This window comes from Streptomyces sp. NPDC091377, from assembly GCF_044757045.1.
In the GTDB taxonomy this organism is placed as follows: domain Bacteria; phylum Actinomycetota; class Actinomycetes; order Streptomycetales; family Streptomycetaceae; genus Streptomyces.
Genome location: NZ_JBIVUE010000015.1, coordinates 56,221 through 113,891, shown reverse-complemented (window position 1 = coordinate 113,891; position 57,671 = coordinate 56,221). Strand labels below are relative to the sequence as shown.

The following is a 57,671-nucleotide window of genomic DNA, read 5'->3' as shown; positions in this document are numbered from 1 at the left end:
CAGCAGAGCCGCGGTCAGGGCCCGTCGCGTCAGACGTCTTCGCCTGCCGGGGGTGGGCGTGGGTGGTGCGGAACGGTGCACGGGGAATCCCTCGGTCGATACCGGTCGAAAGAACGGCTGATCTTAGATCTGTGCATGTCATACGCACAAAGGGAAAGTTTCACCGCGCCCTCGAAGCTGTAGCTGCTCTTGAACCAGGCGAGTTCACGAGGGGTGCTCATCAATCTCCTCGCCTCCGCCAACGCCGTCACCCACGGGCGGGTGCCCGGGCGGGGCTTCGAGGTGCGGTTGTCGTTGCTGGCCGACCGGGTGCGGATCGAGGTGACCGACACCAGGACCGAGGTCCGGCCGCCGGGGCCGCGGCGGGTGCCGGAACCGGCCGGGCTGGACGAGTCGGGGCGTGGGCTGGTGCTGGTGGAGGCGCTGGCGGATCGGTGGGAGGTGGTGGACCGGGAGCCGCCGGGCAAGACGGTGCGGGCCGAGATCGACGGGGCGAAGTGGGCGGGGCCGGGCGGCGGACGATGAAACGGCCGGCCCCCCTGGCGGGAGGCCGGCCGTCGGTCACACCATGCTGCCGGTCAGGAGATCAGTTTGATCGACTGCCAGCCGCCCGAGCCCACCACGGCCGGCGGACCGTGCACACCGGTGCGGCGGCCGGGGATGAACTCCAGGCCCGCGGTGGTGTTGGCGGTCGTCGTCCACAGGTCGGGGATGTTGTCGCCGTCGCTGTCACCGGAGGCGGTGAACAGCGGGCGGGCGGTGGTGGTCCAGCCCGTGCCGTACGGGGTGCGGCTGGAGCCGGAGCCCAGGGACGACGGGTCGGTGCCGCCGTCGGGGACACCGTCGCCGTCCGCGTCCCGGCCCGTGCCGCGGTACACCGTCAGTTCGCCGGTGGAGGTGCTGCGGGTGATCAGGTCCACGAACCCGTCGCCGTCCACGTCACCGGGGGAGGCGAGTTGCATGACGCCCCAGCCGCGGGTGCCGATCAGATAGCCGGAGTCGACCGTGCCGTACGCGTGGCCCGGCAGGAACCAGAGCTGATCGCCGATGACGGCCACGAAGTCCGGGTTGGACGTCTCGCTGTCCGGGGTGATGTCGCCGACCGACACGATCTGCTTGATCGTCGCCGGGTCCAGCGCCACCTCCGTCTCCGCGTCCGGGAAGAAGTGCACCTCCTGCTTGGTGTCGTCGGTGAACTCGCCCTGCCCGTTGTTCGGGTAGACCCACAGCTTGCCGTCGGAACGCCGGGCGACCAGATCCTCGTAGAAGTCACCGGTCCAGTCACCGCGGTGGGTCAGCAGCGAGTTGGTCCAGCCGCCGTCGGAGGACAGCGGGAGCATCGTGGCGACCCGGCCGTTCCCGGTGCCGCCGTACAGCCGCAGATTGCCGGTGCCGTCCACGGCGAACAGGTCCGGCGCGGCGTCGCCGTTGACGTCACCGGGCTTGTCCGGGACACCGGGGCTCTTGACGTAGAACCGGTACGGGTAGACCGGTCCGGGGTTGCCGCCCGCGTCCACGATCCGTACGTACAGGACGTGCGGGCCCGGGGTCAGCGGGGTGATCTTGGCTGTCGCCGAACCGCCCTTGGCCGCGGGCTTCGCCTCCTTGCTCGGCGGGGTGCGGTCCAGGTCGTACAGGTACTTGGTGGCGTCGCCGACACCGTTCGCACCGAACTCGAAGGTGCCCTCGGTGCGGGCCAGCGCGCCCTCGACCGGCTCCGCGCCGGGCGCGGTCTCCGGGAACAGATTGTTCTGCGAGGTCACCGTGGGCATGACCGCGGGGGCGTTCGGGTCGAAGCCGAAGCGGCAGCCGTTCGCGCCGACCGTCGGTGTCCAGTCGGTGGCGAAGTTGGCGTCGGCCGCGTCCTCGGCCTGCGCCTTCCACGAGAACTGGCCGTTGCTCGCGCCGATGTTCTTCGTCAGCAGGTCCTTGGGCACGGTGACCCGGGCCTGGGCGCCCTTGGAGTCGCTCGCCTTGACGGTGACCTTCACCCGTTTGTCGAAGAGCAGTCCGGGCGGCAGGTCCCGCTTGCCGGTGGCCCACAGATGGAACTGGACATTGACGTCACCGCCGTCCGGGTCCCACACCTGCGCCGTGAGCTGCACATCCGTGTTGCCCAGCGTCACGTACGAGGAGCCGTTGCCGCACTCGGTCGTGCCGACCTTGGTGCTGGGGATGGTGTCCAGCGCCCAGGGGGCCTTCGGGAGGCGGTTGAACTCCACGATCAGCTTGGCGTCCGGGCTGAACTTCTTCCAGCTGTACTCGTCCTTGGCGTCCTCGGCGCTCTTGGGTGCCCGCAGCCCGAAGGTCACGGTCGACCACTTGCCGGCCGCCGCCTTGACCGCCGCGTCCTTGGCGGTGAAGTCGACCGCCTTGTTCGGGCAGCCGTAGGTCTCGTTGCCGTGCGCGTAGTTACGGCTGTCCTGGCGGGCCAGCTCGGTGGGCTGGTCGTTCCAGGTGGTCTTGGACGAGATCGGGTTGGTCAGCCACAGCTCCACCGGCTTCGGGGTGCAGGACCACGAGTGGGTCTCGGTGATCTGGAACTGCGCGTCGATCACCTTCACCCCGGCCAGGAACTTCGAGCCGACCCGGAAGTACGAACGGGCCGTACCGCCGGTGGACGACTCGTAGCCGACCCGGGCCTCGTTGGTGGTGCCGCCGCTCCAACCGGTGCCGTTCCAGTAGCTGTTGGTGGGGTGCGGCTTGTAGGCGATGGTCCACGCCTCGCGGGTGCCGGTCATCCGCGGGTCGATGTAGACCGGGAACTTCGTGTCCGGTGCGTCCAGCAGCTTCTGGTCCGGCGTCAGCACGATCTTGGTGTCGGTGACCTCGACCCCGACCTCGCTGCTCTTGGTGCCGGGGGTCAGGGGTGAGGGCTCCGCGGAGGTGGCCGTGGTGCCCGCCGTCCTCAGCGCGGCCGGAGGCGGGGCCTCCGCCTCCTTGCCCGACGAGTCCCACATCCGGGCCGTCGAGGAGGCGAACACCGTCTGACCGGCCGCGTTCACCGCCTGGAGGGTGCCCGTGGTGGCGTCCTTGCGGACGTCGAGGCCCTCCACCTGGAGGCCGAAGCCCACCTGGTTCAGCTCGGGGAGGCTCGCCGCCTCGGGTGTCTTGACGATCAGCGCCTGGCTGAAGCCGTCCACGCTGGCGCGTACCGCGAGATCCACCCCGGGGAAGACCTCCGGGTAGGTCGCGGTGGTGCCGTCGAGCACTGGCTTGGGCAACGATGTCGGCCAGGTCAGGGCGAGTTCACCGCCCCGGTCGGCCAGGGTGACCAGCCGGGTGTCACCGCCCGCGGAGAAGGTGATGTCACCGGGTGTGGCCTTGGGTGCGACCCGGCCCGCCCGCACGGCGAGGTCGGTGTCGACGGGCAGCCAGGCACCCTCGCGCTTCACCCGCACGGGCTGGGTGTGCTGGGTGGTCCGCAGATTGCCGTTGGGCAGGGCGTGGGTCTCACTGGTCTCGGAGCGGGCGGCGACCACCTCCACGGGCTCACCGGTCCGCGCGGCCCGCTTCAGCGCGCGTTCCTCGGCGGTCACCGCCGTCGAGCCGGAGTCCGCCGCCGCGGCCGTACCGGTTCCCGGTGCCGTCAGCGGTGTCAGCCCGAGCGTCCCGCCGGCGAGCACCGCGACGAGCGCGGCCCGCGACCAGCGATGTGCCGGGCGTGGTCTTCGGGATTTTTCTGGCATGGGCGAATCCCCCCGGAGTCGATGCCGACGGACCCTTTTGTGAGGGTCCGGGGCGGCCCATCCACGTGGGCCGCGACGCCGAACAGTACACGCCACCAGGGGTTTTCTTGACTGACGTGTGACCGAAGTGGGGGTTGTCGCATTACCTGTGAATTACTTGTCAGGAAGATCGAGAGCGCTTACTGTGTCTCACCGTTCACCACTCCATCACACAGAGTGAGTGGCAGAGTGAGTAAGGGGGAGGTCCTGTAGTGGACCAGCTGATAAGACAGCTGCGCTACTTCGGCCATTGGCACAGATCCGTGTCCCTGTTCGTGGGACTGGTTCTCTTCGTCGGACTCATACCCGACGACGCGAGTGCCGCCGACGGAAGTTCCCGGCTCGGGGACGTCCAGCGCGAAAGGTCAGTCCCGGGAAGGGACTTCGAGAAGAAACGCCCGAAGGCACGTGACGACGCCGAGGGCGTTTTCCATGCCTCGGCCGGGAAGATCAAGGCCGAGGGCTTCACCACCCTCGTCACCGACCGTCGCGACAACCTGCCCGAGGGGGCGTCCAGGAAGGCGCCCCTGATCACCGGCGCCGACGGCGCCGACGGCCTCGCCGAGGGCACACCCCGCGGCGAAAGCCCCGTGCAGGACCACATGGTGAGGGTCCGTCAGGCCGATCCCGGCGCCACCAAGGCGGGCAAGGGCAAGGGCAACGGCCTGCGCACCTCCGGCTCCGCCCCGAAGCGTGCCACGGCCGACGCCGGAAGCGCCGTCGACGTCCAGGTCAAGGACCCGGCCGCGGCCCGCGAGGCAGGCGTCGCGGGTGTGCTGTTCACCGCCGCGCCCGGCGGTGACGGACTGGCCCCGGCCGCCTCCGGCTCCGTGGAACTGGAGCTGGACTACGCCGCCATCAAGGACACCTACGGCGGCGACTGGGGCTCCCGGCTCCGGCTCCACCGCCTGCCGGCCTGCGCCCTGACCACACCGGAGTTGGAACGCTGCCGCGCGCGCACCGCGCTGCCCGGCGCCAACGACCCGGTCGCGAAGACCGTCACCGGCACCGCCGACCTGGCCGCCGCGCCCGCCGTGTTCGCGGCGACCGCCGCCGCTTCCGGACCCGGCGGCAGCCACGAGGCGACATCGCTGTCACCGTCGGGCTCGTGGATGGCGGGCTCGTCCTCCGGCGGCTTCTCGTGGACGTACCCCATCGAGGCGCCCGAGGTGCCCGGCGGCCCGCAGCCCGAGGTGGAACTCTCCTACTCCTCGCAGGCCGTGGACGGCCGGACCGCCTCCACCAACGGGCAGTCCTCCTGGATCGCCGAGGGCTGGGACTACGAGCCCGGCTTCATCGAGCGGCGCTTCCGCTCCTGCTCGGACGACAAGGGTGAGGTGGGCGGCAAGAAGCCCAACAACATCGGCGACAGCGGCGACCTGTGCTGGGGCTCCGACCATGTCGTGATGTCCCTCGGCGGCAACACCACCGAACTCGTCAAGAAGGACGGCACCGACGAGTGGCGCCCCGCCGACGACGACGGCTCCCGCCTCCAGCGCAAGACCGGCGCCGCCAACGGCTCCAAGGACGGCGAGTACTGGCTGCTGACCACGACCGACGGCACCCAGTACCACTTCGGGCTCAACAAGCTCCCCGGCGCCCCCGAGGGCACGGTCACCAACTCGGCGCTCACCGTGCCGGTGTTCGGCAACCACCCGGACGAGCCCTGCCACGCCACCGCGTTCATGGACTCCGACTGCAAGCAGGCGTACCGCTGGAACCTCGACTACGTCGTGGACCCGCTCGGCGACGCCATGACCCTGTGGTGGAACAAGTGGACCAATTTCTACGGCCAGAACATGAAGGCCGACCAGCAGGCGTCCTACGACCGTAACGCCCAGCTCTCCCGGATCGACTACGGGCTGCGCTCGGACAAGCTGTTCGGCGCCCAGCCGGCCGGCCGGGTCGCCTTCACCCTCGCCGAACGCTGCGTGCCCAACGCCTCGTTCGACTGCGCGGAGTCCAAGCGGACCACGGCCAACGCCAAGCACTGGCCGGACACCCCGCTCGACCAGGAGTGCGCCTCCGGTGCCAAGTGCACCGACAAGTTCTCCCCGACCTTCTGGTCCACCAAGCGGCTGACGAAGATCACCACCAGTGTGCTCTCCGGCACCGCGCTCAAGCCGGTCGACTCCTGGGCCCTGGACTCGTCCTACCCGGCCACCGGCGACGGCACCTCCGCCGCCCTGTGGCTGGAGTCCCTCACCCGCACCGGCCACGGAGCGGGCGCCACGGCCGCGATGCCGAAGGTGTCCTTCGCCGGTATCCAGATGGACAACCGGGTCGACGGCGTCGAGGGACTGCCGCCGTTCTCCCGCCACCGGATCCACGCCATCGACACCGAGACCGGCGGCCGGATCGGCATCACCTACTCGCCCCGCGACTGCCAGGCCCTGGAGCCGAAGCGGATGCCGGCGAGCCCCGAGTCCAACACCATGCGCTGTTACCCGCAGTACTGGACGCCCAAGGGCGCCCTGAAGCCGGTGCAGGACTGGTTCCACAAGTACCTGGTCACCGAGGTCCGCGAGGAGGACCTGGTCACCGACAGCCCCGCCAAGGTGACGTCGTACGAATTCCTGGGCGGCGCCGCCTGGGCGTACGACGACAGCGAGTTCACCGAGAACAAGAACCGCACCTGGTCGCAGTACCGGGGCTACGAGAAGGTCCGCACCCGCCTCGGCGGCGGCACCGACGTCAAGCAGCTCACCGAGCACCGCTACTTCCGCGGACTGCACGGCGACAAACTGGGCTCGGGCACGCGTACCTCCAGCGTCACCACCAGCGAGGGCACCAGCCACGACGACCTGCCGCAGTACCAGGGCCAGTTGCTGGAGCAGATCGGCTACTCCTCCGACGGAGGCCCGGCCGACTCCTCGACCGTCACCCTCCCGTGGGCCGTGAAGACCGCGACCCGCACCCGCCCTGGCACCACCCCGCTGGAAGCGTGGATGGCCCGTCCCGAGACGGTCCGCACCCGCGAACACGTCAAGGGCACCACCTGGCGCACCTCCACCGAGACCACCACGTACGACAGCTACGGGCTGCCGACACAGGTCGAGGAGAAGACGGCCGGCGGCAAGATCCGCTGCTCCACGGTCAGTTACGCCCGCAACACCGCGGCGCACCTGATCGAACTGGAGTCGCGGGAGCGGACCACGCTCGGCGCCTGCGGCACCACCGGCGCCGAGGTCGTGGAGGACACCCGCACCCTCTACGACGACCTGGCCTTCGGCGCGGCCCCCACCAAGGGCCTGCCCACCGAGGTCCAGGAGCTGAACGGCGCCGGGACCGGCCACGTCACCATCGACAAGACGCAGTACGACATCCACGGGCGCGAGACCGCGACCTGGGACGCGGACAACCGCAAGACGTCCGTCACGTACACGCCGACCACGGTGGCCCGGCCCGTCAAGCAGATCTCCACCGACCCCCTCGGCCACACCGAGACCACGGTGTTCGACGACGTCCGCGGCATGTCGCTGACCGAGGAGGACGCCAACGGCAAGAAGGCCACCATGGAGTACGACCCGCTGGGCCGGCTCCTCAAGGTCTGGGAGATCGACCGCGACGCGGCGACACAGACGCCGACGGCGACGTACGACTACACCGTGCGCCGCGACGGCCCGACGATCGTCACCTCGCGCACGCTCAAGGACAACGGCGAGTACGCCGTGTCGTACGAGATCCTCGACGGTCTGCTGCGCGAGCGGCAGACCCAGGACAAGGCGGTCGGCGCGGGCCGTATCGTCAACGACACCTTCTACGACAGCGCCGGCCGGGTCTGGAAGGAGAACGACGGCTACTACCACGCCACCGATCCCGAGGCCAAGCTCCTCCAGGTCGGCGACAACGAGGTCCCCTCGCAGAACCGCGTCACCTTCGACGGACTGGGCCAGCCCACCGCCGAGGTGACCTACTACCGCGGGACCGAGAAACTGCGCACCACGACCGAACGCGACGGTGACGTCTCCACGACGATCCCGCCGGGCGGCGACACGGTCACGGCCGCCTTCGAGGACGCCGAGGGCCGCGTCGAGCGGATGCGCGAGTACACCGACGAGGCCCGCACCAAGTGGCGGGACACCCTCTACGAGTACGACGACCTCGACAACCTGATGAAGGTCACCGCCCCCGGCGGCGCCGTCACCGAGTTCGAGTACGACAAGCGCGGACGCCAGACCGCCATCACCGACCCCGACGGCGGCCGGACCGAACTGCGCTACGACAACGCGGACAACGTGGTCGAGACCATCGACCCGCAGAAGCGGTCCCTGTTCACCACCTACGACGAAGGAGGCCGTACCACATCCCTGCGGGAAGGCAGCCCCACCGGCCCCAAGCGCGTGGAGTGGACGTACGACACCCTCGCCAAGGGACTGCCCACCGCACAGATCCGCCACGACGGCGGACGCGAGTACCGGGAGGAGGTCACCGCCTACGACGACGCCTACCGGGTGAAGAAGACCAAGACGGTGATCCCCACTGAGGAGACCGGCCTGGCCGGCACCTACGAGTACGAGTACGCGTACACGCCCACCGGCAACCTCTCCTGGATCTCCGTCCCCGGCCTCGGCGGACTGGTCACCGAGCGGATCGTCTTCCGCTACAACACGGACGACCTGCCCATCTTCATCGGCGGCGCGTCCACCTACCTCGCCGGCGCCCAGTACTCGGCGTTCGGGGAGATCCTGCGCACGGACGCGGGACCGGCGGGCAAGCAGGTCTACGGCACCTACGTCTACGACGAGTTCACCCGCCGTCTGCAGTCCTCCACCTTCGACCGTTCGATCGCCCCGCTGCGCATCAACGAGACGCGGTACGCGTACGACGAGGCCGGCAACGTCACCAAGATCACCGACACGCCCGGGGCCGCAGCGCCCGACGCGGGCAAGACCGACACGCAGTGCTTCGCCTACAACCGGCTCCGGCAGATGACCTCCGCCTGGACCGCGAAGACCGAGAACTGCGCGACCGGCCCGTCCAAGGACACCGTCGGCGGCCCGGAGGCGTACTGGCAGTCCTTCGAGTACGACACCGCGGGCAACCGCACCCAGCTCGTCGAGCACGACACCACGGGCGACACCACCAAGAACGTCACCCGTGACTATGTGTACGGCAAGCCGGGCGTGGGTGGTCCCAACGCGCTGGCCGAGGTCAAGTCCACCGGCCCGCAGGGCCAGACGCTCGCCACCTTCGGCTACGACAAGGCGGGCAACACCACCGGACGTCAGCACGGCGGCACCGAGCAGACCCTTGAGTACGACATCGAGGGCCAGCTGCGCAAGGTGACCCAGCCCGTCGAGGGCGGCGGCAGCAAGACCACGTCGTACCTGTACGGCGGCAATGGGGAACGCCTCATCCGCACCGGGGCCGACGGCAGCCGCACGCTGTACCTCGGCGAGGCCGAGCTGACCGTCAACGCGGCCAACACCCAGGCCACGGCGGAGCGTTTCTACGGGCTCCCCGACGGCTCCACCGTGGTCCGCGGCACCGGCGGGGTCCGTCAGCTCATGCTGGCCGACCACCACGGCACCGCCAACACGGTGGTGGACCTGGCCGACCCGGCGATGGGTGTCACCCGGCGCAAGTCCATGCCGTTCGGCGAGGCACGCGGGCAGCAGCCCGCCGCCTGGCCCGGACAGCGCGGCTTCGTCGGCGGCACCGTCGACCAGGACACCGGCCTGACCAGGCTCGGTGCCCGGGACTACGACCCGGCCACCGGACGGTTCATCCAGGTCGACCCCATGGTCGACTACGGCCAGCCGGCCACGATGAACCCGTACGCCTACAGCAACAACGCCCCGGCCACGTTCTCCGACCCGACGGGCGAGTTCTTCCCCGTCCTCATCGGGATCGCGGCCCGGATCGCCATCCAGGCGGCCATCCGCGCGGCGGCCCGCCGTGCGGCGATCATCGCGGCCCGCAAGGCGGCCCAGGCGGCGGCGCGGCGCGCGGCTGCCCTGGCCCGCAAGCGGGCGATCGAGGCGGCCAAGCGTGCCGCGGCCAAGGCCCGCCGTGAGGCGGCCCGCAAGGCGGCGGCGGCCAAGCGTGCGGCGGCCAAGCGGGCGGCGGCGCGAGCCGCGGCCAAACGCGCGGCGGCCCGTCGCGCGGCGGCACAGGCACGCGCCCGAGCCGCCCGCGCGGCGGCGAAGAAGGCGGCGGCGCGCAGAGCGGCGGCCCGCAAGGCGGCGGCCCGTCCCAAGCCGCGCGCCAAGCCCCGCTCCCAGCCGAAGCCGCGGCCCAAGCCGTCACAGGTGAAACGAGCGGTCAAGAAGGTCGCCAAGGAGGTGAAGAACGAGGCCCGGGAGTCCGCCAAGGAAGAGGCCCAGGGCCAGGTCTGCCAGATCAACAGCTTCGTGCCCGGCACGAAGGTGCTGATGGCGGACGGCAGCACCCGGCCGATCGAGAAGGTCAGGGTCGGCGACAAGGTGCTCGCCACCGACCCGGAGACGGGCCGCACCACCGTGGAGACGGCGGCGGCGACCATCGTCGGAAAGGGCCGCAAGGACCTGGTGCGGATCACGCTCACGGTCCATGACGGATCGACCGCCGACGTCGCCACGGCGACCGTCACCGCGACCGCCGGCCACCCCTTCTGGGTGCCGTCCCTGCGGGAGTGGGTCGACGCCGGTGACCTGGAGGCGGGCCAGTGGCTCCAGACGTCCTCGGGCGCCTGGGTCCAGATCGACGCCGTCAAGGCGTGGACGGCGAAGAAGGCCACCGTCCACAACCTCACCGTCACCGACGCGCACACGTTCTATGTGCTCTTCGGCTCGACACCGGTCCTCAACCACAACCAGTGCGGCCCGGGTGACGAGGAGAGCGATCTCCGCGTCTACACGGACCTCCAGCGGATGGGTCCCGGCAAGAACGAGGGTGTGGCCAGCGGTCTGTGGACCCCCTCGGGCATGGTGTATTTCGACACCAGCCGGAACCGCTCCGCCGAGGACATCCGCAGTCTGCCGCTGTCCCTGCGCCGGGTCGTGCTCCAGGTCGGCCACCACGGTGGCTGCGCCGAGATCGGCTGCATCGCCCAGGCGATGCGCGCCGGGGACCTGGTACGCGGCAGCCGCAGCCTCGCGATGCTGCACAAACCCTTCGGCCATCGCCGCAACCGGCAGGTCCTGCCCGGCTGCGACATGTGCCAGGCTGTGATGTCGCGGCTCCGGATCACCGACATGGGAGGCTGAGCGATGGGGCGCATACTCAAGCGGCTTCCCCAGGTGCCCTGGGGGAGACTCACGGACGCACAGGGTCCGGCCCGGGACCTTCCGCCGTTGCTCTCCACGGTGGCCTGGGGCGACGAGGTGTCCGCGAGCGCGGCGCTCGACGAACTGAGCGACCGGGTGTGCGCCCTCGGGTTCGTGGTGTCGGAGGCGACACCGCACGTGGTGCCCTTCCTGCTGGAACTGGCCGGGGAGCCCGCCGTCCGCGTCCGCGCGGACCTCGTGGGCCTCCTCGCCCGGATCCACGCGGCCCGGCAGTGGGAGTCCACCGCCTCGGCCGCGTCCGGCACGGACGCGCGGCGGTACCGGGAGAAGGTGGCCTGGGAGACGGAGAGCCGGCATCACGTGGAGTCCGGCCGGGGCACGCTACAACGCCTCGTGGACGACCCCGACCCGGAGGTGGCCGAAGCGGCGGGAGAGCTGCTCTCCGCTCTCGGCTGACCTCCTGAGCGCTACGACGGCTCCCTCCCCGTGTGCGGCACGGGGAGGGAGCCGTTCGCATGGCCGGACCGGCTATCCCGCGTTCGGCCAGCCGGCCGGCTGCTGCCATCCCAGTGCCGGGGCGTACCCGGTGGTGCCGCGCACCTGGGCCGCCGTGAGCCCACCCTGGGCGGGGACACCCGGCGGGGTGGGACCGACGTCGGCGGCGGGCATCGGCATCGGCATGGGTGCGGGCACCGGTGTGGGCATGGGTGCGGGCATCGGGAGGGGCTGCGGCACGGCGGGGGGCGGCGTCGGTGGGGGAGGGGGTGGTGGGGGGAGTTGCAGGCCCGTTCCGTTCGTCGCGCCGACCAGGCGGTCGACCGCCGCCGTCCCCGAGCTGTAGCCGGTCCCGTGGTGCTGTTCCGGGGCCCGGCTTCCGGCGCCGTAGAGGATCTGGGCCAGGGCTGCCACCAGACGGCCCACGTCGGGCTGGGGGCGTACCCCCAGTCTCAGGAAGCGGCTGGACGAACCGATCGTGTCACCGCACTCGCGGACCAGGATCTGGTGCTCGGCGGCCAGCCGGTCGCGGACCACTGTGCCCTCGGCGCCCACCGGCAGCCGTACGAAGAGGAAGTTGCCCTGGGACGGGTAGACCGTCAGCCCGGGCAGGCCCGACAGGGCGGTCGCCATGTCCTGCCGGTCACGGCGGATCCGCTGGAGGCCGTGCGCGTAGTCCGCTCCGTGCTCCTTCAGCATGAAGACGACGTACTCGGCGATGGAGTTGAGGTTCCACTTCGGCAGCGTCGAGCGGATCCGGCCCGCGAGCGCCGGGTTGGCGACCAGATAGCCGAAGCGCAGGCCGTGCAGCCCGAAGTTGGTGCCGAGGCTGCGCAGCACGATCACATTCGGCCGGATCATCGCCTCCTGCACCACGCTCGGCTCGGCCTCCGCGTCCGCGAACTCCAGGAAGGACTCGTCGATCACCACCAGGTCCCGGTCCGCCATCGCGTCCATGAACTGCACGACCGCGTGCTTGTGGACGTAGCCGCCGTCGGGGTTGTTCGGATTGCACAGCACCGCCACCTGGGTGTCGCGGTCCCGGACGAACTCCGCGTACCGGGCCAGGTCCAGGGCGAAGCCGCCGGACTCCTGGAGCGGGAACATGTCGACCCGCTTGCCGGTCTCCATCGGCTGGTCGGTCCAGCGCCCGAAGGTGGGCACGGGGACCGCGAGCGACCTGCGGACCAGCAGATGGTCGATCCAGGTGAGCAGCTCGGTCGAGCCGTTGCCCAGCGCCACGCACTGCGGCGGCAGCCGCAGCAGGGAGCACAGTTCGGCCGTGACCAGATCCGCGCTGCTCGGGTAGTAGGTGAGGATCTCCGGCAGCCGCGCCGCCATCTCCTCGAACATCGCCGGGGTCGGGAAGTACGGATTGCAGGGGGTGCGGAAGTCCACCGCGGTGTCACGGAACAGCGAGGTGACATCACCTGGCAAGAGGGGACCTCCGGTCGTAGGAGGGCCCGGCGAGGAGCGCCGGGCCCGTCCGGCGTACGGCCCGCGCGGGGGAGCACGGGCCGTCCCTCTATACGGGGTGCGGGGCAGGGCCGTTCAAGAGGCGGGCGAGAACGCCCTTCGGCCCCACCCTGCCCATCCCTCGGCTACGACCCCACCTTCCGCTTGTTCCACACGTCGAAGCCGACCGCCGCCAGCAGCACCAGCCCCTTGATGACCTGCTGCCAGTCCGTGCCGATCCCGACCAGGTTCATGCCGTTGTTCAGCACGCCCAGCACCAGACCGCCGATGATCGCGCCGAGCACCGTCCCCACGCCGCCGCTCATCGACGCGCCGCCGATGAAGGACGCCGCGATGGCCTCCAGTTCGAAGTTGAGCCCGGCCTTGGGGGAGGCCGCGTTGAAGCGGGCCGCGAAGACCAGCCCCGCGAGCGCCGCGAGCATCCCCATGTTGAGGAAGACCAGGAAGGTGACCTTCTTGTCCTTCACCCCGGACAGCCGGGCCGCCGGAAGGTTGCCGCCGATCGCGTAGACATGCCGCCCGATGACCGCGTTGCGCATCACATAGCCGAAGCCGACCAGCAGCGCGCCGAGGATCAGCAGCACGATCGGAGCACCCTTGTAGCTGGCCAGCAGCAGGGTCAGCACCAGCACGGCCGAGCCCAGCGCCACCAGCTTCAGCAGGAACAGATTGCGCGGCAGCACCTCCAGCGAGAACTCCCGCTGCCGCCGCCGGTCCCGTGTCTCCTGGAACACCACGAACGCGATCAGCGCCAACCCCAGCAGCAGGGTCGGATTGTGGTAGTTGCTGTCCGGTCCGATCTCCGGGAGGAACCCGTTGGCCACCTTCTGGAGCCCCTCCGGGAACGGGCCGAGCGTCTGCCCCTCCAGGAAGATCTCCGTCAGCCCCCGGAAGATCAGCATGCCCGCCAGGGTCACGATGAACGAGGGTATGCCGCCGTACGCGATGAAGAACCCCTGCACCGCCCCGGCCACCGCGCCCATCGCCAGACACAGCAGCACCGCCACCGGCCAGGGCAGATCGTGCCGGACCATGAACACGGCCGCCATCGAGCCGATGAACGCGGTCAGCGACCCCACCGACAGATCGATGTGCCCGGCGATGATGACCAGCATCATCCCGATCGCCAGGATCAGGATGTAGCTGTTCTGGAGCACCAGGTTGGACACATTGCGCGGCAGCAGCAGATCGCCGTCGGTCCACACGGCGAACAGCGCCACGATCAGTCCGAGCGCGATCAGCATGCCGTACTGCCGCATGTTGCGGCGGAGGCCGGCCACCAGCAGCCCGACCACGTCCCCGCTCATCCGGACACCTCCGCGTCCTTGGTCATCTGCCGCATCAGTGCCTCCTGCGACGCCTGCTCCCGGGTGAACTCACCCGTCAGCCGGCCCGCCGCCATCGTGTAGATCCGGTCGCACATACCGAGCAGTTCCGGCAGTTCGGAGGAGATGAACACCACCGCCCTGCCCTCGGCGGCGAGCCGGTCGATCACCGTGTAGATCTCGTACTTGGCGCCGACGTCGATCCCGCGCGTCGGCTCGTCCAGCACCAGCACCTCAGGATCCGCGAAGATCCATTTGCTGAGGACGACCTTCTGCTGATTGCCTCCGGAGAGCTTGCCGACCGGCTCGAACACCGTCGGTGCCTTGATGTTCATGGAGGTGCGGAAGCCCTCGGCGACCCGCCGCTCCGCGTGTTCGTCCACCACCCCGTGCCGGGCCACCTTGCCGAGCGCGGTCAGGGAGATGTTGCGGTGGACGGTGTCGATCAGGTTCAGCCCGTAGTGCTTGCGGTCCTCGGTGACGTACGCGATGCCGTGCCGCACCGCCTCCGGCACGGTCCGGGTACGGATCTCCCGGCCGTCCTTGAGAACCGTGCCGCTCGCGTGCCGCCCGTAGGAGCGCCCGAAGACACTCATCGCCAGTTCGGTGCGGCCCGCGCCCATCAGCCCGGCGATACCGACGATCTCCCCCCGCCTGACGTGCAGGGAGACCCCGTCCACCACCTTGCGCTGCTGGTCGATGGGGTGGTGCACGGTCCAGTCGCGGATCTCCAGCGCGGGCGCCGCGTCCGCCTCCGCCTCGTGCGGGGTGCGTTCGGGGAAGCGGTGCTCCAGATCGCGGCCCACCATCCCGCTGATGATCCGGTCCTCGGTGGTCGCGGGGGAGCGCACGTCGAGGGTCTCGACGGTACGCCCGTCGCGCAGGACGGTCACCGAGTCGGCGACCCGGCGGATCTCGTTCAGCTTGTGCGAGATGATGATCGAGGTGATGCCCTGCTTCTTCAACTCCAGGATCAGCGACAGGAGTTGACCGCTGTCCTCGTCGTTCAGGGCCGCTGTCGGCTCGTCCAGGATGAGCAGTCTCACCTTCTTGGACAGGGCCTTGGCGATCTCCACCAGCTGTTGCTTGCCGACGCCGATGTCCGCCACCCGGGTGTCCGGATGGTCGCCGAGCCCGACCCGGCGCAGCAGCCCGGTGGCATGCCGCAGGGTCTCGGTCCAGCTGATGATCCCGCGCCGGGCGTGCTCGTTGCCGAGGAAGATGTTCTCCGCGAGCGACAGATAGGGCACCAGCGCGAGTTCCTGGTGGATGATCACGATGCCGCGCCGCTCGCTGGCCCGGATGTCCCGGAAGCTGCACAGCTCGCCCTCGAACCGGATCTCCCCCTCATAGCTGCCGTGCGGATGGACACCGGAGAGCACCTTCATCAGGGTCGACTTCCCGGCCCCGTTCTCCCCGCACAGTGCGTGCACCTCACCCTCGCGGACCGTCAGGTTGACGTCCGACAGCGCTCTCACGCCGGGGAAGCTCTTGCCGATCGCGCGCATCTCCAGCACCGGGCGCGCTTCTTCGATGACGGCCTGCGTCACTTGAGGTCGCTCTCCTTCAGGTACCCGGAGTCGACCACGACCTCGCGGTAGTTGGCCTTGTCGACGCTGACCGGGTCCAGCAGGTACGACGGGATGACCTTGGCGCCGTTGTCGTAGGTCTTGGTGTCGTTGACCTCGGGCTTCTTGTCCTTGAGCACGGAGTCGACCATGTTCGCGGCGACCTCGGCGAGCTGCCGGGTGTCCTTGTACACGGTCATCGTCTGCTCGTCCGCGATGATCGACTTCACCGAGGCGACCTCGGCGTCCTGCCCGGTGACCACCGGCAGCGGCTTGCTCTTGGAGCCGTAGTCGTCCGACTTCAGCGCGGACAGGATGCCGATGGAGATCCCGTCGTACGGCGAGAGCACCGCGTCGACCCGCTTGGACTTGTACGCCGAGGTCAGGATGTCGTCCATGCGCTTCTGCGCGGTGCCGCCGTCCCAGCGCAGGGTGGTGACCTGGTTGAGGGAGGTCTGGCCGGAGCCCACGACGAGCTGCTTCTTGTCGATGTAGGGCTGGAGGACGTTCATGGCGCCCTGGAAGAAGTAGCGGGTGTTGTTGTCGTCGTTGGACCCGGCGAACAGCTCGATGTTGAAGGGCCCCTTCTTCCCGCTGTCCAGGCCGAGCTGCTTGATGATGTAGCTGCCCTGCAGCTCGCCGACCTTCTCGTTGTCGAAGGACGCGTAGTAGTCGACGTTCTCGGTGCCCAGGATCAGCCGGTCGTAGGAGATCACCGGGATGCCGGCGTCCTTGGCCTGCTGGAGGACATTGCCCAGGGACTTGTTGTCGATGGCGGCGACGATCAGTGCCCCGACGTCCTGGGTGATCAGGTTCTCGATCTGGGAGACCTGCTGGTCCGGGTCGTCCTCACCGAAGACCAGCCGGGTCTTGTACCCCTTGTCCTTGAGGTGCTGGACGACGTTGTTGCCGTCGGCGATCCAGCGCTCGGAGGACTTGGTGGGCATCGCGATCCCGATGGTGGCGTTCTTGGCGTCGCCCGCGCCCTGCTCGCTGCCGCCCTCACCGCTCTGGCCGCACGCGGTCAGGGTGAGGGTGAGTGAGGCGGCCACGGCTATGGCGGACAGTGCGGCTCGGCGATTGCGCATAGTGAACTTCCTAGTTTCTCAGCGCGGTTGGGAAGGGTGGGACGCGGTGGGGCGGCGACACCAGAGGGGTGGGACGGCACAGAGTGAGGTGGTGAGTGAGGGGGGAAGACCGCCCGGAACCGGGCGTGTTGGATTCTGTTTGACTAAGTCCTCTTCTGTGAAGAGGGCTCGTTGGAAACTTTACGAATATGTGTCGAAGCGGAGACACTGCGCGGTCGACAGACGACAGGGCGTTCTCTCGCAGAACTTTCACAGCGCCGCCCGGAAACACGACGGTCAGGGAACCTAACCTTCCGGCGTCATGGACTACTGCGACCCGTGCCGAAGGCACCTCAACGGCGCCCTCACGTGCCCGGGGTGCGGCATTCCAGCCGAACGGCTCCGCCGGTATGCGGAGGAGCCGGAGACACGTGAGGAACCCGACGTACCGAAGGATGACGGCGACGAGCCCCGTACGGAAGGGGAGGCGCCCCTTCCGTCGCTCCCGTCCCCCTTGTCCTCGCTGTCCCCCCAGTCCTACCAGTCCTCCCAGTCCCCCCAGTCCTACCAGTCCTCCCAGTCCCCCCTGTCTCCTCAGTCCCCCCGGTCCGCCCAGACCGGCCGGTCCCCCCGGTCCCCCCAGGCCGCCCAGTCCGCCCAGGCCCCCCGCTCCCGCCGCCGCTCCGGCGGTACCCGGCGGGAGCGCAAGGCCGCCGCGCACCGGCGCCGACGGCGGCGCGTGCTGTTCGTCGCGGCCGGGTTCGTCCTGGCGGCGGGCGGGCTGAGCCTCGCCGAGCTGGGCATCGACGGCAGGGACCCCGAGCCGGGACCGGCCGTCGCGGGGGACAGGTCGGTGGACGGGGGCGGCTCCGGCGAGGCGGCCGGGAGCGAGCACCCCACGACGCCCGGGAGCCCGCCGGACGCGTCCCCCGAGGACAGCGCCTCCCCGTCCGGATCGCCCTCCGGATCACCCTCGGGGTCGCCCCCGGGGTCGGCCAAGTCCCCGAAGGAGTCGGCGAGTTCGGCACCGCACTCCGAGGGGCCCGGGACCTCCCCGGCCGGGGACACCGGGCCGGTCGACGACCCGACCCCGCCCGCCGGTGAACCGTCCTCCCCACCCGCGACCGACCCGAGGCCCGAGCCTCCGAAGCCGGAGCCGACCCCCGAACCGACCCCGACACCGACGTGCGACCGGTTCCTGTGGTGGTGTACCTAGGGCCTCTCGTTTGGATCATCCCGGCGTCGCGGGGTCTGGCCCACGGATCTGCGGCGTTGTCGTCGGTTGCCGACTCCCCCACGCTCGGCTGCGCTCGCGCGGGAGGGACCCCCATCGCGTCGCCGCCCTCCTCCGCCTTGCAGCTCCACGCACCAGACCCCGCTCGGGCCGACCGAACAGCACCGCTTCTCATAGCCAGGCTGATCCAAACGACAGACCCTAAGACGTATACGGAAGTCAGGGACGTGAGGTGGGCGGGGTGGTCAGAACGGTCCTGTCGCGTCGCCCGCCACCGCGAGCCGCGGACGGGTGCCCGCCTCGGCCTGCGCCTCCTTCACCCACATCTCCAGCCGGTCCACGAACTCCGCCGCCCGCTCGGTCCAGTCCAGCTCGGCCAGGGCCGCCGCCCGGCCGCGCTCGGCGCACTCCCGGCGCAGCCCCTCGTCGTCGCGCAGCCGCCGTACCGCCTCCGCGACGGCCGCGGGATCCCCGTACGGGACGACGAATCCGCAGCCGTGCCGCTCGACCAGGTCCGCGGCGAGCGGGGTGGGGGTGGTGACCACGGGCAGCCCGTGGGCCATGTACTCGCCGACCTTGGTGGGCCGCGAGTGCCGGTAGTTGGGCTGGTCGTGCAGGAGGGACAGGCCGGTCAGGGCCCCGGAGAGCAGGGCCAGGGCCCGGTCGTTGGGGAGGTAGCCGTGCCAGCGCAGCACCCCCGCCCGGTCGGCCTCGGTGAGCGGGCCACGGACATCGGGGTCGGCCGCGCCGATCACCTCCACCCGTACGTCGGGGGTGAGCAGCCGGGCCGTCTCCACCAGGTCGAGCGCGCCGCGCGCCCGGGAGAGATGGCCGAGGTAGACGGCCCGGTCGGGGCCGGGCGGCTCGGGCGGAGCGGGCGGCACGAGGGGGAGGTTGGGCACCACGGGGTGGGCGCGGCGGAACCGCTCCTGGTAGGCGTCCTCGGCGAGCAGCAGCCGTACGCGCCGCTCCGCGAGCCGTTCGGCCGCGCGGACCGCCGTACGCACCGGGGGCCGCAGCACGGCGGGCAGCCAGGGCTTCATCACCAGGGCCGCGCCGGTGTCCTCGTGCACGTCCCACACCACGACCGGGGCCCGTCCCGCGCTGGTCCAGCGGCGCATCGTGCCGGGCAGCGCGAGCAGCAGTTCCGGGTCGTGCAGCAGCACCACGTCCGCCTCGGCGCCGCGGCCGGCCAGCAGGGCGCGGGCCGCGCGCAGCGCCGTACGGCGGTCGCGGCCGACCGCCCGGGGCAGGTCCAGGCCCTCGACGTCGGGGCGGGGCACCGCCTGGCGGGCGGCGAACGGCGCCGCGTACGTGACCTGATGGCCGCGTTCCCTCAGCGCGGCGATCTGCCGGTGGAGGATGCGCGCGTCCTCGGGATGGTGGACGACGGTGACCACGAGTATGCGCATGACAGCAGCACCTTTCGGCACCCGCGCGGGCTAGAGCACCTCGACCCCGGGCCGGAAGATCCGCCCCCGGGTGTCGAAGAGCAGCCGGGCCGCGTCGGAGAGGGCGGGCAGGTCGTAGCTGGAGTGGTCCTGGAGCAGGATCGTCAGGTCGTGGGCGGCGACCGCGGCCAGCGGTTCGGTCACCCGGGGCACGGAGGCGCCGTCGACGGACCACTCGGGGACATGGGGGTCGTGGTAGGCGACCTCCGCCTCCCGCTGCCGCAGCAGCCGGGCCACCGGCACCGCCGGGGACTCCCGCTGGTCGGCGATGTCGGGCTTGTAGGTGACCCCGAGCAGCAGCACCCGCGAGCCCTGGAGGGGCCGTCCGGCGTGGTTGAGCAGGTCCTGGGCGCGGCGTACGACGTACTCGGGCATCCGCCGGTTGATCTCCTGGGCCAGCTCCACGAAGCGGAACTCGTAGCCGAGCGAGGAGCGCACCTTGTAGGAGAGGTAGTTCGGGTCGATGGGGATGCAGTGGCCGCCGACGCCGGCGCCCGGCCGGAAGGCGTGGAAGCCGAACGGCTTGGTGCTCGCGCAGCGGATCGCGTCCCACAGGTCGACGCCCAGCTCGTGGCTGATCACGGCCAGCTCGTTGACCAGGGCGATGTTGACGTGCCGGTAGGTGTTCTCCAGCAGCTTGGCCATCTCGGCCTCACGGGTGCCCTTGGCCTGTACGACCGTGTCCACGAGCTTGCCGTAGAAGGCGACGGCCCGCGCGGCGCAGGACGGGGTGCAGCCGCCGACCACCTTCGGGGTGTCGCGCAGTCCGTAGCCGGGGTTGCCGGGGTCGATGCGCTCGGGGGAGAAGGCGAGCGAGAAGTCCTCCCCGGCCCGCAGCCCGGACTTCTCCTCCAGGAGCGGCCGGACGACCTCCTCGGTGGTGCCCGGATAGGTGGTGGACTCCAGGACGACGAGCTGTCCGGGCCGCAGATGCGCCGCGACCGCCTCCACGGCGGCCGTCACCGCGCTCAGATCGGGGCCGCCGTCCGAGTTGAGCGGGGTCGGCACACAGATCAGCACGGTCTGGGCCCGGGCCAGCGGCGCGGAGTCGGTGTGGGCGGTGAAGCCGGCCGCCAGCATCCGGTGGACATCGTCGCCGGAGACGTCGTCCACATGGGAGCGTCCCGCGTTGAGGCCCTCCACGATCCGGGGGTCGCGGTCGAGCCCGGCGACCCGCAGACCGACGGTGGCCGCCTCCCGGGCCAGCGGCAGTCCGACGTAGCCGAGGCCGATCACCGCCAGTTCCAGGGCGGGCTCCGCCTCGGGGACCTGTGCGTTCCGCGCGACCTGCATGGCACTCCTCCCCCGTCCGGTGCCGGACGCGGTCGTGAAGTGGTGCGGCCCGCGCCTCAGACGCAACCGAGGGCGCGGTACGCCTCGCGGGTCGTCTCTGCGACCCGCGTCCAGGTGCGGTCGCGAGCCACCACCTCGCGCGCTGCCGCTCCCCATTCGGACCGTTTTCGACCGTAAATCATCTTTTCGATCGCTTCAGCCCATGAATCGGGTGAATTAGTAGGAATGATCAGACCGGTTTCGCCTGGATCGACGAGTTCCCGCAGCGCCGGGAGATCGCTCGCGGCCACCGGAAGCCCGCTCGCCATCGCCTCCACCGGCTTCAGCGGGGTCACGAGCCGGCACACCCGATCGTCCGTGCGCGGCACCGCGAACAGATCCAACACCCCATGGAAATACCGCACTTGAGCATGGGGCACCCGCCCCGGGAACAGCGCCGTACCGTCCCCGAGCCCCAGCTCCCCGGCCAGCCGCTCCAGCGCCGGACGCTCCGGACCGTCCCCCACGATCAGCAGCCGCACCGGCACCCCGCGCCGCCGCAGCCGGGCACCCGCATGGAGCAAGGTCCCCAGTCCCTCGTGTGGCGTAAGGCTGCCGACGGTGCCCACCACGAACTCCTCCGGCGCGATCCCCAGCCGCGCCCGCAGCGCCGCCCCGTCCGGCGGCGGCGCGAGGAACGCCGCGTCCACCGCGTTCGGCACGATCAGCACCCGCTCCCCGGGCACCCCCCGCGCCACGATCTCCTCCTTCATCGCCGCGCCCAGGGTCAGCACCAGATCGGCCTCGCGCATGCAGTGCGTCTCCAGCTCACGCCGGGCCCGGTACGTCGGGTCCCGCGGGCTGCGCCCCGGCGCCTGTGTCAGCCAGGTGTCCTCCAGGAACCCCCGCACCTCGTAGACCACCGGCAGCCCGTAGGCGGCCCGCAGCGCCAGCGCCACCCGCCCGTTGCCGTGGTCGGTCGCCGGATGCAGCACCGCCGGACGCAACCGCTCCACCAGCCGCCCGGCCAACTCGGCGTTGCGTGCCAGCAGCGGCCCCTGCCCGTACGGCAGCCAGAGCGGCAGCAGCCGGTGCTGGGGCACCCCGCCCACCGACTGCGTACGGCGCCCGTCCAGCACGCCCTGCGCCACCGGGAACCCGATCCGGGTCACCACATGCGGGTCGAGCCCGGCCGCGCGCTGCGCCTCGGCGATCTTCTGGGTGCGCACGGTGTACCCGGCGTGCTTGAACGGCAGCCCGTTGGTCACCAGATGCAGCACCCGCCCCGGCACCGGCCGCGGCACCACCCGGGGCAACGGCGCCCGCACCCACCCACCGGCCCCGCCGGACCCGCCTGGCCCGCCAGTCCCGCCTGGCCCGCTAGGCCCGCCAGCCCTGCCAGCCCTGCCAGCCCCGCTAGGCCCGCCTGGCCTGCCAGCCCCGCCTGGCCTGCCAGCCCCGCCTGGCCTGCCAGCCCCGCCCGGCCCGCCCGGCCCGCCAGCCCCGCCGGCCCCGCCGGCCCCGCCTGGCCCGCTAGGCCCGCCTGGCCTGCCAGCCCCGCCAGCCCCGCCCGGCCCGCCAGCCCCGCCCGGCCCGCTAGACCCGCCCGATCCGCCAGGCCCACCCATTCCGCGCGCCCCGCCCGGCGTGGCGGCCGGACCCGCCGTCCGGGCCCGGGAGGTCAGTCGCCGTTCGAGCCACCCCGCCCGGCGCCGCAGCGGCGGCGGCAGCATCCGCAGCCCGAGCAGTGCCGCCCGGACGGGGTCGTGGCGCAGCTCGCCCCACGCCACGGATGCGGCCAGACTGAGAGCACGGGGGAGATGATGTGACATAACGTCACGTTAGGCGGAAAGAGCGGAGAACGTACGACATGAACGGGCGCGTACTCCACGTCGTCGGCACCCGGCCGAACTTCGTCAAGGCCGCACCGGTCGTCGCCGCGCTACGCACGGCCGGCTGCGAACAGGTCCTCGTCCACACCGGCCAGCACTACGACGAACGGATGTCGGACATCTTCTTCCGGCAGCTCGGGCTGCCCCGCCCGGACGTCGATCTCGGGGTGGGCTCCGGCAGCCACGCCCGCCAGACGGCCGAGCTGCTGATCGCCCTGGAGGGTGAGCTGACCGCCTGGGACCCGGCCCTCGTCCTCGTCTACGGCGATGTGAACTCCACCCTGGCCGCCGCGCTGGCCGCCGCCAAACTGGGGATCCCCGTCGCCCATGTGGAGGCCGGGCTGCGCAGTTTCGACATGGCGATGCCGGAGGAGGTCAACCGGCGCCTGGTCGACCAGCTCGCCGACCTCCACTTCGCCACCAGCCCCGAGGCCGTCGGCCATCTCGCCCGCGAGGGCGTCCCCGCCGACCGGATCCATCTCGTCGGCAACCCGATGATCGACACCCTGCTCACCCATCTGGACCACTTCGACCCGGCCGCCGCCCGCGCCGCCCACGCGCTGCCCGAGCGCTACGCCGTGGTCACCCTGCACCGCCCCGCCAACGTGGACGACCCCGAGGCCGTCCGCACCGCCGCCCACGCCCTCACCGAGGCCGCCCGGCTCGTCGACCTCGCCGTCCCGCTCCACCCGCGCGGCCGGGCCGCCCTCGGCGCGGCGGGCCTGGACGGGGCGCCCGGCGTCCACATCATGGACCCGCTCGGCTACGTCGAGTTCATGAGCCTCGTCAAGGGCGCCGCCGCGGTGATCACCGACTCCGGGGGCGTCCAGGAGGAGACCACCGTCCTCGGCGTCCCCTGCCTCACCCTGCGCACCACCACCGAACGCCCCGTCACCCTCACCCACGGCACCAACCGTCTGATCACCCCCGCCGAACTCGTCCCCGCCCTGCGCAAACTCCTCGACACCGACCCCCGCCCCCCTTCCGAGGGCCCACCCCTGTGGGACGGCGGAGCGGGCCCGCGCATCGCGAACGTCGTGACCCACTGGCTGGACCACCATGGCTGAGCCCGCGCAGGCGGCGGAGGCAGCGGAGGCGGCGGAGGCGGCGGGGAGCGCGGAGGCCCCCGGGCCTCCCCAGCCCGTGGAACCCGTCCGGGAGGACAGCCACCCCACCGAGTGGACCCGCTCCTACTGGGACAGCCGCCATCGCGACCGCGACTCGCTCGCCTCCGGCGGGCACATCGGGCTCGACCGGGCCGGCAACGAGATCTTCTACGCCGTCCGGCTCGGCGCGCTGCTCCCGCTGGTCGGCGACCTGTCCGACGCCACGGCCCCGCTGTTCGCGCTCGACGCGGGCTGCGGCAAGGGCCACTTCGCCCGCGCCCTCGACCGCTGCGGGCACCGCGTCGACGCCTTCGACGCCAGCGAGCAGGCTGTCGCCCACGCCCGCGCCGAGGGCGGCGGCCCCCGCTACGGCGTGGCCGCGCTGGACCAGTGGCGCAGCCCATGGCCGTACGACGTCGTGCTCTGCGTCGATGTCCTCTTCCACGTCCTGGACGACGACGAGTGGGCCGCCGGGCTGCGCAACCTGGCCTCCCTGGTCCGGCTCACCGGCCGGCTCATCGTCACCGACGAGGACACCGCCACCCGCAGACCGCGCGGCGACTACATCGTCCACCGCCCCGCCGCCGACTACGCCCGCGAACTGGAACCCCTCGGCCTGCGCCCCACCGGCTTCACCCCGTACGGCTTCCGGGAGAACGAGGTCGGCTTCCACGTCTTCACGAGGACCCGCTGATGCGTCTGACCGATCTGCTCCGCCCCCACCTCGACGGCGTCGCCACCGTCGTGGACGCCACCCCCGGCCGGCTCGACCTGGAGCCCTACCTCCATCTGCCCGACGGGGTCGCCCTGCGGCGCGGCGGACAGGAGGACGCCGTCGGCGAGGGCGAACTCGTGCTCGTCTGCCACGGCCCCGACCCCGAACTGCACGGCCCCGAGTCCGCCGTCCTCTCCGTCCTCCAGCGGATGCGCCCCGGCGGACGCGGAGTGATCGTCTTCGGACACCGCGGCCCCGACCTGCCCTACCACCGCCTCCTCGACGCCCTGGTGGCCCACCACTGCCAGGTCCTGCGCGCCGCCCCGCTCGACTACGTCCATCTGCACGCGGGCGCCGTCTTCACCCGCACCGACGAACTCCTCCCGCCCGAGGACTGGTTCGGCCGCCCGGTCCCCGCCGAGGGCTTCGCCACCGCCCTGCGGATCGCCGACGAGTACGTCCTCGCCGATCTGGTCTCCCGCTCGCTGCGGGCCCGCGTACTCGACCTGGAACGCGCCGCCGAGGAGAGCGAGGCCACCCGCGGGGACGGCCACGGCGACGGGCTCGCCGAACGGCTGGCCGCCGCCGAACGCGAGAAGGCCCAGCTCTCGGCCGCCCTGCGCGGCGCCCGCGACCGGGTCGAGGTGCTCCAGGCCCGCGTCACCATGCTGGAGGGCTCCACCTCCCTGCGCGTCGGACGGGCCCTGGTCTCCGCCGCCCGCTCACCCAAGCGCGGCGCGACCCGACTCCCCCGAGAGCTGTACGGGCTGTGGCGCGGACGCACCCACCCCGGTCCGGCCGCCCCCGCCACCCCGCGCGGCACCGCGCCCGCCGCCGCACCCCCCGCCGCGCCGGAACCGCCCGCCGCCGCCGACGACCGCCTGTACCTCACCTACCGGGCGTTCACCTCCACCCCCCGCGACCGGCTGGTCCTCGCCGGCGTCCTCACCGACGCCACCGCCGCCGACTTCGCGGCCGACGCCGTCGTCAACCGCGCCCTGCCGCACGACGGGGTGGAGGTCGTCCGCCGCACCGACCCCGACGCCCTGCTCGTCCAGCTCAGCGCCTGCACCGGCGAGGGCCCCTGGGCGCACACCGGCACCGGCCTCGCCCCCGACCTGGACCGGGGCCTGGCCGAACTGCTCACCGAGGCCCGCCGTCTCGGCCGCGCCTGCGTGCTGTGGCGGGACGCCCCGGTCTCCTCCGCGCCCGGCCTGTCCCGGCTCGCCTGGGACGCCGTCCTCGACACCGACACCGGCGTACGACTGACGAGCCTGGACCCCCGGGCCGACGGCCGCGAGCGGCTGCGCGAGGTGTTCCGCACCGACAGCACCCGGGTCCGTCTCGCCGAACTCGCCCGCCGGGTCGGCGCCCCCGACCCGCTGGCCGCCCGCCGGATCTGCGTCCTCGCCGCGCCCCGCGACCGTGCCGGGATCTCCCGCCTGGTCGGCGACGTCCTGAGCCAGCGGCACCGGCCCGCCGAGGTCGTCGTACCGGACCCGGCGGGGCTCGGCGAACTGACCGCCGCCGGGGTCACGGTCCGCACCGGGACGCCCCTCGCCCCCTGGGTGGCCGACTGGACTGACCTGTCCGAGGAACGCCCCGACACCCTTCTCCTCGACCTGATGTGCGCGCAGGAGTACTCCGGTGCCGACGCCGTCGGCAGCACCCCGGCGGGCGACGACTACACCTACGTACCCGAACTCCGCCCCCTCCTGGTCCGCCGGTCGCTGCACGCCTCCGGCACCCCGCCCGAGCTGTGGGCACGCCGGGGCCACCGACTGTTCGCCTGCTGCGGGAAGGAGCCGGCATGAGCCGCGAGACCACCGGGAGCCCAGAGACCCCTGGGCCCCCTGGGCCCCCTGGGACCTCCAGGCCCCCTGGGCCCCCTGGGACCTCCAGGACCCCCGGCACCGCCGGAGGCCGGACGCTCGACGCCCTCGTCTACGGCGACGTCGACCTCAACCTCATCGACGGCTCCGCCGTCTGGGCCCAGTCCACCGTGCAGGCCCTCTCCGGCGCGGGCTGCCGCACCCGGCTGGTCCTCAAGGCGCCCGTACGCACCGGCCGGCTGATCGACCCGCTGGCCGGACTGCCGGGTGTGCGGGTGGTCCGCCCGCACGAGGAACGGCTGGTGCCCGGCGCCCCCGACCGACCGCTCTCGCCCGTACAGGCGTCCGCGCTGCTGGCCCGGCTCGACGAGACCGACCCCTGCGACCTGCTGGTGCTGCGCGGCCGTCGACTGGTCACCCGCGTGGTGGCCGACGGCCGGTTCGAGGGCCGGATCTGGGCCTACCTCACCGACATCCCCCAGTCGGCGGCCGAGATGACCGAGGAGGCCCGCGCCGAACTCGCCCGGATCGCCGAGGCGTCCCAGCGGCTGCTCTGCCAGACCGAGGAACTGCGCTGTCTGCTGGAGACCTGGGTGCCCGAGGCGTACGGCAAGTGCGTGCTCAGCCCGCCCGCCGTGCCCGAACCCGGCTTCCCGCTGCCCGACCGCGAGCAGCCGCACGACCCCTTCCGGCTCGTCTACACCGGCAAGTTCGCCCCCCTGTGGAACACCCTCCCCATGACCCGGCTGCCCGCCCTCCTCGCCGAACAGGGCATCAAGGCCGAACTGCACACCGTCGGCGACAAGATCCACGACGATCCGGGGCACCCGGAGTTCCGTACCGCCATGGCCCGCGCGCTGCACACCACCCCCGGCGTCCGGCACCACGGCGGACAGCCCCGCGAGGAGGCCATGCGGATCGCCGCCGGCTGTGACCTCGGCCTCGGCTGGCGCGGGCCCGCCCTCGACTCCAGCCTCGAACTCTCCACCAAGGTGCTGGAGTTCGGCGCCCTCGGCCTGCCCGTCGTCCTCAACCGCACCCCCGCCCACGAGGCCCTGCTCGGCACCGACTACCCCCTCTACGTCCCCGGCCGCGCGGGCGTCGAGGACGCGGTGGCGGCCGTCGCCCGCGCGGTGCGCGAACCCGGCAGCCGCGCCCTGGCCGCCGAGCGCTGCCGGGCCGCCGCCGACCGGCACACCCTGCGCGCGGCCGTCGCCCGCTGGCGCGGCCACCTCGACCGCGCCTTCCCCGCCGCCCCGCCCGCCGTCACCGCCCGGTCCCGGCCGCTGCGGATCGGGGTCGCGGGCCACGACCTGAAGTTCCTCACCCGGCTCCTCGACCACTTCCGCGCCCTGCCGGGGCTGGAGGTCCGGGTGGACGCCTGGCCCGCCCTCGCCCGCCACGATCCGGCCGCGAGCCGGGCGCTCGCCGACTGGGCGGATGTGGTGGTGGTCGAGTGGTGCGGCCCGGCCGCCGTCTGGTTCAGCCGCCACAAGAGGCCCGGCAGCCGGCTGATCGTCCGGCTGCACCGCTTCGAACTCGACGCCGCCTGGCCGGGACAGGTCGCCATCGAGCACGTGGACCGGGTGATCTGCGTCAGCACCTACTACGCCCGCCGCACCCTGGACGTCACCGGCTGGCCGAAGGAGAAGGTCACCGTCGTCCCCAACTGGGTCGACACCGAACAACTCGACCGCCCCAAGGCCCCCGGCGCCCGCTTCCGGCTCGGCATGATCGGCATCGCGCCCAGCCGCAAACGCCTCGACCTCGGCCTCGACATCCTGGAGGCGCTGCGCGCCCGCGACCGCCGCTGGCATCTCGCGGTCAAGTCCAAGCCCCCGTGGGAGTACTGGTGGATCTGGAACAAGCCCGAGGAGCGCGCCCACTACGACGACGTCCTGCGCCGGATGCAGACCTCACCGCTGCTGGAGGGCGCGGTGGTCTTCGACCGGTTCGGCCCGGACGTGGCGGGCTGGCTGCGCCGGGTCGGCCATGTCCTGTCCACCAGCGACGACGAGAGCTTCCACCTCGCCCCGGCCGAGGGCATGGCCTCCGGCGCCGTCCCCGCGCTGCTGCCGTGGCCGGGCGCGGACGAGATCTACGACCGCCGCTGGATCCACCCCGACCCCCGGTCCGTCGCCGACGCGCTGGACGGCCTGGGGGAGCGGGGCTGGCAGGAAGCCGGCCGGCAGGCCCGCACCCAGGTCCGAGAGACCTTCTCCCTGGAAAAGGTGGCCCGGGAGTGGACGAACCTCCTGGTCCCGAGCTGAGAACGCACCCCACCGCCCGTGCGACGGCCCGGGGGCCCGCCGGTACGTGTCGGCTCCGGCCGGATCGGTGCCGGTCGCTCCGGGCCGGCCCGGGGGTTTGCCTGCGCCGGGCGGCCCCCGGCCCGGCCCGGGGGCTCGCTTGTGCGGGTGAGTTCGGGACGGGCGGATGTCGTCCGGCCCGGCGCGGCCCGGAGGCGGTCGGTCCGACGGTTTGCCCGTGCCGGACGACCCCCGTCGGCCGGGGGACGGCCTGGGGTTTGGCCTGTGTGGGTGGGTTCGGGGCGGGCCGGTGGTGGGCGGGCCCGGGGTCCGCTGGTGCCGGACGGTCCGGTGGCTCATCCGTCTCGGGCGGTCCGGGGGCTTGCTCGTGCGGGTCGGTCCGGGTCGGCCTGGTGGCGGTCGGTCTCGGGGTTTGCCGGTGCCGGGCGGCCCTTGTCGGCCGGGGGACGGCCTGGGGTTTCGCCTGTGGGGGTGGGCTCGGGGCGGGCCGGTGGTGGGCGGGCCCGGGGTCCGCTGGTGTCGGACGGTCCGGTGGCTCATCCGTCTCGGGCGGTCCGGGGGCTTGCTCGTGCGGGTCGGTCCGGGTCGGTCCGGCGGCGGTCGGTCTCGGGGTTTGCCCGTGCCGGGCGGCCCTTGTCGGCCGGGGGACGGCCTGGGGTTTGGCCTGTGGGGGTGGGTTCGGGGCGGGCCGGTGGTGGGCGGGCCCGGGGTCCGGTGGCTCATCCGTCTCGGGCGGTCCGGGGGCTTGCTCGTGCGGGTCGGTCAGGGTCGGTCCGGTGTCCGTCGGTCCCGGGGTTTGCCCGTGCCGGACCGCCCCCGTCGGCCGGGGGACGGCCTGGGGTTTGGCCTGTGGGGGTGGGCTCGGGGCGGGCCGGTGGTGGGTGGGCCCGGGGTCCGCTGGTGTCGGACGGTCCGGTGGCTCACCCGTCATGGACCGTCCGGTGCCTCATCCGTCATGGACCGTCCGGGGGCTTGCTCGTGCCGGTCGGTCCGGGTCGGCCCGGTGCCGGTCGGTCTCGGGGCGCACCCGGGCCGGGCGGTCCGGGGCGCACCCGTGCCGTACGGGCCGGGGACTTGCCCGTGCCGGACGGCCCCGGGCGCACCGGTGTGGGACAGCCCGGGGACCCGCCCGTCTCGGGCCGTCCGGGGGCTCACCCCCGCCGGGCCGCCCGGGGGTTCACCCGTGAGCGGGGGGTTTGGCGACGCGGAAGGCGAACTGTCCGCAGAAGGTCAGCTTCCGGAGGTTCACCAGGGCTGTCTGTCGCCGGGTGCGCTGTCCCCAGTCGTCGATCTCGGTGTTCAGTGGCGACTCCTCGCTCCAGAACCGCCCGTACTCCGCCTTGCGGTCGGGGTGGTACGTCCGCAGGATCAGCGTCACTCCGTCGAGGCTGGGCCGGATCTCCTCCAGCGTCAGCCCGGCCTCCTCCACCAGCACCCGGAACCCGTACGGCGTGTAGTTCCACAGGCTGAAGGAGTGGTACGGCTCGAACTGCGAGGTGCTGCCGATGAACCGCCCGCCCGGCCGCAGCACCCGCCCGATCTCCGCGAGCAGATCCCGTGGCCTGACCACATGCTCGAAGACCTGGTGCGAGTAGATCAGCGGCACACTGTCCGAGCGGAAGGGCAGCCGTACGCCGTCGAAGTGGACCACCGGCTCGCCGCCCGGCCGGCGCTGCCGGGCCTCGGGGGAGTCCCGGATGTCGACCCCGACCCAGCGCACCTTCGGATCGTGCCGCTTGAAGTGCGCGGCCGAGGCGCCCCGTCCGCATCCCAGATCGACCACCTGCCCCGGTGCGCCGGGCCCGCCCATGACCTCGTCGACGTAGTAGCGCGAGGTCACCTGGCGGGCGTGGTCGTCGGGGATGCAGTCCTGGAGAAGGTCCCAGAGGGTCGCCATGGGCCGAGGCTAGGAACCCGCGGGGGAGCGGGCCAGGACCGGCCCGGCGGTTCGCCCCCGGGGCCACCCGAACGACAGGCCCTACGCCTCCGTCGGCAGCATCCGCCGCAGCAGGTCCCGCAGGGCCAGGCGTTCCCGCTCGGTCAGCCCGGCCAGCGGCTCGCGGGCGAAGCGCAGGGAGTCCCGCAGACCGCGGGCGACCCGGCGGCCCTCGTCCGTCGCCGCGGCCAGTTTCACCCGGCGGTCCGCCGGGTCCGGGCGGCGCTCGGCGAGACCGCGCGACTCCAGCCGGTCCACTATCCCGGTGACGTTCGACGGCTCGCACTTCAGCTTGTGGGCGATCTTGCGCATCGGCAGCGGTTCCAGCGACAGCAGACTGAGCAGCTTGGCCTGGGCCCCGGTCAGCGCGTGCTCGGCGGCGGCCTCCTCGTACTCCTCGTGGTAGAGGGCCACGACCGAGCCGATCAGATCCACGACCTCCATGGTCAGCGCGTCGGGGCGCGGGGCGGCCGGACGGGCCGGGGAACCGGTGCGGACGGAGTGAGCGGATGGTGTCGCCATACGCTCCAGCGTACCCCTTTACTTGACAGGCTGAAATATTAAAGAGCATGGTTGTTTTAGGTACTGAAGTAATTGGAAGGTCCCCATCACATGAGCGACACCCCCGCACTCCCCGCCGTCAGCCGTGAATGGCATCTGCTCAGCCGCCCCGTCGGCTGGCCCGCCCCCGCGGACTTCGCGCTGGTCGAGACCCCGCTCCCCACCCCCGCCGCGGGCCAGGTGCTGGTACGCAACCGCTACCTCTCCGTCGACCCCTACATGCGCGGCCGGATGAACGCCGCCAAGTCCTACGCCCCGCCCTACGAGCTGGGGGAGCCCATGCTGGGCGGCGCGGTCGGCGAGGTCGTGGCCTCGAACGCCGAGGGCCTGGCCGTCGGCGACCAGGTCCTGCACTCGCTGGGCTGGCGCGAGTACGCCGCCGTGGACGCCCGGCAGGCCGTCAAGGTGGACCCCGGGGCCGCGCCCCTGTCGGCGTACCTCGGTGTGCTCGGCATGACCGGCCTCACCGCCTACGCGGGACTGCTGCGGATCGCCGACTTCAAGGAGGGCGACACGGTCTTCGTCTCCGGCGCGGCCGGTGCCGTCGGCAGCCAGGTCGGCCAGCTCGCCAAGCTGAAGGGGGCGGGGCGGGTCATCGGCTCGGCGGGCTCCGCCGAGAAGGTCGCGCTGCTCCGGGAGGAGTACGGCTTCGACGCCGCCTTCAACTACAAGGACGGCCCGGTCGCCGAGCAGTTGCGCGCCGCCGCGCCCGACGGGATCGACATCTACTTCGACAACGTCGGCGGCGACCACCTGGAGGCGGCCGTCGGCGAGCTGAAGCTGGGCGGCCGGATCGCCATCTGCGGCATGATCTCCGTCTACAACGCCACCGAGCCCGTCCCCGGCCCGCGCAATCTCGCCCGGCTCATCCAGGTCCGGGGCCGGATGGAGGGCTTCCTGGTCATGGACCACCTCGACCTCCAGCCGCAGTTCGTCCAGGAGGCCGGCCCCTGGGTCGCCTCGGGCGCCCTCAAGTACCGCGAGACCGTGGTCGAGGGCATCGAGCACACCCTGGACGCCTTCCTCGGGGTCCTGCGCGGCGCCAACACCGGGAAGATGATCGTCGGCCTGTAGGGGCCTGGCCGGGATGCCGTCGCCGGACGTCCCAGGGCACGCTCGGGGTGTCTTCGCTTTCCGGTATACGGTAACTTCTTTCCGAAACCGTCCGGGGTCGTGGGCGCGAATCCGGACGGACCGAGGAGGAAGAGCAGCCCATGCCCATCCAGCAGTCCGACGTCCTCTACACCGCCGTGGCCACCGCCGAGAACGGCCGCGACGGCCGGGTCGCCACCGACGACGGCAGGCTCGACGTCGTCGTCAGCCCGCCCGTGGAGATGGGCGGCAGCGGCACCGGCACCAACCCGGAGCAGTTGTTCGCCGCCGGATACAGCGCCTGCTTCCAGGGCGCGCTCGCCGTCGTCGCCCGCCAGGAGAAGGCCGACGTCTCCGGCTCGACCGTCACCGCCAAGGTCGGCATCGGCAAGAACGACGACGGCTTCGGCCTCGTCGTGGAGATCTCCGCCACCGTCCCGAACGTCGACCCGCAGACCGCGAAGGCCCTGGTGGACAAGGCCCACCAGGTCTGCCCGTACTCGAAGGCGACCCGTGGCAACATCACGGTGACCCTGGTCTGAGCCCCTCCGCCGTACGGCGAGGACCGCACCCCGTCCCCGGGGTGCGGTCCTCGCGCGGGCGCCCGGCCACCGGACCCGCCGGTCGGGCGGCCGGCCACCGGACCCGCCGGCCCCTACCTCCCCGCCATCGCGAACAGCGCCCGGCCCACCTGGGCGAACTCCCCCTTCGGATGGGCCCGGAAGAGGGGCTCCGTGCCGAAGAGCACCGCGTCGGGGCCGCTGACCACCGCCGCCCGCCCGGCCGCCGCCGAGGGACCGCCGCCGCCGTCCTCACCCGCCCGCCAGTGCCCGGAGACCAGCGGGGCGCCGGTCCCGTAGGACCGCTCGACCCGCACTCCGGGGCCGAGGTCGGTGAACCACACCGGCGCGTAGACGAATCCGTAGGACGCCGAACCGGCGGCGAGCGGACCGGAGCCGACGAGGCGGACCACTCCGTTGGCGTCCTCGCTGCCCTCCACCGCCGTCACGTCCAGCGCCCCGGCCGCCGCACTCAGCGCCGCCCCCGCAGCGCCCCGTCCGACCAGCCCGTGCCCGGCGAGGAACCCGTCCAGCGCGCTCCGGGCCGCCGGGGTCAGCCGGGCGTGGTCCAGCCCGGCCGACGCGAACAGCACCTGCACCCCCGACCAGTCGAACCCGGCGTTGAGGACCGCCGTCGACACCGGGGTCACCTCGAAGCCCATCTCGCGCAGCGCGAACAGCTCACCCGAGGTCACCGCGGCGGCCACCCGCACCGGCCGCAGCACCCCGCTCCCGCGCTCCCGGGCCGTCCGGAAGACGACGTCGTGCGTCCGGGCCGCCTGCCGGGCCTTCTCCCGCGCCGCACCCGGCACCACCACCACACCGCCGTCGCGCCCCTGCCGTACCGCGACGCCCTGCCGCAGCAGCTCGTTGAGGGCCGCGACCTCGCGCGGATCGTCCAGCCGCAGGGCCAGGTCACCGCGGCGGGGCACCTCGGCGACCGGTGCCGCCCCGTCCACCGGGCGCAGTCCCGCGGTGCTGATCGGCGAGGTCACCGGCGTCACCGTCGTACCCCACAGCCGCCCCAGGCTCCAGCCGGAGATGTCGTACATCGCGGACACCCTGGCGCTGATGTCCCGACCGTCCGCGAGCAGCGCGTTGGCCAGCCCGCGCCGGGGCTGCCGCATGTCCACGACGTACGAACCGGCCGGGTACGACGTGCCGCCGAGCCGCACGGGGTGCCGGGCGCGCTCCACCCGGATGTCGTTGGCGACCAGATGGTCCACCAGTCGCGCGGCGGCGGTCGCGGAGCGCTGACCGCGGCCCGCCGGGATGACGTACGCGCGCGGGAACGTCGTCGTGTAGACGTCCTCCGGGCCGATCCCCGGCACCCCGGGCACGGTCCGCTCCGACACCGGCACCTGCGCGGCCCCCGCGCTCCCGCGCCGGAACACCTCGATCTGGTCGGCGATCAGCGCGGCCCGCCGGGTGCGGACGTACTCCAGCGTCGCGTCCAGCGCGGCCCCCGCCACCTCCACGTTGATCGCGGACCGCCGCCGCAGTTCCTCCACCGGGAGAGTGTTGTAGGCGTTGTTGTTCACCTGGAGCGGTATCTCCACCGTGTGCGCGGCCACCGCCCCGTGGTAGGCCGCGTACTGCGGGGTGAAGACGGGCGGCCAGTCGTCCCAGCCCTCCTCCTGGTCCCGGAACGGGATCTGCGCGGGCCGTACCCCGTCCCGCTGCGCGGTGTAGCCGAGCCCGTTGACCGCGGACTCCATGCCGAGCGCGTTGGCGTAGGTGTGCTTGAGGAAGAGGTCGTACTCGTAGTTCTCGCCGTGCGGCGGGGTCGTCGGCTCGATCAGGGTGCCGTTGACGTAGCCGTGGGTGTCGAGCAGTACGGCCGGCTGCTTGTCGAGCATGATCTGCCGCATCGCGCGCGTCTCGGGCTGCGAGGCGGTGACGAAGTCCCGGTTCAGGTCGAAGCCGCCCGAGTTCGCGCGGGTCCCCGCGATCCGTCCGTCCGGATTGGCGGTCACGTTGAAGTACAGCCGGCTGCGCGCGAGCAGTTCCCCGGTCCGCGCGTCCTTCGCCGTGGCGAGCCGCTCGATCAGCCGCAGCGCGGCGTCCGTGCCCTCCCACTCGTTGCCGTGGATGTTGCCGTTGAGGAAGACCGGGGTCTTGTACGACGCCTTCAGCGCGGGATCCTGGGCGGCCGACGCGGGCGCGTCCTCGATGAGCCGCCGCATCCGGTCCTGTGCCCGGGTCTCGCGCGCCGACTCGGGCGCCGTGACGGTGACCAGGTACAGCCGGTGCCCGCCGGCCGACCGCCCGGCGACCTCCACACTGACCCGGTCGCCCAGCCGTTGCAGGGAGTTCAGCTTCCCGGCGATCCCGTGGTACGGGATCAGCCCCAGCTTGACGGACCGGTCGTCGGGGTTCACCGGGTCCGGGGTGAGGTGCTGCTCGCGGGGGTAGCCGCGCGAGGTGCCGGTGAGATCGGTGACGGGCGCGGTCAGGGCCTGCCGGGCGGGCGACTCGGGGACGCTCGCGGCCCGTTCGTCGACGGCGGCGCCCTGCCGGGTGACGGGTTCGGGGCCGGCGGCCCCGGCCGGGGTGGTCAGGAACAGACTGCCCGCGGTGGTGAGGGCGAGGGCGGTGGTCAGGACGGTTCTCGCTGGGGTGCATCGGGTGGTGCGCACGCGGTACCTCCTCCGGTCTTCCTGAGATCGGTAGGGCGAGGTCTACCTGTTCGACTCAGCCGCAACAAGAGGGTGTTGCGGATCAGCGACAACAGCCGTCCCACGCCCGCTCGGCCCCCGGCCCGCCCGACAGCCCCGGGTAGGGTTTGCGCATGCACGATCTTGGGGCGGGTTTCGGCTATCTACTCAAGGGCCAGCGCTGGATGGCCCGGCACGGCAGGAGTTACGGCTTCGGGCTGATCCCGGGTCTGGTGACCCTGGTGCTCTATCTGGCGGCGCTGGGCGCGCTGGTGCTGTGGGGCACGGACTTCGTCGGCTGGGCGACCCCGTTCGCCGACGACTGGTCCGGCCCCTGGCGCGGCCTCTTCCGCGGCTTCCTGACGGCCGTCCTGTTCGCCCTGAGCCTGCTGCTCGCGGTCCTCACCTTCACCGCGGTCACCCTGCTGGTCGGGCAGCCCTTCTACGAGAACCTCTCCGAGCAGGTCGACCGGGACGTCTCGCCCGACGGCACGGCCCCCGAGTCCGGCCTGCCGCTCGTCCGCGAACTGTGGATCTCGGCCCGCGACAGCCTCCGTATCCTGTTCCGCGCGCTGCTGTGGGGCATCCTCCTCTTCGCCCTCGGCTTCATCCCCGTCGTCGGGCAGACCGTCGTCCCGGTCGTCGGCTTCTTCGTCACCGGCTTCTTCCTCACCGAGGAACTCGCGGCCGTCGCCCTCCAGCGCCGCGGCGTCGAACTCCGCTCCCGCCTCGCCCTCCTGCGCTCCCGCAAGCGCCTGGTCTGGGGCTTCGGCACCCCCCTGGGCCTGGCCTTCCTGGTCCCGTTCGTGGCGGTGTTCCTGATGCCGGGCGCGGTGGCGGGGGCGACGCTGATGGCGCGGGACCTGCTGGGGGAGGAGACCAAGGAGCGCGACGAACGCACCGAGACCACCGAGCGCACCGAGAGCGGCGCCGGCGCGGCGGGCGACGTCTCCGTCAGCGCCGCACCTCACCTGCCGCAACCGCCACCATCGCCCTGACCTGCGCGATGATGTCCAGCCGGTTGCGGACGAACACGGGGTCGGTCACCTCGGTGGTGTTCCCGGCCCCGAACTCCAGCACCGGTGTGTGCACATGGCCGCCCGGCAGCGAGCCGAGCCCGAGCCGGTCCCGCAGCAGCGTCGCCCGGTAGGCGATCTCGTTGGAGAGGTAGTTCCCGCCGCCCCCGGACCGCGCGACCGACCCCGGTGTGGGCCCCTCCGGCCGGATCACCGGCGCGGTCCCGCCCGCCGGTATCTCCGTCACCGAGGTGTTGTCGTAGACGGGGAAGCGCCCGGTGCCCGCGGCCACGATCTTGTCGTACGGCAGGGTCGTGGACGTCCACTGCGGCTGCGAGGCGGGGTCGGCGACCGGGACCGGTCCGGGCGTACCGGTGTTGAGGTTGTCGCCGGTGCCGCCGCGCCAGGCCCCGTTGGTCCGCTCGATGTCGAACCGTCCGACGCGCCCCTGGCTGACGGTGGTGAACAGGTCGACCTTCGGCAACTGCGGTCGCAGCGTCCGCTCCACCATCCCGTCGGCGAAGTCCCCCCACCGCACCGGGAACATGGCCGTCTCCACCCGCACCGGCCCGTCGGGGGTCCGGATCACGGTGCCGTCCAGGGCCAGCGCCGTCGCCCCGGACGGGTTGGAGATCCTGATGTCCCGGTCCAGCGTGAACGGGTCGAAGCCGGTCAGCAGCACCCGCTTGACGCCCTTGCCCCGGGGGTGGCCGATGTCGTCCTGGCCCCGCGAACTGCGTTCCAGCAGCGCGAGCAGCGCCGCCCGCCGGTCGCCGTCGAGCGCGAACTCCGGCTCCCAGCCGCGTACTTCCCGGGTCATCCCGAGCCGCGCCCAGTACAGCGGCCGGTCGTCGTCCCGGCTGAGGTCCCCGCCGGCCGGACCACGCCCCTGCGCCCGCTCCACGGCCCGCTCCCACAGGGCGGACCCTTCGCGTACGACGATCCTGGCGGCCTGCGCGTAGGAGCGGGCCCGTTCCAGTTGCCGGGCGAATCCCGGGGCCACCGTGTCGAACCCGGAGCGCCTGAGGATCTCCTGCGGCACCGCCCGGTCCAGCCGCTCCTCCTCGACGGTCGGTGGCGCGGCCGAGCCGGAGCGGGCGGTGGCGGGTGCGGAGAACGAGGTCAGCGAGGCACAGAGCGCGAGACCGAGAATACCGACGCGAACACGGAGAGAGGTCACGGAACTTCGGATCCTTCCGTCGCAGTGGGGTGCGAGGACACACCGGGACGCCGCAGTATCGCGTGACAGGAGTGACGGGCGCCATAGGGCGTGACGGAGGTGACATGCACCGGTCGCGGCGCGGTCGCGGCGCGGTCGCGGCCCGGTCCCGCCCGCGGCCGGGGCGGCCGGGCCCGCGTTCAGCCGCCCGCCGGGCCCGGGTTCAGCTCGCCGGGCCCGGGTTCAGCCGGCCGGGTCCGGGTCCGCGGCCCCGCCGTCCGTCTCGCCCAGCAGGCTCAGGAAGTCCCGGAACGCCCCCGGCATGTCCACCGACTCCGGGTCCAGCAGCCACTGGTACTGGAGCCCGTCCATCACCGCCACCAGCAGCGGCGCCGCCCGCTCGGGGGTGAGGCCGTTGGGGAGCCGCTCGCCGTACTCGGTGCGCAGCACGTCCGCGAAGTTCTCCCGCACCCGCGCATAGCGTTCGGTGAAGTAGGCGCGGGCCGGATGGTCCTCGGTGACGCTCTCGCCGAGCAGCGCGGAGAAGGTCTGGACGATGCCGGGCCGCATCACGTTGTACTCGACCAGCGCCGCCAGCAGTTCCACCCGCCACCGGGTCGCCGGCACCGCGTCCCACTGGTCCCGCTCCTGGAGCACGGCCACCAGCAGCGCGTCCTTGGTCGGGAAGTAGTGCAGCAGCCCCTGCTGGGTCAGTCCGACCCGCTCGGCGACGGCGGCCAGGCTCGCGCCCCGGTAGCCGCGCTCGGCGATCACCTCCAGGGCGGCCCGGACCAGCTCCGCCCGCCGCTCCTCGCTCCTCACCCTCGCGCTCATGACCTCACCGTAGGGCATGCCCATGATCGGAACCCCCTTCGATTGTAACGTCAAGATAACGAAACCTACCGCTTCACAGGGAGTCGATGCACGATGGTGAGACCGAACCGCACCCCACCAGGAGGCGCCCCATGGCCGCGACCCCGGAAGCCCAGCCCACCCCGGCCGACCAGGCCCGCGAGGCGGCCGTGGAGGCGGCCCTCGCCCGGCTCGACCTCGACGCCAAGGCGCGGCTGCTGTCCGGACAGGACATGTGGACCCTGCCCGCGCTGCCGGAGATCGGCCTGGACTCCCTGGTCATGTCGGACGGCCCGATCGGCGTCCGCGGGGTGCGCTGGAGCGCCGACGACCCGTCCGTCGCCCTGCCCTCCCCGACCGCCCTCGCCGCCACCTGGGACCCCGACCTCGCCCACCGCGCGGGCACCCTCCTCGCCCAGGAGGCCCGCCGCAAAGGGGTGCACGTCCTGCTCGCCCCCACCGTCAACCTGCACCGCTCCCCGCTCGGCGGCCGTCACTTCGAGGCGTACAGCGAGGACCCCCGCCTCGCCGGCCGGATCGGCACCGGCTACGTCCGGGGCGTCCAGTCCGGCGGCGTCGCCACCACCGTCAAGCACTTCGTCGCCAACGACGCCGAGACCGACCGCTTCACCGTGAACAACCTGGTGGGCGAACGGGCCCTGCGCGAGCTGTATCTGGCCCCCTTCGAGGCGATCGTGACCGACGCCCACCCCTGGGGCATCATGACCGCCTACAACTCCGTCAACGGCCCGACCATGACCGCACACCACCACCTGGTCAACGAGGTGCTGCGCGGCGAATGGGGCTTCGACGGCTTCAACGTCTCCGACTGGATGGCCGCCCGCGACACCGTCGCCGACCTCACCGGCGGCCTCGATGTCGCCATGCCCGGCCCGAAGACCGTCTACGGCGCCCCCCTCGCCCGGGCCGTGCGCGAGGGCGCCGTACCCGAGGCCGCCGTCGACACGGCCGTCCGCAACGTCCTGCGGCTCGCCGCCCGCGTCGGCATCCTCAAGGGCGCCGAACCCGCCGTCACCGACCTGCCCGCCCCGGTCGACGGGGAGGCCCTGGCCCGCGAGATCGCCCGCCGCTCCTTCGTCCTCCTGCGCAACGAGGCCCCCGACGGAGCCGAGGCGCTCCCGCTGAAGCCCGGCGGCACCGTCGCCCTGCTCGGCGCCGCCGCCCGCGACGCCCGGATCCTCGGCGGCGGCTCCGCCACCGTCTTCCCCGCCCGGACCGTCTCCCCGCTGGACGGCCTCACCGCCGCCCTCCCCGACGGCACCCTCACCTACGCCGTCGGCGCCGACCCCACCACCGAGATGGGCGCCGCCGGCCCGGGCTTCGACCTCCGCGTGGAGTGCCGCGCCGCCGACGGCGAACTCCTCGGCGGCGGCCCGGTCCCCGGCGGCCACCTCCAGTGGATGGGCTCCGACCTCCCCGAGGGCGTCACCCACGACCGCCTCCACACCGTGGAACTCACCGGCACCTTCACCCCCCGCGAGTCCGGCCCGCACCTCCTCGGCATCCGGGGCATGGGCGCCTTCACCCTCACCGTCGGCGGCACCACCCACTTCGACGGCGACCAGCGCTCCGAGGCCGCCGACCCCTTCGACGCGTTCTTCGGCGCCCCCGTCCCGCGCGCCGAGGTCACCCTCACGGCGGGCGAGCCGGTCGAGGTCTCCCTCACCCACCTCGTGTCACTGCCCCAGGACGTCCCGATGAAGGTCATCACCTTCGCCCTCACCCACCAGGCCCCGCGCCGCGACCCCGACGCGCTGATCGCCGAGGCCGTGGAGGCCGCCCGCGCCGCCGACACCGCCGTCGTCGTGGTCGCCACCACCGACCGCGTCGAGTCCGAGGGCTTCGACCGCACCGACCTCGCCCTCCCCGGCCGCCAGGACGACCTGGTCCGCGCGGTCGCCGCCGCCAACCCCCGCACCGTCGTCGTGGTCAACGCGGGCTCCCCGGTCGAACTGCCCTGGCGGGACGAGGTGGCCGCGATCCTGCTGACCTGGTTCCCCGGCCAGGAGGGCGGCGCCGCCCTCGCCGACGTACTGACCGGCGCCCAGGAACCCGGCGGACGCCTCCCCACCACCTGGGGCACCCTCGCCGACGCCCCCGTCACCCAGGTCACCCCCGTGGCCGGCGCGCTGTCCTACACCGAGGGCGTCTTCATCGGCTACCGCGCCTGGGAACGCGCGGGCCGCACCCCCGCCTACCCCTTCGGCCACGGCCTCGGCTACACCACCTGGGCCTACGAGTCGATCGAGGTCCACGGCACCGAGGTGACCGTCCGCGTCCGCAACACCGGCGACCGCCCCGGCCGCGAGACCGTCCAGCTCTACCTCGCCCCCACCGGACCCGGCCCCGAACGCCCCGCCCGGACCCTGGCCGCCTTCGCCCAGGTGGAGGCGGAACCCGGCGAGTGCGCCGAGGCGGTGCTCGAACTGCCCCGCCGCGCCTTCGAGATCTGGGACGAGACGGCCGACTCCTGGTCGTTTGTGAAGGGTTCGTACGAGATCCAGGCCGGACGTTCGATCACCGACCGCGCGATCACCGCGACCACTACTGTCTGATCACGGACGATTCGTCCCGGCGCCGCCCCGGTCCGGCACCTGACACCCGGACCGGGCCGGCGCCTCCCGCCCTCAGCCCTCCTTCGCGGTGACCGCCTCGTAGGCGATCTCCGCGAGCCGCGCCTGACCGTTCTTGCTGGGGTGGAACCAGTCCCAGTGACTCAACTGATCCGTGCCGAAGCGGTACTCGTACACCGCGCCGTCGTCGAACCGGCACCGCTCGTCCGCCTCGCACACCTCCCGCAGCACGCCGTTGTAGTCCTCGACCCGCTGCTGCACCGACTCCCGCCGCGCGGTCGCCGCCGCGTCCACCACATCCGCGTCGGCCAGCATCGACGGGCAGATCCCTAGCTTCCACACCTGCTTGCCCAGCGGATTGGTCCGCCCCTCGGACCACAGCCGCTTCAGATCCGGCACGCTCGACACATACAGCTGCGCCTTGGGCGCGGCCCGCCGCAGCGTGGCCACCGCGTCCTCGAAGTCGTCCCGGAAGTCCGCCACCGGGGTCATCGACTCCGGCGACTCCCGGCAGGCGTCGTTGGCCCCCGCCAGGACCGTGACCAACTCGGGGAGCCGGGTCGCCGCCTGGGCCATCTGCCCCGGCAGATCGGCCATCCGGGCGCCCGTCTTCGCATAGTTCCAACTGTGCGACACGGCCCGGTCACCGCCCAGCAGCCGCAGCGCCAGACTCGCCACCTCCGGACTGGTCCCGGTCGCCCACGACACCTCGGGACAGTCCGACAGGACCGTACAGGCGTCGAAACCACGGGTGATCGAGTCCCCGACCGCCGCCACCGAATCCGGGCTGCGGTCCCACACCGGTGTCGGACGCGGCGCCGGCTGCGCCTTCTTCTCCTCGCCCGGCGGCGAGTCCCCTCCCACGGCGTCACACCCGGTCACCCCGACGGCAGCCACCGTCAGGACGGCCAGCACGGTCAGTGAACGCCGCCGCATGCCCTGGCCCATCCCAGCCCTTCCTCGCCCGTTCATGGTCCCCCACTCCATAAGAACGCGCGAGAGCTCCCGTTGCCTGACACGGAACGCCGTACGTCCGTACAGGCGTCCTGCCGGGTGAATGGCGGAGGTTTCCCGGCACCAGGACCGACGGTACGTCACCCTCCTTGCGCCGACGCACGGTAGCCTCGCCATCAACGTGGCTTTACGCCGCCGCAGCTCAGCCCGTCGCACATATTGTCCCGCTCTGCCCGGAGGTCCCGGTGACGACACGTGGAGTTCTGTACGTGCACTCCGCTCCGCGCGCGCTGTGCCCGCACGTCGAGTGGGCCGTCGCCGGAGTGCTGGGCACCCGCGTCAGCCTCGACTGGATCCGGCAGCCCGCCGCTCCCGGCACCTGGCGCTCCGAGTTCTCCTGGCAGGGCCAGGTCGGCACCGCCTCCAAACTCGCCTCCGCCCTGCGCGGCTGGCAGATGCTGCGCTTCGAGGTGACCGCCGAGCCCTGCGCCACCGCCGAGGGCGAGCGCTACAGCTGCACCCCCGACCTGGGCATCTTCCACGCCGTCACCGGCATCCACGGCGACATCCTGATCCCCGAGGACCGGCTGCGCGCCGCCCTGGCCCGCAGCCTGCGCGACGAGACCGACCTCCAGGCCGAGATCGCCAAACTCCTGGGCAAGCCCTGGGACGACGAACTGGAACCCTTCCGCCACGCAGGAGAAGGAGCCCCCGTCCGCTGGCTCCACCAGGTCGTGTAAGGGGCGCGAGTCGGCGCACACACGTACGTCCTCGGGGGCCGGGTGCAGTCGCCTACGCCGAGCGGGATGGAAACGCGCTTCCGGTCGGGCGTTGTGCCCGCCCCCTGCCGTTCACGTGGGGAAGCGATTCGGTCAGGGCAGGGGGCGGGGTCTCAGGGGGTGCCGGCGACCGGGCGACGCGCCGGTGTCCCTTCGTGTGCCTGGTTCTCGTGCAGCGTGCGGAGGTCCCTGGTGCGGGCGACGGCTTGCATGTCGCCCGCTGCCGCTCGGTCGTGCAGGTGTGCTTGCAGGGCTCGGCACCATGCACATCGGGCGGGGTCGGGCGGCCCGGGGCGGTCGGTGACGAGAGAGGTGAAGGTCATGGTGTCTCCGGGGGTCGGCCCCGGTCGCCCTGGATGGGGTGGGGCTGACCGGGGCCGGGGGCGAGGCCATGTGCAGCGTCGCCCCTGCCGCCCTCGCGAGATTCTCCGCAGCGGGTGTCGCGCTGCTTCGCGGGGCGGTTGCTGATGGGGGTGGGACCGGTCTCAGGGCGGGGCGTGCACCAGCTCGGCCAACCGCTTCCGGTGCCGTCCCCGTAGGGTCGGGAGCGGCGGGTGCGGGGCCGTGCGGGTGTTCACCGGCCAGACGGTGAACGAGTAGATCCCGCTGTGGTCGGCGACGATCAGGGCCCACGGGTCCCCGCCGCGCAACTGCTGGTACGGGGGCGGGGTCGAGCTGTTCGGCGATGTGCAGCGCACGCTTGGCCGCCCATCCGAGGGCCGGTTTGATGAACGAACGGGGACCTGAAGCGCCCCAGCGTCACGCACACGTTCTGGCACCGCCCGTAGACGGATCCCTCGGCGGTGATCTCCGCCCAGTAGGCGTGTGGCGCGGTCACGTCGTCACCCCCCCCACGATGCTCACGGGGCGCCCCCGCTACTACGTTCGTTGACCTCGGCAAGGGCGGGCCGAAGCCGGTCCGCCACGGTCGCCGGACGGACATCCGACCGCGAGGCGTGCCACTCGATACCGCCCCGGGGCGGACGGAGCGAGTAGCGGCCATCCCCCCAGGTTCCACCGGTGTCCATGACCACCCCGAGCGTGTCCCTGCGGGTGTCGAACACCAGTTGACCTAGGTCGAGTTGGGGCCGCTGGTCTTCTGTGGGAACGTTCTCATCGGACATGGGCCACTCCTCTCCGTAACCATGCCGCTACCGGGGGTTTCAGGGTGGCCCAGAGTCGGAACTCAATCAACGTGGCTCTAAGGACAGATCAGTTGGGGGATGGATAGTGAACCGCAAAGAGCTGAATCCGGACGCCTCGCCGCAAGCGGCGTTTGGGGCGCGTCTACGCAGCTCACGCGAGGCACGGGGCTGGACACAAGAGGACTTGTCCGAGCGCATGGGCGTATCCAGCGGGCATATTTCGGGCGTTGAAACTACGCGCAAGTCACCTTCCTTGCGCTTCGCGAAAGCTGCCGACTCCGCCTTGGGACTGGTAGGTACCGATGCCACATTCGAACGCCGGTGGCACGAGATGCAGCACGGAAGCTTGTTGGAGGGGTACCCGGAGTACGCAGGCTTTCAGAGCCGTGCGGCAGAGATTCGGCTGTTCGAAGCGGGAATCATCCCCGGGCTACTCCAGACACAGGAATACACGCGCGTTCTGGCAGACAGCGCGGTACAGCGAGGCGAGATCACACCGGAACAGGCCGCAGAGCGGGTCGACTTCCTGATAGAGCAGCAAGCGGCACTCGTCCGACCGTCCCCGCCGCTGATCTTCGCCGTACTGGATGAAAGCTGCATCCGCAACCCCATCGGCGGACCGTCCGTCATGGATGCCCAGTTGGCACGGTTGGTCGAGTTCGCCAGTCAATCAAGTACCGCGCTCCAGATTGCTCCGTTCTCGATGGCGGAGCGAAAGCCGTTCCGGCGACTGGTCTACTTGCTGACCATGCCCGATCGCTCTGTGATGTCGTATGTGGAGTCGCAGACGCACGGCCACTTAGACCGGGAGCTGACCTCAGTACTGCCGCTGGTGAGGGCCTACCATCAACTACAGACCGAAGCAGCATCCCAGGCCGATACCGTGGCCATGATCAAGCAGCTACGAAAGGGCACTCTGTGATGACCGTGACCAACTCTCCCCCGCTGCGATGGGTCAAGTCCTCATACAGCGTTGACAACGGCGGGGCTTGCCTTGAATGGGCTCCCGACACTGCTACCAGTTCCGGTGTCGTCCCTCTCCGGGACAGCAAGAACCCCAGCGGCCCCGTACTGAACCTGTCCGCCCACGCATTCGCCGGCTTGGTGGCCCTGGCTCGCTCTGCTGAGCTGTAGGACCGCGCCGCCCCGAGCCCCGCCGCTTCCCATTCTCCGGAGCGGTGGGGCTCGGTCGTGTCACCGAACGCCGACGGCCCGAGCCCCAGGGGACCCGAGCCATCACACACAAGCGGCGCAGCTCACACCGTACGGAACGCCAGCACCACGTTGTGCCCCCCGAACCCGAACGAGTTGTTCAACGCGGCGATCCGCCCCTCGACCGGCAGCTTCCGCGCCTCGCCCCGAACCACATCCGCACTGGCCTCGGCCTCAGGGTCGATGTTCTCCACATTGATCGTCGGCGGAGCGATCCGGTGGTACAGCGCCAGCACCGTCGCGACGGTCTCGACCCCACCGGCGCCACCCAGCAGATGCCCGGTCATGGACTTGGTCGCGGACACCGCGAAGTGGTCCACCTCGTCCCCGAACACCTTCCGCAGCGCCTTCAGCTCGGCCACGTCACCGGCCGGCGTCGACGTCGCGTGCGCGTTCACATGCACGATCTCCGACGGGTCCAGATCCGTGCGCTCCAGCAGGTTCTGCAGGGCGTGGGAGATCCCCCGCCCCTCCGGCTCGGGCTGCACGATGTCGTGGCTGTCGGCGGAGATGCCCTGCCCGACCGCCTCGGCGTACACCCGCGCCCCACGGCTCTCGGCGTGCTCGGCGGACTCCAGGACGATCACACCGGCGCCCTCGCCGAGCACGAAGCCGTCGCGGGCGACGTCGTAGGGCCGCGACGCGCCCTGCGGGTCGTCGTTGTTCTTGGACATCGCCATCATGTTGCCGAACGCGGCGATCGGCAGCGGATGGATCGCCGCCTCCGTACCGCCCGCGATCACGACGTCCGCCCGACCGGAGCGGATCATCTCGATGGCGTAGCCGATGGCCTCGGCGCCCGAGGCGCACGCGGAGACGGGTGTGTGCACCCCCGCGCGGGCACCGACGACGAGACCGACGTTGGCCGACGGGCTGTTCGGCATCAGCATCGGCACGGTGTGCGGGGAGACCCGGCGGACGCCCTTCTCCTTCAGTACGTCGTACTGGTCGAGCAGGGTCGTCACACCGCCGATGCCGGAGGCGATCACCGCACCGAGCCGGTCGGGGTCGACGGCGGTGTCCTCGCCGGCCTTCGCCGTGTAACCGGCGTCGGCCCACGCCTCACGGGCCGCGATCAGCGCGAACTGCGCCGAGCGGTCGAGACGGCGGGCCTGCGGCCGGGGAATGATCTCGGTCGGCTCGACGGCGATCGTCGCGGCGATCCGGACCGCCTGCTCGGCGGCCCAGTCGTTCTCCAGGGCCTTGACGCCGGAGCGTCCGGCGACCAGCCCTTCCCAGGTAGAGGCTACGTCGCCACCCAGCGGTGTGGTTGCGCCGATACCGGTGACGACCACGGTGCGATTGGTCGGGCTCACGGGAACTCTTTCTCCAACGGATTCGAGGGATCAGCGGCGCCACCGCCGGGTGGCGGGGCGGGCCGGACGTACCGGCCCGGAAGCCTCAGGACTGGTTCTTGAGGATGTACTCGGTCGCGTCGCCGACGGTCTTGAGGTTCTTGACGTCGTCGTCGGGGATCTTGACCTCGAACCGCTCCTCGGCGGCGACGACGACCTCGACCATGGACAGCGAGTCGACGTCGAGGTCATCGGTGAAGGACTTGTCCAGCTGGACGTCCTCAACCGGGATCCCGGCGATCTCGTTCACGATCTCCGCGAGACCGGCGACGATCTCTTTCTGAGTGGCGGCCATCTTGGCGCTCCTTCTTGTTTTCTCAGAGGGTGTGGCGGTGCGCTCCGTCATCCCGACCGTCATGATCGGGCACGGAGTGCCTAGGGGAGGGTAACGACCGTGGCGGCGTACACGAGACCCGCCCCGAATCCGATGACGAGCGCGGTGTCGCCGCTCTTCGCCTCGCCGGTCGCCAGGAGCCGCTCCATCGCGAGCGGGATCGAGGCGGCCGAGGTGTTGCCGGTGGTGCGGACATCACGGGCGACCGTGACCGTCTCCGGCAGTTTGAGGGTCTTGACCATCGAGTCGATGATCCGCTCATTGGCCTGGTGCGGGATGAAGACGTCCAGTTCGGCGGGGCTGACCCCGGCCGCGTCCAGCGCCTGCTGGGCGACCTTCGCCATCTCGAAGACGGCCCAGCGGAAGACCGCCTGGCCCTCCTGCGTGATGGCCGGGAACTTCACCTTGCCCTCGCTGTCCAGCGGCAGCTCGGACGCGATTCCGCCCTGGAACTCGTCCCACGGCACGGTCTGCTTGATGGTGTCGGACTTGTCGCCCTCGGAACCCCACACGGTGGGGCCGATCGCGGGTTCCTTCGCCGGTCCGACCACGACCGCGCCGGCGCCGTCCCCGAACAGGAAGGCCGTCGCCCGGTCCTCCAGGTCGGTCAGATCGCTCAGCCGCTCCACGCCGATGACCAGGACGTACTCCGCCGAACCCTCGACGATCATGCCCTTGGCGAGGGTCAGTCCGTAGCCGAAGCCCGCACAGCCCGCCGAGATGTCGAAGGCGGCGGCCTTGTCGGTGCCGAGCTTGTCGGCGATCTCGGTGGCCACGGCCGGGGTCTGCTTGAAGTGGGTGACGGTCGACACGACGACCGCGCCGATCTGCCGGGCGGTGATCCCCGCGTCCGCGATGGCCTTGCCGGACGCCTCGATCGACATGGCGGCGACGGTCTCCTCGTCGTTCGCCCAGTGCCGGGTCTCGATGCCGGAGCGGGAGCGGATCCATTCGTCCGAGGAGTCGATCTTCTCCAGGATCACCTCGTTGGGCACCACCCGGACCGGACGGTAGCCGCCCACCCCGAGGATGCGTGCGTACGGGGCGCCCTTGCTTGGCTTGATCTTCGACATGGCCCGGAGGGCTCCTTTCAGGCGCCCGCCGCGTCGGCGGCAGAGGGGGACGTCTCCGCGATGAGCTGTCGAGCGGCGTCGAGATGGTCGGGGGTCTTCAGGGCGAGCGTCCGGACGCCGGGAAGCGCCCGCTTGGCCAGACCGGTGAGGGTGCCACCGGGGCACACCTCTATCAGCGCGGTGACGCCCAGCGTCTTGAAGGTCTCCATGCACAGGTCCCAGCGGACCGGGTTGGCGACCTGGCCGACCAGCCGCTCCAGCACCTCGGCGCCGGTGGTGACGGTCTGCCCGTCCTTGTTGGAGACATAGGTGAGGGCCGGGTCGGCGGGGGAGAGGTCGGCCGCGGCCTCGGCCAGCGCCTCCACGGCCGGGGCCATGTGCACGGTGTGGAAGGCGCCCGCCACCTTGAGCGGGATCACCTTGCGGACCCCCTCGGGCTTGTCCTCCGCGAGGGCGGCGAGCTGCTCCAGGGTGCCGGCGGCCACGATCTGCCCGGCGCCGTTGACATTGGCCGGGGTCAGGCCCAGCTTCTCCAGGTGCGCGACGGACACCTCGGGGTCGCCGCCGAGCAGCGCCGACATCCCGGTCCGCGTGATCGCGGCGGCGTCGGCCATCGCCAGCCCGCGGCCCCGTACGAGACGCAGCGCGGCGGTCTCGTCCAGGACACCGGCGAAGGCGGCGGCGGTGATCTCGCCGACGCTGTGCCCGGCGACCGCGCCGGGCGCGATCCCCGCGAGAGCGGAAGCGGCGTCGGTCCCGCCACCGGCACCGGAGAGGTCCCCGAGGGCCGCGGCGGACAGCAGCCCGGCGGCGACCAGCAGCGGCTGGGCGACCGCGGTGTCCCGGATCTCGTCCGCGTCGGCCTTGGTGCCGTAGTGGGCGAGGTCGAGACCGATGGCGTCCGACCAGGCGGCGACACGGTCGGAGGCACCGGGCAGTTCGAGCCAGGGGGTCAGGAAGCCGGGCGTCTGGGCGCCCTGGCCGGGAGCGACGAGTACGAGCACTCTCACACTCTCTCTTGGGGACGGTCCAAGCCGCCCGTGGGGACAGGGACGAAGAAAGGGGGGGTGTTTTATGGAGACTCAACAAAACACTAGAGCTGGAGATCCCCGTCGGCCAGACGCCCCAGGATCAGCGCGATCCGCAGAGTGAACGCCGATCGTACATCCGAGGGTGACCATCCGGTGACGTCAGTCACACGTCGGAGCCGGTAGCGCACGGTGTTGGGATGGACGAACAGCATGCGTGCCGCGCCTTCGAGACTGCTCGCCTGTTCCAGATAGACGGAGAGCGTCTCCAGCAGCGCCGACCCCGCCTCCTCCAGCGGTCTGTAGATCTCCTCCACCAGCTGCTCGCGGGCACTGGGATCCCCGGCCATCGCGCGCTCCGGCAGCAGATCGTCCGCCAGCACCGGCCGCGGCGCGTCCTGCCAGGCCGAACACGCCTTCAGCCCCGCCGCGGCGGCCTGTGCGGACCGGGTCGCGGCCAGCAGGTCGGGCACCACGGGCCCGGCCACCACGGGCCCCGCCGCGTACGGTCCGATCAGCGACTTCGCGACCGCGAGCGGATTGTCGCTGCCGCCCGCGATGACCACCAGACGGTCCCCGAGCACCCCTGTGAGCACCTGGAGCTTGGCGTGCCGGGCGGCCCGCCGGATCGCCTCGACGGTCAGCTCGGAGTCTCCGTCCGGGGCGGTCCCCAGCACCACGCACACATGCTCCGGAGAGTTCCAGCCCAGCGCGGCGGCCCGGGACACGGCACCCTCGTCGGCCTCCCCGCTCAGCACCGCGTTCACCACGAGCGACTCCAGGCGGGCGTCCCAGGCGCCGCGTGCCTCGGCGGCCTGGGCGTAGACCTGCGCGGTCGCGAACGCGATCTCGCGCGCGTAGACCAGCAGCGCCTCCCGCAGCACGCTCTCGTCGCCGGGGGCGGCCACCTCGTCGATCGCGGACTCCATCACCTCGATGGTGGTCCGCACCATCTCCACCGTCTGCCGCAGCGTGATCGCCCGGGTCAGCTCGCGCGGCGCCGTCCCGAACACATCCGTGGAGATCGCCTGCGGCGCGTCCGGACGCCGGAACCACTCGGTGAACGCGGCGATACCGGCCTGTGCCACCAGCCCGATCCACGAACGGTTCTCCGGTGGCATCGCCCGGTACCAGGGCAGCGTCTCGTCCATGCGCGCGATGGCCTGGGCGGCGAGGCTCCCGGAGGACTGCTCCAGCCGCTTGAGGGTCGCGGCGTGCTGATGGACGGGGGGCGTGGGCACGTCGGCGCTGCGGGTTTCGGGTTCGGGCACGGCACAAGACTGCCTTATCGGAACGCCCCCGCGCGCCGCCGGGTCCGCACGGGGCCGCCATGAGCCTTACGGGAGTTTTACGCGGGTCTGCGCGGGGCGAACCGCCGGGCGCGCACTACGGTGGTCGACGTGACGCACGTGATGGACGTACGGCGGGCCGCGGACCGCTATCCCGGCGGTGAACCGGAGGCCGGCATCGTGTCCCGGCACGCTCTCTCCTTCGGCCCGCACTACGACCCGGACAACCTCCGCTTCGGCGCGCTGATCGCCTGCAACGAGGAGCGGCTCGCGCCCGGCGCCGGTTTCGGCGAGCACCCGCACCGCCACACCGAGATCGTCACGTGGGTCGCCGAGGGCGAACTCACCCACCGCGACTCCACCGGCCACGAGACCGTCGTCCGCGCCGGGGACGTCCAGCGCCTCAGCGCCGCCTCGGGCGTACGGCACGTGGAACGCAACGCGGGGGACCGCCCCCTGACCTTCGTCCAGATGTGGCTCGCCCCGCTCGACCCCGGCGGCGACCCGTCGTACGAGATCGTCCGCGGCATCGCCGACGCCACCCCGTACGCGGTCCCCGAGGCGGGCGCCATGCTGCACGTGCGCCGGCTGGCCGCGGGCGAGCGCACCGCCATCCCCGACGCCGGGCATGTGTACGTCCATGTCGTCCACGGCGAGGCCCGGCTGACGGAGGTCACCCTCGGCCCCGGCGACTCGGCCCGGCTCACCGGTCCGCGCGGCGTGGAGACGGTCGGGGTGACACCGGCCGAGGTGCTGGTCTGGGAGATGACGTAGCACCGCGGGACCGCGCCCGGGACGCATGAACGACCGTGCCGTCCTGATGGGTCGTCCCGTTGTGTCAGGGTATGACGACCGATACCCACGAGGCCGTTGTCGGCACCGCCCTGGAGACCTGGTTCTTCTCCGAAGAGGGACTCACGGACCCGTACGCCTACGCCCGCGTGGCCCGCGCCCACGCCCGTGTCGCCCCTGTCCCCGCCTTCGGACTCCACCTGGTCACCGGGTTCACCGAGGCACTGGAGGCCCTGACCGACCCCACCTTCCGGGTGGCGCTCCCCGCCGACCACGACCGGGACATCCCCGGCTGGCGCGGCAGCCCCGCCCTGGCGGCGCTCAACGCCTCCGTGCTGATGGTCAATCCGCCCGAGCACACCCGGCTGCGCAAGGCCGCCGTACGGTTCTTCACCCCGCGCCGCACCGCCCTCCTGGAGAACATGGTCGAACGGATCGTCACCGGTGCCGTCGACCGGCTCGCCCGGGAACTCGCCGAGCACGGGGTCGCCGACTTCCAGCGGACCGTGGGCTTCGCCGTGCCCGCCGAGGTCATCGGCGCGCTGCTCGGCGTCGGCCCCGGTGACCTGCTCGACGTCTGCCATGACGTCGAGACCGTCACCAAGCTCACCGAACCGTTCAAGAACCCCGAGCTGATCGCGGCCGGCGACAGCGCCTACGCCGCCCTGACCGGCTGCTTCGAGGAGATCGTCCGGGCCCGCCGCGACCGGCCCCGCGACGACATCCCCTCCGCCCTGCTCACCTGCGACCTCTCCTCGCGCGAAGTGGTCGACAGCCTCGTCTTCCTGTTCTGCGCCGGCTACGAGACCACCTCCGGGCTGCTCGGCAACGGCATGCTGGCACTGCTCGACCACCCCGGGCAGTACCGGCGCCTCGCCGCCGACCCGGCCCTCGCCACGGACGCCGTGGAGGAGATGCTCCGCTACGACTCACCCGTGCAGTTCACCGTCCGGTACCCCACCACGGCCGTCCGGCTCGGCGACACGGATCTGGCCGAGGGCGCGACGGTGCTGGTCGCCGTCGGCGCCGCCAACCGCGACCCCGCCCAGTTCCCCGCCCCCGAGCGCTTCGACATCGGCCGGGGAGCCGCAGCCGTCCGCAATCTGTCCTTCGGCGGCGGCCCGCACAACTGCGTCGGCGCCCATCTGGCCCGGCTTGAGGCGCGGATCCTCTTCCAGACCCTGCCCGCCCGGCTGCCCGGCCTGCGCGCCACCGGCCGGCTGACCCGGCGGGCCGCGATCGACCTGCGCAACCTGCTCACCCTGGAGGTGACCGACACCGCCCCGGCGGGCGAGCCCGTCTAGCGGGTGAGCCGGTCCAGCGGGCGAGCCGTCTAGCGGGTGAGCCGGTCCAGCGGGCGAGCCCGTCTAGCGGGTGAAGTCGTCCGCCAGGCGCGGCAGCGTCAGCAGCCGGTGCGGCAGATGCCGCAGCAGCGGCGCGAGCACCTTGTACCGCACACCCGGCACACACACGACCGGCGGGCGGCGGCGGTGGATCACCGCGACCGCCCGCTCGGCCACGAAGGACGACGGCAGCGTCAGCCACTTCGGCGGCAGCGGGATCCCGGCCACCTCGTGCAGCCGCGAGGCCGTGTGCCCGAGGACCAGCGCCGTCAGCGCGACCGGCGAGGCCCGCACCCGGGACGCGTACGCCAGCGACTCGGTCAGCGCCAACTGGTACGCCTTCGTCGCCCCGTACGTCGTGCCCTGCCCCCACGCCGGGCCGAGCGCCGCCACCGACGACACGGTCAGGATGCGGCCCTGCCCCCGGTCGAGCATCGCGGGCAGGGCGGCGTGGATCAGCCGGGAGGGCACGGTGACATGCAGGGTGAGCAGCCGCCCCTCGTCCGGCCAGCCGGTGGCGTCGTACGCCTCGCGCGGCGCGGTACCGGCGTTGTTCACCACGATGTCCACCCCGCGCGCCGCGCCCGCCACCTCCTCCAGGGCGTCCGGCTCGCACAGGTCGGCGCGCAGCACCCGCACCTTGACGCCGTGCTGCCGGCGCAGCCGCGCGGCCAGCGCGTCGAGCAGACCGGCGCTGCGGGCCACGAGCACCAGATCGTGGCCGCGCGCCGCCAGGGCACGGGCCAGATCGGCGCCGATGCCGTAACTCGCGCCGGTGACCAGGGCGGTGGTCACAGGGACTCCTCCTTCACGCCGTCAGATCATCGGGGTCACGTTCTGTTCGAGCCCGGCGAGGACCTGGCCGAACGCCTCGTAGCCGACGGCCCCGGACACGCTGCCGTGCCGTGCGGCGAGCCCCGCGTCCCGCCAGATGCGTTGCAGCGCGCTGGACTCGGCGAAGCCGGCCGCGCCGTGGGCGGACATGAGGAGGTCCAGGGCGCGGGTGGTGTTCTCGGCGGCGTAGCCGGTGTCGGCGCGGACCCGGGCCCGCAGGAACGGGGCGAGGGGGCGGCCCTCGGCGCCCGCGCGGTCGACGTCCTCGGCGGCCCGCCGGGCGTGCAGATGGGCGGTGTCGATACGGAGCGCGGCCTCGGCGAGCTGGAGCTGGAAGGCGGTCGAGTCGGCCTGCCGGGTGTAACGGCTGTACGGGACCGACTTGGTGGCGGCCTGCTCCCGCACCAGCCCCAGCGCGGCCCGGCCCAGACCGAGCAGGGGAGCGGTGAGCACCAGACAGAGCACGGAGCCGACGTTGGAGCGGTACAGCGCGCTGTCGCCGTGCCCGGAGGCGTCGGCGGCGGCGCCCTCCAGCGCCCGGGACACCGACGCCATCCGGTGCGCGGGCACGAACACGTCCTGGGCGATCAGGCAGTTGCTGCCGCTGCCCCGCATGCCGGTGGTGAACCAGGTGTCCTCCAGGGCGAGCTGATCGCGCGGGACGAGGACCACGCCCTGGTCGACGCTCTCCCCGGCCGCGTCGGTGACGGGGGTGCCCAGCACGGCCCACCGGGCGTGCAGCGAGCCGGAGGCGTAGTACCAGCGGCCGGTGACCCGCCAGCCGCCGTCCGTCCTGCGGCTGCGCGAGGTCGGCGCGATCACCCCGCAGACCAGGGTGTCCGGGTCGCTCCCGAACACCTCCCGCTGGGCCTGTTCGGGGAAGAGCGCGACGATGTAGGCGCCGGCGTTGAACAGGGTGGACAGCCAGCCCGCCGACCCGTCCGCCTCGGCGACCGCCGAGCAGACCTCCAGCCAGGTGCCGAGCGGCGCCTCGTACCCGCCGTACCGCCGCGGGGTGCCCAGCCGGCACAGCCCGGCGCCGGTGAGGGCGGCCACGACCTCGTCCGGCACCCGCCGTTCGGCGTCGCTGCGGGACGCGCCGCCACGGATCAGCTCATGCAGCCCGACGGCCCGGCCGACCAGATCGGCACAGGCGGGCGGTTCGACGGTGAGAGTCTCGGCGATCATGCTCGGCTCCAGAGAAAGGACAGATCGACAGGCACGACCCCCCACCGCACGGCTGAAGCGCGCGCCGGACGTGGGTGCCGCGGGGCGGGCGGCCGGGACCGACCCACGGGCGCCGCCCCGCGCCCCGACCATGGCCTACGGCCCGCACGCCCCCGCCCCAGGAGACGGGCGCCGCCCACCCGCGGCGCCGCTCCGCGACCCGACCGCGACCCACGACCCGGCATCCGGGCCCCGCCCCACCCGTGCGGGATCGGCCCGTCCCGGGGTGGTGGCTCGTGGTGGTGGTCCGGGGTGGGCACGGGTCAGCCGCCCAGGTGCCGGGGTGCCGGGTGGCCGGGGGCTTCCGGGCCGCTTGCGGGGCCGACGCTCAGGGCGGTTCCCCGGTCGCCGCCGGTCGTCGGGTCGGTGAGGGTGATGCCCTGGCCGGTGGGCAGGTCGTCCAGGCGGAGGACCCGGTGGAGATGGTGGGTGCCGGGCGGGAGTTGGCCCGCGGCGCGGACCGCCGCGGCGGTGACCACCGCCGTGCCGTGGGAGTGGTTCTCGCCGTACGCCAGGCGCGCGGCCCCGCGTCGGCCGCGCGCGAGGACGGCCCAGTGCTCGCTGCCGCGCAGCCCGATGCGGCGGGGCAGCCGGGAGCCGCCGGGCAGGCGGGTCAGCGTGGCGAACAGAGCGGTGACCAGCCGGCTGCTCATCCCGAGGTACGTGCGTACCGGCGTCCCCAGGTCCCCGCTGAGGACATGCTGGTCGGACAGGTCGAGGCGGTACAGCCGCCGTCGGCCGTGACCGGGCACATGGAACACCTCGGGCCGGGTGAAGTTGCGGATCCGCTCGCCACCGGCGTGGAAGTCGGTGCCGAACAGCCCGTACAGCCAGTCCTTGGCCGCGTACCCGTACTGTTCCCCGGCCCCGAGCAGGATGCCGAGGTCCACCGGCCCCGGCTCGGCCTCGTGCACGGCGGCGGCCAGCAGATTGGTGAGCCCGGGGGCGAGTCCGACGCTGACCAGGACCGGGCGGGCGGTGTCGGCCCGCTCCAGCGCGGCGATGTAGGACGGGTTGGAGGTCAGGTCGAGGAACGCGGCCCCGTGCCGTCCCGCGATCTCGGCCAGCCGGGGATCCTCCGCGCCGGAGGTGTTGACGACGGTGTCGACCCCGCTGAGCGCGGCCCGGTACGACCACAGTCCGCGCTCCGCCAGATCCACCGTGCGCCCGGCGCGCGCGCCGTCCCGCCCGGCCACGATCACCCGGTCCCCGCCCCGCCGCAGCCGCTCGGTCACATGGCTGCCGATGACGCCGTATCCGCCCAGCACGAGCACCGTGCTCATGACTACCTCCGCCTCGCTCCGACAAATGCCCGGGATGCCGACCGGTTTCTCCCGGCTCCCCGGAATTTCCGCATCGCCCGGCCCGGTTCCCCCGGCCGCCCCGGATTCTTCACCTTCCCGGTCCGACCGTTTCGTCCAGTGCCCCGATCACCTTCTCCGCCTGGCTGAGGGAATCATCCAGAACGGCCGCCGCCAACTCCAGGTCGGACGCGTCGTGGTCGTACATCAGCTGCATGCGGAAACGGGCCGTTCCCCGGGCCACGGCGGGGAATTCCACCAGGGCGAGGACCAGTCCCCTGGATTCCGCGAGACGGCAGGCGAGCCGGCCCACCTCCTGGGTTCCGCATTCCACCGGCACGATGGGGGAACACGCCCCGTGCACCCGGCGCCCCCGCCCGGTCAACGCCGTCCGCAGCCGTTCCGACACTTTCCCGAGCTGCCGCCTTCTGCGTTCGCCCTCCGCCGATCTGATCACCCGCGCGCATTGCAGCGCGGCGGCGGCCTGGAGCGGGGAGAGGGCCGACGAGAAGAAATGCGAGCTGGTGAACATGCGCAGATATTGGGCGACATGACGCGACCGGGTGGCGACGAATCCGCCGTTGGTCGCGAAGCATTTGCTGAACGACCCCATGACGAGATCGAGCCGCCCCCGCATCCCCTGCATTCCCGCCTGCCCGGTCCCCCCGGGCCCGAGCGCCCCCAGATCATGGGCGACATCCACCAGGAGAGCCGCGTCGAACTCATGGCAGAGATCCTGGAGTTCCGCCAGCCTCGGGGAGTCGGCGTCCATGGAGAAAAGCCCCTCGGTGACCACCAGAATCGCGTTGTCGCCGTCATGGCGGCGGATTTCCACAAGGCGTTCCCGGACGGAACCGGGGTCCAGATGGAGTGCCGTGTTCACCTGCGTGGTGGCCGCGCGGGCGCCGGTGTAGAGACAGGAATGGGCGCGTTCGTCCAGCACCACATGGTCGCGCTGGCGGACCAGACCGGTGATGGCACCGAACCCCGCGGCCCAGCCGGTGGGGAAGAGCACGACGTGTTCCATGCCGGTGAGTTCGGACAGCACCGCTTCGAGTTGCTCCGACAGCGGCGTCGCGCCGGCCAGTATCGGGGAACTCCCGGCGTGCGGACCGAAGCGGTGCAGCGCCTCGTTCACGGCGTCACGGACCGAGGGGTCGCGGGACAGCCCGAGATAGTCCTGGGTGGAGAAGGAAATTCCTTCCCATTGGTCGCCGCGCATGTTCGACACCCGGATATGGGGACCAACATCGCCATGCACCACCCGCCGGAAAGGCAGTACGTCATGAGAGAGCCGGGGTTCCCAACCGTCCGCGCTGAAAGGCCCGGTACGCTCCAGCAGCCGGGGCCCTCTGGGGGAGATGAAACGAGCCGCGCCGGCCTGCAACACGGGAAGTGGCGGCATATCAGACAGTACGGGAACGTACATGACCTTTCCTCACATCAACCGCGCGGCTCACGGTCCGTTCCGAAGAGGCGGAACCTTTACTCACTCTCCGCGCTCACCCTAGGGGATCTTGAGAGGGTCGCCGCCCGTCCGAACAGGCGGCTGATCCCGTCGGCGCGTCCGCCGGAGTGCGCGCGGGTACGGGCTGCGGTGATGCAGAAGTGGATGACCCGGTTGCGTCGAAGGGGACCGGGTCCCCCGAAAGTCGTACGGTGGAAGGAGAGGGAGTCTCCCATCGAGTGAATCAGAGAAGGCCCGCACACACGGCGGCGACGGGGAATGGGGAAGAGAGCGAGGCGAACCAGGCGTTTGACCTCCCCCGGCACATCGGGTAAAGGGCCCGACTGGCTTGCGAATATGCCCTCGTGCGCGTGACAGGCGCCCGGGTGTGTCGTTGTCCTCGGGGGCGTCGGCAGCGGAGGAATGGTGCCCGGCGCCAAAGGCCGTCCATCCTCTTCGTGGAGTTGTGATGACACCGACCTCGGCCCT

43 protein-coding genes and 1 pseudogene (2 of these 44 only partly in view) are annotated in these 57,671 nt (G+C 72.2%); 18 read left to right on the top strand and 26 right to left on the bottom strand.

Features of this window, described 5'->3' with window-relative positions:
* A protein-coding gene (locus tag ACIQNG_RS28505) for a DNRLRE domain-containing protein (protein ID WP_401488961.1) crosses the window boundary here: on the bottom strand, nt 1-81 show its 5' end (the start). Its footprint begins 4,539 nt before the window's first position; the window shows 81 of its 4,620 coding nt (coding positions 1-81); its start codon is at nt 79-81; its stop codon lies beyond the left edge, outside the window.
* Between the two features lie 153 nt (nt 82-234).
* Here ACIQNG_RS28505 and ACIQNG_RS28500 point away from each other — a divergent pair.
* Nucleotides 235-525: pseudogene (locus ACIQNG_RS28500) on the top strand (ATP-binding protein); the annotation flags it as partial.
* A gap of 53 nt (nt 526-578) precedes the next feature.
* Here the strand turns inward: ACIQNG_RS28500 and ACIQNG_RS28495 are convergent.
* Entirely contained in the window at nt 579-3,689 is a 3,111-nt protein-coding gene (locus tag ACIQNG_RS28495) for an FG-GAP repeat domain-containing protein (RefSeq protein WP_401488959.1), read from the bottom strand.
* A 251-nt stretch (nt 3,690-3,940) separates the two neighbouring features.
* Between ACIQNG_RS28495 and ACIQNG_RS28490 the strand changes: the two genes are divergently transcribed.
* The gene (locus tag ACIQNG_RS28490; protein ID WP_401488956.1) at nt 3,941-10,918 is read left to right on the top strand and encodes an RHS repeat-associated core domain-containing protein; all 6,978 of its coding nucleotides are present in this window, start codon (nt 3,941-3,943) and stop codon (nt 10,916-10,918) included.
* A 3-nt stretch (nt 10,919-10,921) separates the two neighbouring features.
* The gene (locus tag ACIQNG_RS28485; protein ID WP_401438175.1) at nt 10,922-11,395 is read left to right on the top strand and encodes a hypothetical protein; all 474 of its coding nucleotides are present in this window, start codon (nt 10,922-10,924) and stop codon (nt 11,393-11,395) included.
* 72 nt (nt 11,396-11,467) lie between these two features.
* Here the strand turns inward: ACIQNG_RS28485 and ACIQNG_RS28480 are convergent, their stop codons facing one another.
* The 4 genes from ACIQNG_RS28480 to chvE form a co-directional block, all read right to left on the bottom strand.
* Nucleotides 11,468-12,871: a pyridoxal phosphate-dependent aminotransferase gene (locus tag ACIQNG_RS28480; protein ID WP_401488953.1), complete on the bottom strand. Its 1,404-nt coding sequence runs from the start codon at nt 12,869-12,871 to the stop codon at nt 11,468-11,470.
* A 164-nt stretch (nt 12,872-13,035) separates the two neighbouring features.
* A complete protein-coding gene (mmsB, locus tag ACIQNG_RS28475; protein WP_401438170.1) occupies nt 13,036-14,217 on the bottom strand; it encodes a multiple monosaccharide ABC transporter permease in 1,182 nt (393 codons plus the stop codon).
* The gene (gene mmsA, locus ACIQNG_RS28470) at nt 14,214-15,743 is read right to left on the bottom strand and encodes a multiple monosaccharide ABC transporter ATP-binding protein (protein ID WP_401438318.1); all 1,530 of its coding nucleotides are present in this window, start codon (nt 15,741-15,743) and stop codon (nt 14,214-14,216) included. The genes mmsB and mmsA overlap by 4 nt, the downstream gene beginning before the upstream one ends.
* A gap of 38 nt (nt 15,744-15,781) precedes the next feature.
* Nucleotides 15,782-16,891 (bottom strand): multiple monosaccharide ABC transporter substrate-binding protein, encoded by a 1,110-nt coding sequence (chvE, locus tag ACIQNG_RS28465; protein ID WP_401438167.1) that lies wholly within the window; start codon nt 16,889-16,891, stop codon nt 15,782-15,784.
* Nucleotides 16,892-17,384: 493 nt separating this feature from the next.
* On the opposite strand from chvE, the gene ACIQNG_RS28460 reads away from it, so the two are divergent.
* Nucleotides 17,385-18,086, top strand: coding sequence for a hypothetical protein (locus tag ACIQNG_RS28460; RefSeq protein ID WP_401488951.1), 702 nt, complete (start codon nt 17,385-17,387; stop codon nt 18,084-18,086).
* Between the two features lie 263 nt (nt 18,087-18,349).
* Here ACIQNG_RS28460 and ACIQNG_RS28455 read toward each other — a convergent pair whose 3' ends face one another.
* From ACIQNG_RS28455 to ACIQNG_RS28445, 3 genes are read right to left on the bottom strand one after another with little or no spacing between them, the layout of a single operon-like run.
* Complete coding sequence (locus tag ACIQNG_RS28455; protein ID WP_401488949.1) at nt 18,350-19,516, bottom strand: glycosyltransferase; 1,167 nt, start codon at nt 19,514-19,516, stop codon at nt 18,350-18,352.
* Nucleotides 19,517-19,546: 30 nt separating this feature from the next.
* Nucleotides 19,547-20,848 carry a nucleotide sugar dehydrogenase gene (locus ACIQNG_RS28450; RefSeq protein ID WP_401488947.1) on the bottom strand — a complete coding sequence of 434 codons (1,302 nt, stop codon included), beginning with the start codon at nt 20,846-20,848 and terminating at the stop codon, nt 19,547-19,549.
* A 56-nt stretch (nt 20,849-20,904) separates the two neighbouring features.
* Nucleotides 20,905-22,155, bottom strand: a complete 1,251-nt coding sequence (locus tag ACIQNG_RS28445) for a glycosyltransferase (protein ID WP_401488945.1) — start codon at nt 22,153-22,155, stop codon at nt 20,905-20,907.
* A gap of 542 nt (nt 22,156-22,697) precedes the next feature.
* Here ACIQNG_RS28445 and wecB point away from each other — a divergent pair.
* The 4 genes from wecB to ACIQNG_RS28425 are packed head-to-tail and all read left to right on the top strand — an operon-like array spanning nt 22,698 to nt 28,642.
* Nucleotides 22,698-23,786 carry a non-hydrolyzing UDP-N-acetylglucosamine 2-epimerase gene (gene wecB / locus ACIQNG_RS28440; RefSeq protein WP_401488942.1) on the top strand — a complete coding sequence of 363 codons (1,089 nt, stop codon included), beginning with the start codon at nt 22,698-22,700 and terminating at the stop codon, nt 23,784-23,786.
* The gene (locus tag ACIQNG_RS28435; protein ID WP_401488940.1) at nt 23,779-24,519 is read left to right on the top strand and encodes a class I SAM-dependent methyltransferase; all 741 of its coding nucleotides are present in this window, start codon (nt 23,779-23,781) and stop codon (nt 24,517-24,519) included. Before wecB ends, ACIQNG_RS28435 begins: the two co-directional genes overlap by 8 nt.
* Complete coding sequence (locus tag ACIQNG_RS28430; RefSeq protein ID WP_401488938.1) at nt 24,519-26,354, top strand: hypothetical protein; 1,836 nt, start codon at nt 24,519-24,521, stop codon at nt 26,352-26,354. Before ACIQNG_RS28435 ends, ACIQNG_RS28430 begins: the two co-directional genes overlap by 1 nt.
* On the top strand, nt 26,351-28,642 hold the full coding sequence (locus ACIQNG_RS28425) for a glycosyltransferase (protein ID WP_401488936.1): 2,292 nt from the start codon (nt 26,351-26,353) through the stop codon (nt 28,640-28,642). Before ACIQNG_RS28430 ends, ACIQNG_RS28425 begins: the two co-directional genes overlap by 4 nt.
* Nucleotides 28,643-29,819: 1,177 nt before the next feature.
* Here the strand turns inward: ACIQNG_RS28425 and ACIQNG_RS28420 are convergent.
* Nucleotides 29,820-30,539 (bottom strand): class I SAM-dependent methyltransferase, encoded by a 720-nt coding sequence (locus tag ACIQNG_RS28420; RefSeq protein WP_401488934.1) that lies wholly within the window; start codon nt 30,537-30,539, stop codon nt 29,820-29,822.
* Between the two features lie 81 nt (nt 30,540-30,620).
* Nucleotides 30,621-31,100, bottom strand: a complete 480-nt coding sequence (locus ACIQNG_RS28415; RefSeq protein ID WP_401438140.1) for a MarR family winged helix-turn-helix transcriptional regulator — start codon at nt 31,098-31,100, stop codon at nt 30,621-30,623.
* Between the two features lie 90 nt (nt 31,101-31,190).
* Here ACIQNG_RS28415 and ACIQNG_RS28410 point away from each other — a divergent pair, with 90 nt between their 5' ends.
* Nucleotides 31,191-32,213, top strand: a complete 1,023-nt coding sequence (locus ACIQNG_RS28410; protein WP_401488932.1) for an NADP-dependent oxidoreductase — start codon at nt 31,191-31,193, stop codon at nt 32,211-32,213.
* Between the two features lie 140 nt (nt 32,214-32,353).
* A complete protein-coding gene (locus ACIQNG_RS28405) occupies nt 32,354-32,773 on the top strand; it encodes an organic hydroperoxide resistance protein (RefSeq protein WP_401488930.1) in 420 nt (139 codons plus the stop codon).
* A 113-nt stretch (nt 32,774-32,886) separates the two neighbouring features.
* On the opposite strand, the gene ACIQNG_RS28400 is transcribed toward ACIQNG_RS28405, so the two are convergent.
* Nucleotides 32,887-35,430, bottom strand: a complete 2,544-nt coding sequence (locus ACIQNG_RS28400) for a M14 family zinc carboxypeptidase (protein WP_401488927.1) — start codon at nt 35,428-35,430, stop codon at nt 32,887-32,889.
* Nucleotides 35,431-35,582: 152 nt separating this feature from the next.
* Here ACIQNG_RS28400 and ACIQNG_RS28395 point away from each other — a divergent pair, with 152 nt between their 5' ends.
* Entirely contained in the window at nt 35,583-36,446 is an 864-nt protein-coding gene (locus ACIQNG_RS28395; protein ID WP_401488924.1) for an EI24 domain-containing protein, read from the top strand.
* On the opposite strand, the gene ACIQNG_RS28390 is transcribed toward ACIQNG_RS28395, so the two are convergent.
* Complete coding sequence (locus tag ACIQNG_RS28390; protein WP_401488922.1) at nt 36,403-37,644, bottom strand: pyroglutamyl peptidase; 1,242 nt, start codon at nt 37,642-37,644, stop codon at nt 36,403-36,405. The genes ACIQNG_RS28395 and ACIQNG_RS28390 overlap by 44 nt on opposite strands.
* 222 nt (nt 37,645-37,866) lie before the next feature.
* Nucleotides 37,867-38,475 carry a TetR/AcrR family transcriptional regulator gene (locus ACIQNG_RS28385; RefSeq protein ID WP_401438126.1) on the bottom strand — a complete coding sequence of 203 codons (609 nt, stop codon included), beginning with the start codon at nt 38,473-38,475 and terminating at the stop codon, nt 37,867-37,869.
* Between the two features lie 113 nt (nt 38,476-38,588).
* Between ACIQNG_RS28385 and ACIQNG_RS28380 the strand changes: the two genes are divergently transcribed.
* Nucleotides 38,589-41,051: a beta-glucosidase gene (locus tag ACIQNG_RS28380; RefSeq protein ID WP_401488919.1), complete on the top strand. Its 2,463-nt coding sequence runs from the start codon at nt 38,589-38,591 to the stop codon at nt 41,049-41,051.
* Nucleotides 41,052-41,123: 72 nt separating this feature from the next.
* Here ACIQNG_RS28380 and ACIQNG_RS28375 read toward each other — a convergent pair whose 3' ends face one another.
* Nucleotides 41,124-42,041 carry an SGNH/GDSL hydrolase family protein gene (locus tag ACIQNG_RS28375; protein WP_401488918.1) on the bottom strand — a complete coding sequence of 306 codons (918 nt, stop codon included), beginning with the start codon at nt 42,039-42,041 and terminating at the stop codon, nt 41,124-41,126.
* A 227-nt stretch (nt 42,042-42,268) separates the two neighbouring features.
* Here ACIQNG_RS28375 and ACIQNG_RS28370 point away from each other — a divergent pair, with 227 nt between their 5' ends.
* Nucleotides 42,269-42,763, top strand: coding sequence for a DUF3145 domain-containing protein (locus tag ACIQNG_RS28370; protein WP_401438118.1), 495 nt, complete (start codon nt 42,269-42,271; stop codon nt 42,761-42,763).
* A 524-nt stretch (nt 42,764-43,287) separates the two neighbouring features.
* Here the strand turns inward: ACIQNG_RS28370 and ACIQNG_RS28365 are convergent.
* Entirely contained in the window at nt 43,288-43,500 is a 213-nt protein-coding gene (locus tag ACIQNG_RS28365; RefSeq protein ID WP_401488916.1) for a hypothetical protein, read from the bottom strand.
* Nucleotides 43,501-43,662: 162 nt separating this feature from the next.
* The gene (locus ACIQNG_RS28360; protein WP_401488914.1) at nt 43,663-43,926 is read right to left on the bottom strand and encodes a hypothetical protein; all 264 of its coding nucleotides are present in this window, start codon (nt 43,924-43,926) and stop codon (nt 43,663-43,665) included.
* Between the two features lie 106 nt (nt 43,927-44,032).
* Here ACIQNG_RS28360 and ACIQNG_RS28355 point away from each other — a divergent pair, with 106 nt between their 5' ends.
* Nucleotides 44,033-44,869 carry a helix-turn-helix domain-containing protein gene (locus tag ACIQNG_RS28355; protein ID WP_401488911.1) on the top strand — a complete coding sequence of 279 codons (837 nt, stop codon included), beginning with the start codon at nt 44,033-44,035 and terminating at the stop codon, nt 44,867-44,869.
* On the top strand, nt 44,869-45,081 hold the full coding sequence (locus ACIQNG_RS28350) for a DUF397 domain-containing protein (protein ID WP_401488909.1): 213 nt from the start codon (nt 44,869-44,871) through the stop codon (nt 45,079-45,081). Before ACIQNG_RS28355 ends, ACIQNG_RS28350 begins: the two co-directional genes overlap by 1 nt.
* A 122-nt stretch (nt 45,082-45,203) precedes the next feature.
* Here the strand turns inward: ACIQNG_RS28350 and ACIQNG_RS28345 are convergent, their stop codons facing one another.
* The 5 genes from ACIQNG_RS28345 to fasR form a co-directional block, all read right to left on the bottom strand.
* Nucleotides 45,204-46,475 carry a beta-ketoacyl-[acyl-carrier-protein] synthase family protein gene (locus ACIQNG_RS28345; RefSeq protein ID WP_401438107.1) on the bottom strand — a complete coding sequence of 424 codons (1,272 nt, stop codon included), beginning with the start codon at nt 46,473-46,475 and terminating at the stop codon, nt 45,204-45,206.
* Between the two features lie 85 nt (nt 46,476-46,560).
* Complete coding sequence (locus ACIQNG_RS28340) at nt 46,561-46,809, bottom strand: acyl carrier protein (protein WP_401438105.1); 249 nt, start codon at nt 46,807-46,809, stop codon at nt 46,561-46,563.
* 80 nt (nt 46,810-46,889) lie between these two features.
* Entirely contained in the window at nt 46,890-47,921 is a 1,032-nt protein-coding gene (locus tag ACIQNG_RS28335) for a ketoacyl-ACP synthase III (RefSeq protein ID WP_401438102.1), read from the bottom strand.
* Nucleotides 47,922-47,938: 17 nt separating this feature from the next.
* Nucleotides 47,939-48,925 (bottom strand): ACP S-malonyltransferase, encoded by a 987-nt coding sequence (locus ACIQNG_RS28330; protein ID WP_401488906.1) that lies wholly within the window; start codon nt 48,923-48,925, stop codon nt 47,939-47,941.
* A gap of 89 nt (nt 48,926-49,014) precedes the next feature.
* On the bottom strand, nt 49,015-50,220 hold the full coding sequence (gene fasR, locus ACIQNG_RS28325; protein ID WP_401438096.1) for a fatty acid biosynthesis transcriptional regulator FasR: 1,206 nt from the start codon (nt 50,218-50,220) through the stop codon (nt 49,015-49,017).
* Nucleotides 50,221-50,361: 141 nt separating this feature from the next.
* Between fasR and ACIQNG_RS28320 the strand changes: the two genes are divergently transcribed.
* Both ACIQNG_RS28320 and ACIQNG_RS28315 read left to right on the top strand, forming a co-directional pair.
* A complete protein-coding gene (locus ACIQNG_RS28320) occupies nt 50,362-51,012 on the top strand; it encodes a pirin family protein (protein WP_401438313.1) in 651 nt (216 codons plus the stop codon).
* A gap of 71 nt (nt 51,013-51,083) precedes the next feature.
* Entirely contained in the window at nt 51,084-52,334 is a 1,251-nt protein-coding gene (locus tag ACIQNG_RS28315; RefSeq protein ID WP_401488904.1) for a cytochrome P450, read from the top strand.
* Between the two features lie 63 nt (nt 52,335-52,397).
* Here ACIQNG_RS28315 and ACIQNG_RS28310 read toward each other — a convergent pair whose 3' ends face one another.
* The 4 genes from ACIQNG_RS28310 to ACIQNG_RS28295 form a co-directional block, all read right to left on the bottom strand.
* Nucleotides 52,398-53,168, bottom strand: a complete 771-nt coding sequence (locus ACIQNG_RS28310) for an SDR family NAD(P)-dependent oxidoreductase (protein ID WP_401488903.1) — start codon at nt 53,166-53,168, stop codon at nt 52,398-52,400.
* Nucleotides 53,169-53,189: 21 nt separating this feature from the next.
* Nucleotides 53,190-54,395: an acyl-CoA dehydrogenase family protein gene (locus ACIQNG_RS28305; RefSeq protein WP_401488900.1), complete on the bottom strand. Its 1,206-nt coding sequence runs from the start codon at nt 54,393-54,395 to the stop codon at nt 53,190-53,192.
* A 302-nt stretch (nt 54,396-54,697) separates the two neighbouring features.
* Nucleotides 54,698-55,717, bottom strand: coding sequence for an NAD-dependent epimerase/dehydratase family protein (locus ACIQNG_RS28300; protein WP_401488898.1), 1,020 nt, complete (start codon nt 55,715-55,717; stop codon nt 54,698-54,700).
* A 109-nt stretch (nt 55,718-55,826) separates the two neighbouring features.
* The gene (locus ACIQNG_RS28295) at nt 55,827-56,957 is read right to left on the bottom strand and encodes an aminotransferase class I/II-fold pyridoxal phosphate-dependent enzyme (RefSeq protein ID WP_401438083.1); all 1,131 of its coding nucleotides are present in this window, start codon (nt 56,955-56,957) and stop codon (nt 55,827-55,829) included.
* 694 nt (nt 56,958-57,651) lie between these two features.
* Between ACIQNG_RS28295 and ACIQNG_RS28290 the strand changes: the two genes are divergently transcribed.
* Nucleotides 57,652-57,671: the 5' portion of a nuclear transport factor 2 family protein gene (locus tag ACIQNG_RS28290; protein WP_401438081.1), read on the top strand. The gene runs 526 nt beyond the window's last position; the window shows 20 of its 546 coding nt (coding positions 1-20); its start codon is at nt 57,652-57,654; the stop codon falls past the right edge of the window.

Coding starts and splice junctions, on each gene's coding strand:
- ACIQNG_RS28495 (WP_401488959.1), bottom strand. CDS start 3,689: ATGCCAGAAAAATCCCGAAGACCACGCCCGGCACATCGCTGGTCGCGG.
- ACIQNG_RS28485 (WP_401438175.1), top strand. CDS start 10,922: ATGGGGCGCATACTCAAGCGGCTTCCCCAGGTGCCCTGGGGGAGACTC.
- mmsB (WP_401438170.1), bottom strand. CDS start 14,217: ATGAGCGGGGACGTGGTCGGGCTGCTGGTGGCCGGCCTCCGCCGCAAC.
- mmsA (WP_401438318.1), bottom strand. CDS start 15,743: ATGCGCGCGATCGGCAAGAGCTTCCCCGGCGTGAGAGCGCTGTCGGAC.
- chvE (WP_401438167.1), bottom strand. CDS start 16,891: ATGCGCAATCGCCGAGCCGCACTGTCCGCCATAGCCGTGGCCGCCTCA.
- ACIQNG_RS28455 (WP_401488949.1), bottom strand. CDS start 19,516: ATGCGCATACTCGTGGTCACCGTCGTCCACCATCCCGAGGACGCGCGC.
- ACIQNG_RS28450 (WP_401488947.1), bottom strand. CDS start 20,848: ATGCAGGTCGCGCGGAACGCACAGGTCCCCGAGGCGGAGCCCGCCCTG.
- wecB (WP_401488942.1), top strand. CDS start 22,698: ATGAACGGGCGCGTACTCCACGTCGTCGGCACCCGGCCGAACTTCGTC.
- ACIQNG_RS28435 (WP_401488940.1), top strand. CDS start 23,779: ATGGCTGAGCCCGCGCAGGCGGCGGAGGCAGCGGAGGCGGCGGAGGCG.
- ACIQNG_RS28430 (WP_401488938.1), top strand. CDS start 24,519: ATGCGTCTGACCGATCTGCTCCGCCCCCACCTCGACGGCGTCGCCACC.
- ACIQNG_RS28425 (WP_401488936.1), top strand. CDS start 26,351: ATGAGCCGCGAGACCACCGGGAGCCCAGAGACCCCTGGGCCCCCTGGG.
- ACIQNG_RS28420 (WP_401488934.1), bottom strand. CDS start 30,539: ATGGCGACCCTCTGGGACCTTCTCCAGGACTGCATCCCCGACGACCAC.
- ACIQNG_RS28415 (WP_401438140.1), bottom strand. CDS start 31,100: ATGGCGACACCATCCGCTCACTCCGTCCGCACCGGTTCCCCGGCCCGT.
- ACIQNG_RS28410 (WP_401488932.1), top strand. CDS start 31,191: ATGAGCGACACCCCCGCACTCCCCGCCGTCAGCCGTGAATGGCATCTG.
- ACIQNG_RS28405 (WP_401488930.1), top strand. CDS start 32,354: ATGCCCATCCAGCAGTCCGACGTCCTCTACACCGCCGTGGCCACCGCC.
- ACIQNG_RS28395 (WP_401488924.1), top strand. CDS start 35,583: ATGCACGATCTTGGGGCGGGTTTCGGCTATCTACTCAAGGGCCAGCGC.
- ACIQNG_RS28385 (WP_401438126.1), bottom strand. CDS start 38,475: ATGCCCTACGGTGAGGTCATGAGCGCGAGGGTGAGGAGCGAGGAGCGG.
- ACIQNG_RS28380 (WP_401488919.1), top strand. CDS start 38,589: ATGGCCGCGACCCCGGAAGCCCAGCCCACCCCGGCCGACCAGGCCCGC.
- ACIQNG_RS28375 (WP_401488918.1), bottom strand. CDS start 42,041: ATGAACGGGCGAGGAAGGGCTGGGATGGGCCAGGGCATGCGGCGGCGT.
- ACIQNG_RS28360 (WP_401488914.1), bottom strand. CDS start 43,926: ATGTCCGATGAGAACGTTCCCACAGAAGACCAGCGGCCCCAACTCGAC.
- ACIQNG_RS28350 (WP_401488909.1), top strand. CDS start 44,869: ATGACCGTGACCAACTCTCCCCCGCTGCGATGGGTCAAGTCCTCATAC.
- ACIQNG_RS28340 (WP_401438105.1), bottom strand. CDS start 46,809: ATGGCCGCCACTCAGAAAGAGATCGTCGCCGGTCTCGCGGAGATCGTG.
- ACIQNG_RS28335 (WP_401438102.1), bottom strand. CDS start 47,921: ATGTCGAAGATCAAGCCAAGCAAGGGCGCCCCGTACGCACGCATCCTC.
- ACIQNG_RS28320 (WP_401438313.1), top strand. CDS start 50,362: ATGGACGTACGGCGGGCCGCGGACCGCTATCCCGGCGGTGAACCGGAG.
- ACIQNG_RS28315 (WP_401488904.1), top strand. CDS start 51,084: ATGACGACCGATACCCACGAGGCCGTTGTCGGCACCGCCCTGGAGACC.
- ACIQNG_RS28305 (WP_401488900.1), bottom strand. CDS start 54,395: ATGATCGCCGAGACTCTCACCGTCGAACCGCCCGCCTGTGCCGATCTG.
- ACIQNG_RS28300 (WP_401488898.1), bottom strand. CDS start 55,717: ATGAGCACGGTGCTCGTGCTGGGCGGATACGGCGTCATCGGCAGCCAT.
- ACIQNG_RS28295 (WP_401438083.1), bottom strand. CDS start 56,957: ATGCGCGGCGACCAATGGGAAGGAATTTCCTTCTCCACCCAGGACTAT.